The organism is Frankia sp. KB5 (assembly GCF_002099325.1).
GTDB lineage: Bacteria > Actinomycetota > Actinomycetes > Frankiales > Frankiaceae > Frankia > Frankia casuarinae.
This window is the reverse complement of the sequence record NZ_MRUJ01000021.1, coordinates 1-57,671: the sequence shown is the minus strand read 5'-3', so window position 1 is coordinate 57,671 and position 57,671 is coordinate 1. Positions and strand designations below refer to the sequence as shown.

General features: G+C 70.7%; 45 protein-coding genes and 3 pseudogenes (1 of these 48 running past the window's edge). 45 read left to right on the top strand and 3 right to left on the bottom strand.

Annotated elements, in window-relative coordinates:
• The 3 genes from KBI5_RS02410 to KBI5_RS02400 form a co-directional block, all read left to right on the top strand.
• On the top strand, positions 1-909 hold the 3' portion of the coding sequence (locus tag KBI5_RS02410) for a YifB family Mg chelatase-like AAA ATPase (RefSeq protein ID WP_011437961.1). The gene continues 627 nt to the left of window position 1, outside the view; the window shows 909 of its 1,536 coding nt (coding positions 628-1,536); the start codon falls outside the window, past its left edge; the stop codon is at positions 907-909.
• A 110-nt stretch (positions 910-1,019) separates the two neighbouring features.
• Positions 1,020-2,360, top strand: a complete 1,341-nt coding sequence (gene dprA / locus KBI5_RS02405) for a DNA-processing protein DprA (protein WP_011437960.1) — start codon at positions 1,020-1,022, stop codon at positions 2,358-2,360.
• Between the two features lie 87 nt (positions 2,361-2,447).
• Positions 2,448-3,533 (top strand): tyrosine-type recombinase/integrase, encoded by a 1,086-nt coding sequence (locus tag KBI5_RS02400; protein WP_347272462.1) that lies wholly within the window; start codon positions 2,448-2,450, stop codon positions 3,531-3,533.
• A 93-nt stretch (positions 3,534-3,626) separates the two neighbouring features.
• Here KBI5_RS02400 and KBI5_RS26810 read toward each other — a convergent pair.
• A pseudogene (locus tag KBI5_RS26810) lies at positions 3,627-4,565 on the bottom strand (peptidoglycan DD-metalloendopeptidase family protein); the annotation flags it as partial.
• Between the two features lie 553 nt (positions 4,566-5,118).
• On the opposite strand from KBI5_RS26810, the gene rpsB reads away from it, so the two are divergent.
• From rpsB to KBI5_RS02325, 14 genes and pseudogenes are all read left to right on the top strand, one after another.
• On the top strand, positions 5,119-5,988 hold the full coding sequence (gene rpsB / locus KBI5_RS02390; protein ID WP_011437957.1) for a 30S ribosomal protein S2: 870 nt from the start codon (positions 5,119-5,121) through the stop codon (positions 5,986-5,988).
• A gap of 265 nt (positions 5,989-6,253) precedes the next feature.
• Positions 6,254-6,868 carry a translation elongation factor Ts gene (gene tsf / locus KBI5_RS02385; protein ID WP_011437956.1) on the top strand — a complete coding sequence of 205 codons (615 nt, stop codon included), beginning with the start codon at positions 6,254-6,256 and terminating at the stop codon, positions 6,866-6,868.
• A gap of 276 nt (positions 6,869-7,144) precedes the next feature.
• Complete coding sequence (gene frr, locus KBI5_RS02380; RefSeq protein ID WP_011437955.1) at positions 7,145-7,702, top strand: ribosome recycling factor; 558 nt, start codon at positions 7,145-7,147, stop codon at positions 7,700-7,702.
• Between the two features lie 138 nt (positions 7,703-7,840).
• Positions 7,841-8,782 (top strand): phosphatidate cytidylyltransferase, encoded by a 942-nt coding sequence (locus KBI5_RS02375; RefSeq protein WP_085014194.1) that lies wholly within the window; start codon positions 7,841-7,843, stop codon positions 8,780-8,782.
• A gap of 101 nt (positions 8,783-8,883) precedes the next feature.
• Complete coding sequence (gene rlmN, locus KBI5_RS02370; RefSeq protein WP_085014193.1) at positions 8,884-10,149, top strand: 23S rRNA (adenine(2503)-C(2))-methyltransferase RlmN; 1,266 nt, start codon at positions 8,884-8,886, stop codon at positions 10,147-10,149.
• The gene (locus KBI5_RS02365; RefSeq protein WP_241882615.1) at positions 10,130-11,458 is read left to right on the top strand and encodes a PHB depolymerase family esterase; all 1,329 of its coding nucleotides are present in this window, start codon (positions 10,130-10,132) and stop codon (positions 11,456-11,458) included. The genes rlmN and KBI5_RS02365 overlap by 20 nt, the downstream gene beginning before the upstream one ends.
• Positions 11,459-11,619: 161 nt before the next feature.
• A complete protein-coding gene (gene dxr, locus KBI5_RS02360) occupies positions 11,620-12,900 on the top strand; it encodes a 1-deoxy-D-xylulose-5-phosphate reductoisomerase (RefSeq protein ID WP_198537461.1) in 1,281 nt (426 codons plus the stop codon).
• 31 nt (positions 12,901-12,931) lie between these two features.
• Positions 12,932-14,116, top strand: coding sequence for a site-2 protease family protein (locus KBI5_RS02355; protein ID WP_011437950.1), 1,185 nt, complete (start codon positions 12,932-12,934; stop codon positions 14,114-14,116).
• 109 nt (positions 14,117-14,225) lie between these two features.
• Positions 14,226-15,380, top strand: coding sequence for a flavodoxin-dependent (E)-4-hydroxy-3-methylbut-2-enyl-diphosphate synthase (gene ispG, locus KBI5_RS02350; protein ID WP_085014191.1), 1,155 nt, complete (start codon positions 14,226-14,228; stop codon positions 15,378-15,380).
• 13 nt (positions 15,381-15,393) lie between these two features.
• On the top strand, positions 15,394-16,245 hold the full coding sequence (locus KBI5_RS02345) for a GNAT family N-acetyltransferase (RefSeq protein WP_011437948.1): 852 nt from the start codon (positions 15,394-15,396) through the stop codon (positions 16,243-16,245).
• 258 nt (positions 16,246-16,503) lie between these two features.
• The gene (locus KBI5_RS02340) at positions 16,504-17,577 is read left to right on the top strand and encodes an ABC transporter substrate-binding protein (RefSeq protein WP_085014190.1); all 1,074 of its coding nucleotides are present in this window, start codon (positions 16,504-16,506) and stop codon (positions 17,575-17,577) included.
• Positions 17,578-17,734: 157 nt separating this feature from the next.
• Positions 17,735-18,532: an ABC transporter ATP-binding protein gene (locus KBI5_RS02335; RefSeq protein ID WP_011437946.1), complete on the top strand. Its 798-nt coding sequence runs from the start codon at positions 17,735-17,737 to the stop codon at positions 18,530-18,532.
• A pseudogene (locus tag KBI5_RS02330) lies at positions 18,522-19,454 on the top strand (ABC transporter permease); the annotation flags it as partial. The gene KBI5_RS02335 and the pseudogene KBI5_RS02330, both read left to right, overlap by 11 nt.
• A 258-nt stretch (positions 19,455-19,712) precedes the next feature.
• A complete protein-coding gene (locus tag KBI5_RS02325; protein WP_085014201.1) occupies positions 19,713-20,168 on the top strand; it encodes an Rrf2 family transcriptional regulator in 456 nt (151 codons plus the stop codon).
• Between the two features lie 31 nt (positions 20,169-20,199).
• On the opposite strand, the gene KBI5_RS02320 is transcribed toward KBI5_RS02325, so the two are convergent.
• Together KBI5_RS02320 and KBI5_RS26065 are read right to left on the bottom strand one after the other, a co-directional pair.
• The gene (locus KBI5_RS02320; RefSeq protein WP_011437943.1) at positions 20,200-20,724 is read right to left on the bottom strand and encodes a DUF4439 domain-containing protein; all 525 of its coding nucleotides are present in this window, start codon (positions 20,722-20,724) and stop codon (positions 20,200-20,202) included.
• Complete coding sequence (locus KBI5_RS26065; protein ID WP_157858541.1) at positions 20,721-21,398, bottom strand: hypothetical protein; 678 nt, start codon at positions 21,396-21,398, stop codon at positions 20,721-20,723. The genes KBI5_RS02320 and KBI5_RS26065 overlap by 4 nt, the downstream gene beginning before the upstream one ends.
• 289 nt (positions 21,399-21,687) lie before the next feature.
• On the opposite strand from KBI5_RS26065, the gene rimP reads away from it, so the two are divergent.
• From rimP to KBI5_RS02175, 28 genes and pseudogenes are all read left to right on the top strand, one after another.
• On the top strand, positions 21,688-22,494 hold the full coding sequence (rimP, locus tag KBI5_RS02310; RefSeq protein WP_085014200.1) for a ribosome maturation factor RimP: 807 nt from the start codon (positions 21,688-21,690) through the stop codon (positions 22,492-22,494).
• Positions 22,491-23,588: a transcription termination factor NusA gene (gene nusA, locus KBI5_RS02305; protein WP_085014188.1), complete on the top strand. Its 1,098-nt coding sequence runs from the start codon at positions 22,491-22,493 to the stop codon at positions 23,586-23,588. Before rimP ends, nusA begins: the two co-directional genes overlap by 4 nt.
• A 7-nt stretch (positions 23,589-23,595) precedes the next feature.
• Positions 23,596-23,865 (top strand): DUF448 domain-containing protein, encoded by a 270-nt coding sequence (locus KBI5_RS02300; RefSeq protein WP_011437939.1) that lies wholly within the window; start codon positions 23,596-23,598, stop codon positions 23,863-23,865.
• Between the two features lie 282 nt (positions 23,866-24,147).
• Positions 24,148-27,381, top strand: a complete 3,234-nt coding sequence (gene infB, locus KBI5_RS02295; RefSeq protein ID WP_085014187.1) for a translation initiation factor IF-2 — start codon at positions 24,148-24,150, stop codon at positions 27,379-27,381.
• A gap of 78 nt (positions 27,382-27,459) precedes the next feature.
• Positions 27,460-27,756 (top strand): annotated as a pseudogene (locus KBI5_RS02290) (DUF503 domain-containing protein); the annotation flags it as partial.
• Positions 27,757-27,850: 94 nt separating this feature from the next.
• On the top strand, positions 27,851-28,357 hold the full coding sequence (gene rbfA / locus KBI5_RS02285) for a 30S ribosome-binding factor RbfA (protein ID WP_011437936.1): 507 nt from the start codon (positions 27,851-27,853) through the stop codon (positions 28,355-28,357).
• A gap of 61 nt (positions 28,358-28,418) precedes the next feature.
• Positions 28,419-29,543, top strand: coding sequence for a bifunctional oligoribonuclease/PAP phosphatase NrnA (locus KBI5_RS02280; RefSeq protein ID WP_241882612.1), 1,125 nt, complete (start codon positions 28,419-28,421; stop codon positions 29,541-29,543).
• Positions 29,540-30,523, top strand: coding sequence for a tRNA pseudouridine(55) synthase TruB (gene truB / locus KBI5_RS02275; RefSeq protein WP_011437934.1), 984 nt, complete (start codon positions 29,540-29,542; stop codon positions 30,521-30,523). Before KBI5_RS02280 ends, truB begins: the two co-directional genes overlap by 4 nt.
• 66 nt (positions 30,524-30,589) lie before the next feature.
• Positions 30,590-31,519, top strand: coding sequence for a bifunctional riboflavin kinase/FAD synthetase (locus tag KBI5_RS02270; protein WP_011437933.1), 930 nt, complete (start codon positions 30,590-30,592; stop codon positions 31,517-31,519).
• Between the two features lie 184 nt (positions 31,520-31,703).
• Positions 31,704-31,973 carry a 30S ribosomal protein S15 gene (gene rpsO, locus KBI5_RS02265; RefSeq protein ID WP_011437932.1) on the top strand — a complete coding sequence of 90 codons (270 nt, stop codon included), beginning with the start codon at positions 31,704-31,706 and terminating at the stop codon, positions 31,971-31,973.
• 285 nt (positions 31,974-32,258) lie between these two features.
• On the top strand, positions 32,259-34,448 hold the full coding sequence (locus KBI5_RS02260; RefSeq protein WP_085014185.1) for a polyribonucleotide nucleotidyltransferase: 2,190 nt from the start codon (positions 32,259-32,261) through the stop codon (positions 34,446-34,448).
• Between the two features lie 33 nt (positions 34,449-34,481).
• Complete coding sequence (locus KBI5_RS02255; protein WP_049761120.1) at positions 34,482-35,861, top strand: pitrilysin family protein; 1,380 nt, start codon at positions 34,482-34,484, stop codon at positions 35,859-35,861.
• A 137-nt stretch (positions 35,862-35,998) separates the two neighbouring features.
• Positions 35,999-36,733, top strand: coding sequence for a 4-hydroxy-tetrahydrodipicolinate reductase (gene dapB / locus KBI5_RS02250; protein WP_011437929.1), 735 nt, complete (start codon positions 35,999-36,001; stop codon positions 36,731-36,733).
• A gap of 65 nt (positions 36,734-36,798) precedes the next feature.
• A complete protein-coding gene (locus KBI5_RS02245; protein WP_023840213.1) occupies positions 36,799-37,023 on the top strand; it encodes a hypothetical protein in 225 nt (74 codons plus the stop codon).
• Positions 37,020-37,520, top strand: a complete 501-nt coding sequence (locus KBI5_RS02240; protein ID WP_011437928.1) for a hypothetical protein — start codon at positions 37,020-37,022, stop codon at positions 37,518-37,520. The genes KBI5_RS02245 and KBI5_RS02240 overlap by 4 nt, the downstream gene beginning before the upstream one ends.
• 498 nt (positions 37,521-38,018) lie before the next feature.
• Positions 38,019-38,969 carry a UDP-glucuronic acid decarboxylase family protein gene (locus KBI5_RS02235; protein ID WP_023840212.1) on the top strand — a complete coding sequence of 317 codons (951 nt, stop codon included), beginning with the start codon at positions 38,019-38,021 and terminating at the stop codon, positions 38,967-38,969.
• A 409-nt stretch (positions 38,970-39,378) separates the two neighbouring features.
• Positions 39,379-39,711: a hypothetical protein gene (locus KBI5_RS02230; protein WP_085014183.1), complete on the top strand. Its 333-nt coding sequence runs from the start codon at positions 39,379-39,381 to the stop codon at positions 39,709-39,711.
• Between the two features lie 26 nt (positions 39,712-39,737).
• Positions 39,738-40,805 (top strand): UDP-glucose 4-epimerase GalE, encoded by a 1,068-nt coding sequence (gene galE / locus KBI5_RS02225; protein WP_085014182.1) that lies wholly within the window; start codon positions 39,738-39,740, stop codon positions 40,803-40,805.
• On the top strand, positions 40,783-42,411 hold the full coding sequence (locus KBI5_RS02220) for a UDP-glucose/GDP-mannose dehydrogenase family protein (RefSeq protein ID WP_085014181.1): 1,629 nt from the start codon (positions 40,783-40,785) through the stop codon (positions 42,409-42,411). Before galE ends, KBI5_RS02220 begins: the two co-directional genes overlap by 23 nt.
• A gap of 204 nt (positions 42,412-42,615) precedes the next feature.
• Positions 42,616-43,938, top strand: coding sequence for a histidine--tRNA ligase (hisS, locus tag KBI5_RS02215; RefSeq protein ID WP_085014180.1), 1,323 nt, complete (start codon positions 42,616-42,618; stop codon positions 43,936-43,938).
• 445 nt (positions 43,939-44,383) lie between these two features.
• Complete coding sequence (gene thyX, locus KBI5_RS02210) at positions 44,384-45,181, top strand: FAD-dependent thymidylate synthase (protein ID WP_241882611.1); 798 nt, start codon at positions 44,384-44,386, stop codon at positions 45,179-45,181.
• A 65-nt stretch (positions 45,182-45,246) separates the two neighbouring features.
• On the top strand, positions 45,247-47,655 hold the full coding sequence (locus tag KBI5_RS02205) for a phosphoketolase family protein (RefSeq protein ID WP_011437922.1): 2,409 nt from the start codon (positions 45,247-45,249) through the stop codon (positions 47,653-47,655).
• A gap of 32 nt (positions 47,656-47,687) precedes the next feature.
• Positions 47,688-48,890 carry an acetate/propionate family kinase gene (locus KBI5_RS02200; protein ID WP_085014198.1) on the top strand — a complete coding sequence of 401 codons (1,203 nt, stop codon included), beginning with the start codon at positions 47,688-47,690 and terminating at the stop codon, positions 48,888-48,890.
• Between the two features lie 522 nt (positions 48,891-49,412).
• Positions 49,413-50,471, top strand: a complete 1,059-nt coding sequence (gene dapA / locus KBI5_RS02195; protein ID WP_085014197.1) for a 4-hydroxy-tetrahydrodipicolinate synthase — start codon at positions 49,413-49,415, stop codon at positions 50,469-50,471.
• Entirely contained in the window at positions 50,468-52,153 is a 1,686-nt protein-coding gene (locus tag KBI5_RS02190; protein WP_085014179.1) for a ribonuclease J, read from the top strand. The genes dapA and KBI5_RS02190 overlap by 4 nt, the downstream gene beginning before the upstream one ends.
• 372 nt (positions 52,154-52,525) lie before the next feature.
• A complete protein-coding gene (locus KBI5_RS02185) occupies positions 52,526-55,060 on the top strand; it encodes a DNA translocase FtsK (protein WP_241882610.1) in 2,535 nt (844 codons plus the stop codon).
• A gap of 106 nt (positions 55,061-55,166) precedes the next feature.
• Entirely contained in the window at positions 55,167-56,036 is an 870-nt protein-coding gene (locus KBI5_RS02180; protein WP_085014178.1) for a helix-turn-helix domain-containing protein, read from the top strand.
• 4 nt (positions 56,037-56,040) lie between these two features.
• Positions 56,041-57,612, top strand: coding sequence for a MiaB/RimO family radical SAM methylthiotransferase (locus tag KBI5_RS02175; RefSeq protein WP_085014177.1), 1,572 nt, complete (start codon positions 56,041-56,043; stop codon positions 57,610-57,612).
• Positions 57,613-57,671: the final 59 nt, after the last annotated feature.

Below are 57,671 nucleotides of genomic sequence, written 5' to 3'. Positions count from 1 at the left end.
GCGGCGGCCGGTGGCCACCACCTGTTCATGCAGGGGCCGCCCGGCAGTGGCAAGACCATGCTGGCCGACAGACTGCCCGGGTTGCTGCCGAACCTCGGTACCGAGGCCGCTCTCGAGGTGACCGCGGTCCATTCGGTCGCCGGCCTGCTGCCCGCGGACTGCCCGCTCGTCACCCGACCGCCGTATCGCAGCCCGCACCACAGCGCGACCCCGGCGGCACTCGTCGGGGCAGGCTCGACGGTGATCCGGCCCGGGCTGGCCAGTCAGGCGCACCGGGGCATCCTATTTTTGGACGAGGCTCCGGAGTTTACCCGTCAAAGTCTCGATGCGCTACGTCAACCGTTGGAGAGCGGAGAGATCGAGATCGCCCGCGCTCGCGCGACGACCCGGTTTCCCGCCCGCTTTCAGCTGGTTCTGGCGGCGAATCCCTGCCCGTGTTCGAAGGCCCGTGGCCCGCGCGCGGTGGGCTGCGAATGTCCGAGCCTGGTCCGTCGGCGCTATCTGGCCCGTCTGTCCGGGCCGCTCCTGGATCGGATCGACATCCAGGTGGCGTTGAGCGCTCCCAGCCGGGCGGAGCTACGGGCGGACCGTGGCCAGGGTGATTCGTCCGCGGTTGTCGCGGCGCGGGTCGCCGCGGCCCAGGATGCGACCCGGGTCCGACTGGCCGGAACGCCGTGGCGGCTCAACGCGGAGGTGCCGGGGCCGGCGATGCGCCGCCTGTGGCCGCTGCCGGCGAGGGCGACGGCCGTGGCCGAGCGGGCATTCGAAAGAGGCCTGCTCACCGCGCGCGGTCTCGACCGTGTCCTGAGGTTGGCGTGGACCTTCGCCGATCTCGCCGGCCGGGGCACGCCCGGTCCCGAGCAGTTCGGTGCCGCGCTGGATCTGAGATTGCCCGGGTGGTCGGCATGAGCGTGGGAGACCCCCATGGGGACGCTCCTGACCGTGACGTGAACCGTGTCGCCCAGCAGGAAGAAGCCGCAGAAGAAGCCRCATCCGGTGCCGTCTTCAGGGAGTGGGACATGAGCTCGACGACTCCGCCGGATGCCCGGGGGGCGGATCCCGCTTCCGCGCCCGGGAGGGTGGCACCGGGTGACAGCGACTGGTCGGATCCCGAGCGGTTGGCCCGTGTCGCCCTGGCTCGCGTCTTCGGCCCGGAACATCGTCGCGTGGCCGTCGAGGTCAGGCGTCGGGGTGCGTTCGAGGTGTGGAATGCGCTCCGGGCGGCGCATCCGAGTGTCGATCCGGTTCGGGACCTGGACGCGGCATGGCGCGCCGGCGCCCGGCTGGTCTGTCCCCAGGACGCCGAGTGGCCCCTCGAACTGGATGCCCTGGACCGCCTTCGGGACGCGGGGGATGGTTCGATGATCGGCACTCCACTGGCTCTGTGGGTTCGCGGTCCGCTCAACCTGAGCGAGCTCCCACCCCGGGCGGTCACAGTCGTGGGCTGCCGGACCGCGACCAGCTACGGGCTGCATCTCGCCGGAGAGATCGCGTTTGCGATGGCGGAACAGGGATGGGCCGTGGTGTCGGGAGCCGCGTTCGGCATTGACGCAGCGGCACATCGGGGGGCGTTGGCCGCAGCCGGACCGACGGTGGCGGTGCTCGCCGGGGGTGTTGACGTTCCCTACCCGACCGCCCATGTGGAACTGCTGGAGGAGATCGCCCGTACCGGGGCGGTAGTCAGCGAGGTGTCGCCGGGCACGCCGCCGTACCGACGCCGATTCCTCACCCGTAATCGCATCATCGCGGCTCTGTCCCGGGGGACGGTCCTGGTCGAGGCGGGCCACCGTAGCGGCGCGCTGAACACGGTCGCCCACACCCGTCGGCTCGGTCGTCCCGTCATGGTCGTTCCGGGACCGGTGACCAGCGCCATGAGCGCAGGCTGTCACCGGCTGCTCCGGGACTTCCGTGAACAGACGGTTCTGGTCACCGGGGCCGAGGACATCAGGGAGGAAATCGCGAGTATCGGATCGCTCGTACAGCGGCCGGCGAGCGGGAATGGCCCGCGGGACGGATTGTCCGAGGCGGTGCGCGAGCTTCTCGACGCGATGCCGGCCCGCGCTGCCGTCGGGGTGTCCGTGCTGGCGCGCCGCACCGGCCTGCGCCCCGAGGCGGTGCTGGCGATGCTGGGCCCACTCGCGGTGGAGGGGCTGGTCGAGAACGTGGCGGGCGGTTACCGCCTCACGGATCTGGGCCGAGCGCCGTCGAACCCGTCCCATCCCGCAACGTCCGGCAGGAGGTCCGGTACCCAACCGGGTGCCGCCCACGGCGGGGCGGATCGTTCCCCGACGCGCAGTACCGCGGATCCGGGACTCGACGGGGAAAACCCCGACGGCGAAAACCCCGACGGGGAGACCTGAGTCAGCCCGGATGCAATGTCCCCGGGTGCAGTGTCACGGACGCCGCGGCGTCTTGACGAGAACCATCGATGTTGCCACGGTCGTCTCATGGTCCTGCGAGGCGAGAGCGCCGAGGAGCCCGCCGACGGTCGGYTTCTGCCGCGGCAGCGCTCCCGAGCGACGTGTGGATCAGACGCCCGGCCAGTCGAGATCGTCGAGACACCCGAGTCCGACTGGGACACGGCGGTCGCGGGTTTTCTCCGCCACCTCATCGCGGAGCTGGCCCGATCTCCTGAGACCGTGCGTGCCTACGCCGCCGACCTCGCTAACCTGCGCGCTCATGCGGAGCGGATGGGCTGTTCGGTCCTCGCCGACCTCGATCTGGCGCTTTTGCGGAGCTGGCTCGCTTCGATGCGCGCCGCCGGGGCGGCGCCGGCAAGCCTGGCCCGGCGCGCCTCGATGGCCCGGGTCTTCTCTTCCTATGCGGCGCGCCATGGCTTCCTCGACACCGACGTCGCCGCACGGCTCGTGGGTAACCGTACGGTCAGAAGGGTGCCTGAGGTGCTCACCGCCGCGGCCGCGCGTCAGCTCCTTGAGAACCCTTCGCCTGATGTGTCGCCCCCGGGCACGTCGCAGCCGTCCGGGCTGCCGGACTCGACGGCAGACTCCGAGCGGGTCGTACGGCGGGCGGTGGAGCTGCGGGACGCACTCGTTCTCGAGCTTCTGTATGGCAGCGGAATCCGGGTGTCCGAGCTGTGCGGTCTTGACCTGGGGCACATTGATGACGACCGAAGGTTGCTGCGGGTCCTCGGTAAGGGCGGCAAGGAACGCAGCGTGCCGTTCGGTGTGCCGGCGGTGGCCGCCCTACGGTCCTGGAGATCAACGGGACGGCCGCGGCTGATGACCGCTCGTAGCGGGCGTGCGCTGCTCCTCGGCCTGCGCGGAGGTCGCCTCGATCCGCGCACGGTACGGCGGATTCTGACGACGAGGGTGGCGGCCGGTGTCGCTCCGGCCGGCCTGACTCCGCATGGTCTGCGGCATTCGGCGGCGACGCACATGCTGGAAGGCGGGGCCGATCTGCGCTCCRTCCAGGAATTTCTCGGCCATGCGAGTCTCGCGACCACGCAGATCTACACCCATGTGACACCGGAACGGTTGCGCGCGGCCTTCGAGCAGGCTCACCCCCGAGCCTGAGACAAGGCCGGGGGACCCAGGGGAGCGATCTGCTGGGAGGAGGGGCAGGAGGCGGGGCGGAGTTCTGCGGAAGAACAGCAGGGGATCGAGGTAGTCTATCCCGCGCAGAAGCCCCCAGTGCAGGCATGCGGCCACCGGACAGCCTGGATGGCCATCGCTCATCCAGCCGAGCAGGTCTCCGGCTCGGACCGCGGTTCCGGGGCTGATCGCCGGCGTCAGTGGTTCGTAGGTCGTGCGGAGGTCGCCATGCGTGACGGTGACGATGCCGCGGTTCGCCACGGACCCGGCGAAACTCACCACCCCGTCGGCCGCGGCGAGAACCGGGGCGGCCGGAGAGGCCTTGAGGTCGACTCCGCGATGACCGGGTCCGTAGGGCGAAGGCGGGCGTTTGAAACCGCGGCTCACYGTGACGGCCCCCGACAACGGCCATCGCAGAGCCCGGACCCCGCCGCCGTGGGCCGGCGGTGCCGCGGAGTTCTCCGGTCCGACGTCGCCGGGTGGCGGGTCCGGGTGCTCGTCCCCTTCTCCGCCGCCCAGCGGGCCAGCGGCCGGCGGGGTCACGGCCGGCCGCGTTCGTTCCCCGGCCCGGCGGGCCGCCGGCCGGAGGGATCGTGGGGCGGAGGGAGGCCGGACGGCGGGAGTCGCCGGTCGTCGAGGTGACGAGGTCGCCTTCGGCGCGGGGGCCGGGGGCGAGGGGGCCGGATGTGCCGCCGGCGTTGACCGCGCCGTGGACGGAGCAGGTGTCGTCGAGGGTTCCGCCGACGTGCCGGGGGTGAGCCTGAGAGGAGGTGGGCCCGCGGTCCTCACCACAGCCCGAACCTGGCTGACCCCCAGAGCCTGCTCGATGACGTCGTGGCGGGGCTCGGTACGGAATCCGTCACCGGGGCCGAGCCCACCGGCGGAGTCGGTCGCACCGGACGGGGCAGACCGCCCAGGCTCGGACAAGGACTCGGGCAAGGCGGTGGTGCTCCGTTGCGGATCACGTGCCGCCAGGACGAGGCGTGGCCCGTCGGCGTGTGGCTTGATCGGCATCGTGACGGGCCGTCCCAGGGCGATCAGGATGGCGACCGCCGGGATGACGAGCCAGAGCGGGTCGAAGCGTGGCAAAGGGGGCATGACGGTGACACCTCCGGGTCCGGGGGAGGCGCGGCGGCCGGATCCGGTCCAGGTCCGCTCGTCCGGCCGCCGCTGTGCCGGTCCGAAGGGGGAGCGGACCGGCCTCGTCCACGGTGCGGCGTTTTGACGCCGTTGGGTAGACCGGCYGTGTGATCTGTGGATAACTCCCGCCGCGTGCTGTCGATGCCCGCGCTCTGTGGACATCGCCGGCCGGTCCGTTGATCCGATCCGATGTGGTAGTCCGATGGATCCTCGTGCCCGGCGGGTATCATCGATCGCAGGGCCCGTCCACCGGGCCCAGTTCGCACGCCCACTGTCGATGATCCGGATCTGATCATCGGAAGGGTCTCCTCGGTCCRCCGCACAGYGGCGGCCACGACCAATCGGGCGTCAGGGGCTGCCGTCGTCAGATGGCGCCGTCACAACCGAGGCGTCCCGGCCCAGGCCGGGCGGGAAGGAGCGACGTCCGATGGCCGTCGTCACCATGAAGCAGCTGCTGGAGAGCGGTGTGCACTTCGGGCACCAGACCAAGCGCTGGAATCCGAAGATGAAGCGGTACATCTTCACCGAACGTAACGGCATTTACATCATCGACCTGCAGCAGACACTGTCCTACATCGACCGCGCCTACGACTTCGTCAAGGAGACCGTGGCGCACGGTGGGACGGTCCTGTTCATCGGGACGAAGAAGCAGGCCCAGGAGGCAATCGAGGAACACGCGGCCCGGGTCGGAATGCCGTACGTCAAGGAGCGGTGGCTCGGTGGCATGTTGACCAACTTCTCCACGGTCTACAAGCGTCTTCAGCGGCTCAAGGAGCTCGAGGAGATCGAGGTGACCGGTGGTACCGAGGTGCGCACGAAGAAGGAGCAGCTCGTGCTGACCCGGGAGAAGGTCAAGCTGGAGCGCACCCTCGGCGGTATCCGCGACATGAGCCGGGTGCCGAGCGCGGTGTGGGTCGTCGACACCAAGAAGGAGCACATCGCCGTCGGTGAGGCCCGCAAGCTCGGCATTCCCGTCGTGGCGATTCTCGACACGAACTGCGACCCGGACGAGGTCGACTACCCGATCCCCGGCAACGACGACGCGATCCGCAGCGCTGCCCTGCTCACCCGGGTGGTCGCCGATGCGGTCGCGGACGGTCTGATGGCCCGTGCGGGCGCCTCGAGCTCTGCCGATGCCAAGCCCGAGCAGTCCGCGGGTGAGGAGCCGCTCGCCGAGTGGGAGCAGGCCCTGCTGCGTGGTGAGGCACCTGCCGAGGCCCCGGGTGCGGTGGAGCCGGCGACGGCGGAGCCCGCGGACGGGACACGGCCGGACGCCGCGGTCGGCACCGCGGTCTGACCCGCTACCGCGTCTCATTCGCCTGCGGTGGTGGCGATCGACCAACGGTGACATTGTGTGAGGATGACGGTGGTTCCCCGAGTCGGGTCGGGGACCACCGCTCCCGAATGTCAGGCCTGGTTCCGGTGGTCGGACCCGTGCACCGGATCGGGCGCGCAGCCAGGGCCGCTCGGGCGGGCGCTCCCGCGGCGCCCGGCGGGCACCGCGGGACCGGGGCCGATAGAACTACGACAGCATCCAGACCCACACCGACGAGAAGAGCACCATGGCAGAGATTTCAGTCGCTGACATCCGGAAGCTCCGGGAGCTCACCGGCGCTGGGATGAGCGACGTCAAGAAGGCGTTGGTCGACAACGCCGGGGACTTCGAGAAGGCGAAGTCCTGGCTGCGGGAGAAGGGCAAGGCGCAGGTCGCCAAGCGTGCGGCACGCAGCGCCGCCAACGGCCTGGTCGAGTCCTATCTGCATCGGACCGACCCGCAGCTCCCGCCCACCCTCGGCGTGCTCGTCGAGCTTCGCTGCGAGACGGACTTCGTGGCCAAGACCGAGGACTTCAAGCAACTCGCCCGCGATCTCGCGCAGCACATCGCCGCGGCGGACCCGCTGTACGTCACCGCCGAGCAGATCCCGAACGAGGTCCTCGAGGCGGAGCGAAAGATCTACGAGGCCGCGGCCCGCGAGGAGGGCAAGCCCGAGCAGGCGATCGCGAAGATCGTTGAAGGGCGCGTCAACGGGTATGTGAAGAGCAGCGTGCTGCTTGACCAGCCATGGGTGAAGGACGGCAAGGTGACCATCCGAGCTCTGCTCGACCAGGCCGGCGCGTCGCTGGGTGAGAAGATCGAGGTCGGTCGGTTCTCCCGGTTCAACATCCGCCAGGCCTGAGCGTCGTCGGACCGCCGGCTCCCTGTCGGGTGGCCGGCGGCCGTCGGCTCCGAGGCTTCTCGGTGGGTGCGGTGTCGGCCCAGGTCGGCGGGGACGTCGTGGTAGGGCACACTGCAGGCGGCGGCTGTGCGATCATCGGTCAGGCGAATCCGGGACCGGGCGGGACGGCTTCGCCCCTGGGACGACGAACTCGGCTGCGCTCGGCCGAACCGCGGWGATGACAGGACCGGCGCCCGGTGGACGCCGGCGGACCAGGAACAGACGGAAGGAAATGCGGTGATCGACGACACGCTTCTCGAGGCCGAGGAGAAGATGGAGAAGGCGGTCTCGGTCGCCAGGGAGGACTTCGCGAACATCCGCACGGGGCGTATCACTCCCGCGGTCTTCTCCAAGATCCTGGTGGACTACTACGGCGCTCCGACACCGGTGCAGCAGCTCGCGTCGTTCCACATCCCGGAGCCACGTATGGTGATCATCACGCCTTACGACAAGTCGTCCCTGGGGGCGATCGAGAAGGCCGTGCGTGATTCCGATCTCGGGGTCAACCCGAGCAATGACGGCACCATCATCCGGTGTGTTTTTCCGGAGCTGTCCGAGCAACGGCGTCGCGATCTTGTCAAGGTGGCTCGGACCAAGGCCGAGGAAGCCCGGGTGAGTATCCGCAACGTCCGACGTCACGCCAAGGACACGATCGATCGGATCGTGCGGGACGGCGATGCCGGCGAGGACGAGGGCCGGCGGGGTGAGAAGGATCTCGACGAGGCAACCCACCGATACGTCGGACAGGTGGATGAACTTCTTCGGCTCAAGGAATCGGATCTTCTCTCGGTTTGATCACTCCCGCGTCCGTTCTCGATACCGGCCGCTCGCTCCGATGTTCGGTTCCCATGGTCTCGGAATCGCCTGGACGGTCCCCGGATCCGCGCATGACGCATACGCGATGYGGCGGTCGCTGCCCACGGCCGGGCAGCCATGACGACTGTCGACGGCCGCGCGGTGGCTGAGTCCGGGCCGTCCGGGTCATCCGCGCCGCCGGGATCCTCGCCGCCGGGATCCTCGCCTGGGTCCGGTAATCACGGCCGGCCCGCCGGGACGGCGTCCCGGCCCTCACGTGCCGGCCGCAATCTGCCGGCCGCCATCGGTGTCGGCATCCTTCTCGGTGCCGTCATCCTCGTTCCGCTGTTCACCCTGCGGGTGATCTTTGTCGGGGTGATCAGTGCCGCGATGGCCCTGGGCACCCACGAGGTGGTCYGCGCGATCCGACTGACGCAGGTACGGGTTCCCCTRCTTCCCCTGGTTGCCGGGGCGGCGGCCATGCCGGTCGTCGCGTACGCCGACGGGACCACCGGCCTGCTGCTGACTCTCGCCGGCACCATCGGCGTGGCGGCGCTGGTCCGTGCTTTCGGGCCGTCCACGGGTCTGCTCCGCGACGTCGCCGGCGCCGCGTTCGTGGCCGGCTACATCGGCTTTCCGGCAGGCTTCGCCGCGCTGCTCACCGAACCCTCCGATGGTCGCTGGCGAGTCGTCGCCTTTCTGGGAACGGTGGTGGCCAGCGACGTCGGTGGTTACACGGCCGGTGTCCTCTCCGGCGGTCGGCACAAGATGGCCCCCACCGTCTCCCCGGGGAAGTCGTGGGAGGGATTCGCCGGTTCGGCGGTGACCTGTGTGATCGTCGCCGGGATCGTGCTGGCCTGGCCGCTGGAGGCCGAGGCCTGGCAGGGCGTTCTGCTCGGGCTGGCGGTCGCGTGTACCGCGACGATCGGCGACCTGGGTGAGTCTCTGCTCAAGCGCGACATCGGCATCAAGGACATGAGCAGCCTGCTGCCCGGCCATGGTGGCCTGATGGACCGTCTGGACTCGTTGTTGTGCACCGCCCCGGTCGCCTGGCTTCTGATCACTTCCTTCCTGAACTGATCGAAACCGGGTCCAGTCGACCGGTCTCGCCTCTCGTAGGCCCCTTCGGACAGATCAGTGCATTCGTCTCGGTCGCGGTCACCTGGCAGACTGGATCCGCGATGACTGCCACGACCGCCGAATCCGGACGTCCGGACCAGCCCCCGACCGCCGAGGCGGGCCGGCCCGTGCGGCTGACACTCACCCGGCGAGCGGGCCGAGCGCCGCGTCACCTCGCCGACCTGACCCGGCAGGAACGGCGTGACGTCGCGGTGTCGCTGGGGCAGCCGGCCTTCCGCGCCGATCAGGTGGCCCGGCACTACTATGCGCGGTTGATCGCCGCCGATGAGCCCGAGGCGATGACCGACCTGCCGGAGCGGGACCGCCAGCCGCTCCTCGACGCCCTGCTGCCGAGGCTGCTCGTCCCGGTGCGGACGCTGAGCTGCGACGACGGTCTGACCCGCAAGACGGCATGGCGGACCGTGGACGGCGCTTCTCTCGAGTCTGTGATCATGAGATATCCGGATCGCGCGACGGTCTGTGTGTCGAGCCAGGCGGGCTGCGGCATGGGCTGCCCGTTCTGTGCCACCGGTCAGGGGGGGCTGACCCGCAACCTGTCGACCGCGGAGATCGTCGAACAGGTCGTGCACGCCGCCCRGGTTCTCCGGCGCCGTGAGCTCRCGGGCGGCGAGACCAGGTTGTCGAACGTGGTCTTCATGGGGATGGGCGAGCCGCTGGCGAACTATGCCGCGGTGATCGCCGCGCTACGCCGCCTCACCGCTCACCCCCCCGACGGCCTGGGCCTGTCGGCTCGCGGCCTGACGGTCAGCACCGTCGGCCTCGTTCCGGCGATTCGTCGTCTGGCCGGAGAGGGCCTGCCGGTGACTCTGGCGGTGTCCCTGCACGCCCCGGACGACGTTCTACGGAACGAACTCGTCCCCATCAACACCCGTTGGCCGGTGGTCGAGGTGCTCGCGGCCGCCTGGGAGTACGCCGAGATGACCGGCAGACGGGTAAGCGTCGAGTACGCGCTGATCGACGGGGTCAACGATGACGTGGGACGCGCCGACGCCCTCGCGGACCTGCTCGTCGGCCGGCTCGCGCATGTGAACCTCATTCCGTTGAATCCGACCGGTGGATCCTCGTGGCGCGCCAGCGCCCCGGCCGGCCAGCGCGCGTTCGTCCGCCGGCTCCGTGACCGCGGCATCGTGACGACGGTGCGCGACACCCGGGGCCGGGAGATCGCGGCAGCCTGCGGACAGCTCGCGGCCGAGCCGGCCGGGAAGCCGGAGCGGAGGGACCGGCCGGAGCAGGTCGGATCCGACCGTCTCGTCGAGTTCGGTGCCGTGGGGAGCACGACGCCTGACGGTGACCGTGTCCTTCGGTAGTCCGACGAGTCGACGCCGGGGGGCCTCCCGGCCGGGTATCCGGGCGACGAACACCGTATGGCTGCCGATCACGGCCGCCGCCGGAGTGTTGCTGCTGCTCCTGTGGTACGCGATGTCCCAGGAGCCGGGGCCGGCGAAGACCTCGGCGACCCAGGCCGCTCTCGGAGCATCCGGCGGTCGTGCCGCCGGTGCCGCCGTGGCGTCGGCCATACCGTTGCCCACGGTCCCACCACCCCCCGAGAGCGGCTGCGTCACCGGGAAGACCCTGCCGTCCGGGATCGGTACCCGCACGCTGCGGGTGGGAGGAAYCGAGCGCGGCTACGTCCTCGCCGTACCGACCGCGGGTCCACGGGCCAGGCCACTACCACTGATCTTAAATTTCCATGATCTGAATCAGACGCCGGAAGATCTGGAAGCRTACACGCGGCTCGCCGATCAGGGGACGAAGGCGGGCTTCGTGGTCGCCGCCCCGATCGGGACGCAGATGCGGTGGAACTTCACCAGATCGAAGGCGGTGGGACCCGACGACGTACTCTTCGTCGGCGCGCTGCTCAACGACCTTGTCGGTCAGATGTGCCTGGACGCGGGACGCGTCTTCGCCGTGGGCTACGGTGACGGCGCGAACATGGTGCTCACGCTGGCCTGCGCGCTGCCGGGCCGTCTTGCGGCGGCGGTGACCGTCGGGTCGAGCGTGCTGCCCGGCTCCTGCGCCAAGCCCGCCACCAACGTCCTGGAGATCCATGGGACCTCGGACCAGATCGCACCGTATGCCGGCGGAGGTGCTCCGCGACCGGCCCCCTTCACCGGGGTCGTCGCGCAGCCCGTGGAAGACCGGCTCGCCCGGTACGCCTCCGCTCTGGGCTGCGGCGGAGCCCGCCAGACCTCCCGGGACACGGCCGCCTGGCAGCGCACCGTGTGGAGCGGCTGCCCAGCCGGCCACGATGTCGGACTGTTAGCCATGCAGGGCGCGGGGCACACCTGGCCGGGGGCGCAGGCACGCCCGGCGCTGGGTCCGACCTCCGTCAGCCTGAGTGCCACCATTGTGGCGTTGACCTATTTCGGTTACACGCCTACGCCCGCGACAAGTGGCCTGCCCGCTCCCGCCGTCTCCGCCGGTCCCGCCGGCCCGGGCGTCGCCACCAGTCCGACTCCCGCGGCACCGTCGGCTGAATCCTCCGGACCCGCCGCATCCTCCGGACCTGCCACCACGCCCGCGTCGCCCGCCGCCCCGGATGCCGCCCCCCGTGCCGAACCGTCCGGGCAGCCGGCAGCCGGCGCCACACCTTCTTCCTCACCCGGCCGGGGATGAGTAGACGTCGGAGCCGTCGTCGACGTGACCGACCGGGCCGACGTGCCACCCCGATCGGGGTGGCCGATCGGGGTGGGCGGCGACCGCAAAGTCCTGCCCACCAGACCTGACGAAACGTAGTTGTCACTGGACCCATTGCGCATCTTCGGGTGGCACCTGTCATGAACCGAACAGGGCGGCGTCGAGCGGTCGGTGGGCCTGAGAGAATAGGTGACGTGGTGGAGGCTTCGATCCTGCGTGAGGTTGTCCTGCTCGGGTCCACCGGTTCGATCGGAACCCAGGCAATAGATGTCGTACGCCGCAACCCGCAGCGGTTCCGGGTGGTGGCGTTGATGGGCGGCGGGTCCCGGGTGGACCTGCTCGCCGCTCAGGCACTGGACCTCGGCGTCCAGGCCGTGGGAGTGGCGGCGGCCTCGGCCGCTCAGGACCTCCAGCTGGYCTTCTTCGCCGAGGCGTCGCGGCGTGGCTACCGTCGGGGTGAGTTCCCCGTGCCAAAGATTCTCGCCGGTCCCGACGCCGCGAGCGAGATCGCGGCGTGGCCATGCGACATCGTCCTCAACGGCATCACCGGCTCGGTCGGGTTGGCCCCGACGCTCGCGGCGCTGGCCGCCGGCCGGACTGTGGCGTTGGCGAACAAGGAATCGTTGGTCGCCGGGGGGCCGTTGGTGCTCGACGCGCTCGGTGGCGACCCCGACCGCCTGGTGCCGGTGGATTCCGAGCACTCCGCACTGGCGCAGTGCCTGCGTGGCGGGCGGCGGGACGAGGTACGCAAACTGGTGTTGACCGCCAGCGGAGGTCCCTTCCGCGGGCGCCGCCGCGACGAGCTTGCCGCCGTTACCCCGGAGCAGGCGTTGGCCCATCCCACCTGGGACATGGGACCCCTGGTGACGATCAACTCGGCGACCCTGATGAACAAGGGGCTTGAGCTGATCGAGGCGCACCTGTTCTTCGGGGTTCCCTACGACGACATCGAGGTCGTCGTGCACCCCCAGTCGTTGGTGCACTCGATGGTCGAGTTCACCGACGGCTCGACGATCGCTCAGGTCTCCCCACCGGACATGCGACTGCCCATCGCGCTGGCGCTCGGCTGGCCGGACCGGGTGGCGCAGGCACAGCCGCCGATGGACTGGTCGCGGGCGCAGGCGCTTACCTTCGAACCGCTGGACGAGGTGGCGTTCCCGGCGGTGGAGCTCGCGCGCACAGCCGGGCGGCGCGGCGGCACCGCCCCCGCGGTCTTCAACGCCGCGAACGAGGAGGCGGTGGCGGCCTTCCTCGCCGGGCGGCTGCCCTTCATCCGTATCGTCGACCTGGTGGCCGAGGTCATCGCCGAGCACGAAGTGATCGATCATCCCACGGTGGAGGAGGTGTTCGCCACCGAACGAGCCGCGCGGGCGGCGGCAGGGCGGCTGATCCGGCGCGAGACCGAACGGGACACGGTATGAGCCGCCCCCCCGGCGCCGAGGGGGCGGTCTGATGGAGCTTCTCGGCATTGCGGCGTTCGCACTGGCCCTGCTGGTGTCGGTCGTCGCGCACGAGGCCGGGCATTTCGTGACGGCCCGGCACTACGGCATGAAGGCCTCCAAGTTCTTCGTCGGTTTCGGGCCGACCATCTGGTCCCGGCGGCGGGGGGAGACCGAGTACGGTGTCAAGGCCATTCCGGCCGGCGGTTTCGTCAAGATCGAGGGGATGACTCCGCTCGAGGAGATCGATCCGGCCGATGAACCCCGCGCCTTCCACAATGCGCGGGCGCGGGCCCGGCTCGTGGTCATGTCGGCCGGTTCCTTCGTGCATTTCGTCATCGCCATCGTGCTGGTCTACGGAGTGCTCGTTGTCCTGGGCACGACCACGATCAGCGAGTCGAGGGTCGGCGCGACGAGTTGCATCGCCACGACCGCGACTTGTTCCGGACCGGGGCCGGCCGCGGCGGCCGGTCTGCGGCCGGGTGACCGGATCGTCAGCTTCGGCGGAGTTCCGGTCACGACCTGGACGCAGTTCACCCGGCAGGTGCGTGCGCACGGAGCGGGGCCTGCGGTGATGGTCGTCGAACGGGACGGCCGCACCCTCACTCTCACGCCGAACCTGGTGGAGGTCCGGCGCGATCGGGAGACCGGGCAGGCGGGCGACGACCGGGTCGGCGCCTTGGGCGTCAAACCGGGAACCGAGACAGTGCACTACAACCCGATCGAAGCGGTGCCCCGCACCTTCGATGTCATCGGGTCCGGGTTCACCGGCATGTACGAAACGCTGACCCGCCGGATCGGTGATATCGGTAATATCTTCAGCGACAACCGCGACCCCCAGGGTTTCATCAGCGTGGTGGGAGCGGCGCGTATCGGCGGTGACGTGGTCTCGGCCGAGGGCAGTTCGGCCGTGGACCGGGTGCGGAACCTTCTCATTCTRGTCGCCGCGATCAATCTCGCGGTCGGAATTTTTAACCTGTTGCCCCTACTCCCGTTGGACGGCGGTCATATTGCCGTGCTGGGCTTCGAGCAGGCCCGGCACGGTCTACGCAGGCTCCGGGGTTATCGCGGTCCGGTGCAGAAGGTGGATTTCGCCAAACTGTTACCAGCCACGTACGCCACGGTCGTCGTATTGCTCGGGTTCAGTCTGCTTGTCCTGTCCGCCGACATCGTCAATCCCATTCGCCTGAATCAGTAATTTCGTATGAACATGCGCGACGGTGTGCCATTCTGCCCTGCCTCCTGCAGCCGACAGGCCGAGTCAGTCGCACGTCGATCTTCGTCTCCGATTCGCCAGTGAGGACAACGTGACCGTAACTCTGGGCATGCCAACCGCTCCGGCCCGTCCGCTCGGCACGCGGCGGCACAGCCGGCAGATMCACGTGGGCAACGTCCTGGTCGGGGGTGACGCTCCGGTCTCCGTTCAGTCGATGTGCACCACGTTGACGTCGGACGTCAACGCCACGCTGCAGYAGATCGCACAGCTGACAGCGTCGGGATGCCAGATCGTCCGGGTCGCGGTGCCAAGCCAGGACGACGCCGACGCCCTCGCCGCGATCGCCCGCAAGTCCCCGATCCCGGTGATTGCCGATATCCACTTCCAGCCCAAGTACGTCTTCGCCGCGATCGACGCGGGCTGCGCCGCGGTCCGGGTCAACCCCGGCAACATCAAGGCTTTTGACGACAAGGTCGGGGAGATTGCTCGCGCGGCGAAGGCCGCCGGCGTTCCGATCCGGATCGGGGTCAACGCGGGTTCACTCGACAAGCGGCTGTTGGCGAAGTACGGCAAGGCCACGCCGGAGGCGCTGACGGAGTCGGCCTTGTGGGAATGCTCGCTGTTCGAGGAGCACGACTTCCGTGACATCAAGATCTCGGTGAAGCACCACGACCCGGTCGTCATGATCCAGGCGTACCGGCTGCTCGCCCAGGCCTGCGACTACCCGCTGCACCTCGGTGTCACCGAGGCCGGACCGTCCTTCCAGGGCACGGTCAAGTCCGCGGTCGCCTTCGGGGCCCTGCTCGCCGAGGGAATCGGTGACACGATCAGGGTGTCGCTGTCGGCACCGCCGGTCGAGGAGGTGAAGGTCGGCACCGCGATCCTGGAGTCCCTGGGACTTCGGCAGCGTAAGCTCGAAATCGTATCCTGCCCTTCCTGCGGTCGGGCTCAGGTCRATGTCTACACCCTTGCCAATCAGGTCAGCGCCGGTCTCGAGGGCATGGAGGTCCCGTTGCGCGTCGCCGTCATGGGCTGCGTCGTGAACGGGCCGGGCGAGGCCAGGGAGGCCGATCTCGGCGTCGCATCCGGGAACGGCAAGGGTCAGATCTTCGTCCGAGGTGAGGTCGTGAAGACCGTTCCGGAGGCGCAGATCGTGGAAACCCTCATTGAGGAAGCCATGCGGCTGGCCGAGGAGATGGCGGCGGACGGCACCCCGTCCGGCGAACCCTCGGTTTCCGTGGGTTAACCGGTTCGACCGGATGGGCCTACCTCTGCGGTCCGCGCCGACCCGTCTGCTTGACGACAGGGATCTTCCGGCCGTCCGCGAGCTCTTGGCCCGCAACCCGGTCGCCGATGTGTTCGTCGCATCTCGGGTCGAGGCGGCGGGGCTCGACCCGTGGCGTCTCGGCGCCGAGATGTGGGGGCACACCGTGGACGGCCGCCTGGTCGCCCTGTGTTATTCCGGCGCCAACCTCTGGCCCGTGGCGGCGGGCCCCACCTCGGCGAGACTGTTCGCCGAGCGGGCCCGCCGGCAGGGACGGCGCTGCTCGTCCATCGTCGGCGTCTCCTCCTCGGTGACGGCGATGTGGAAGCATCTGGAGCCGACCTGGGGGCGGGCCCGAGAGGTACGGGCCGACCAGCCCCTGCTGGTGATCGACCGCCCGCCGCGGGTCGCCCCCGATCCGGCGGTGCGTCCGGTGCGCCCGGACGAGCTGGACGTCATCCTGCCGGCCTGCATCGCCATGTTTACCGAGGAGATCGGGGTGTCCCCGGTGCTCGCCGACGGCGGCGCCCTTTACCGCGCCCGCGTCGCCGAGTTTGTCGGTCAGCGGCGTTCCTTCGCCCACATCGCCGACGGCCGGGTGCTGTTCAAGGCCGAGATCGGCGCCGTCGCGGGCGACGTCTGCCAGATCCAGGGCGTCTGGGTCGACCCGGCGCTGCGTGGGCGCGGCCTCGGCGCCGCGGGAACCGCGAGCGTGGTCGCGCTGGCGCGGGCCGCCTTCGCCCCGCGGGTCAGCCTGTACGTCAACGACTTCAACCATGCCGCCCGCCGAGTCTACGACCGGGTGGGCTTTCAGCGGGTCGGGACCTTCGCGTCGATCCTGTTCTGAGGTCGATCCTGTTCTGAGGTCGATCCCGGTCTGAGAGCGTCCCGGACCCGCTCCTATGGTGTCCGGGGCCTCTGCGCTCCAGCGAAAAAAATGTCTGTTTTGTCGGATATRTGCTCCTGTCTGGTCAAAGATATTGCAGATCGATGTCATCGTGATGAAGCCACCTGGCCAGGATGGGCACCATCTGGCATGCTTACCATCCCGATGACTTCGATCGACTTGCATGGCGCGGGTGTCAGCCCGCGTGAGGGGGTATCTATGAGGCCGAGCAGACTGTGGCGTGCAGCGACGCCACTCATCGCCGCGGGGGCGCTTGTACTGGMGGTGGTGGGCTGCTCGAGTGACGACGGGGACTCCCAGACGGTCGCCTCGAACGRCCAGATCACCGGCACCCTACGGCTCGGGTACTTCCCGAACCTCACCCACGCGCCAGCTCTCTACGGCGCCGAGAAGGGGATCTTCGCCAAGGACCTCGGCTCTGGAGTCACGCTCAAGACATCGACCTTCAACTCCGGCGTGCAGGAGGYGGAGGCGATTCTGTCCGGCGCCATCGATGCCGGTTATATCGGTCCCAACCCGGCGGTCAACAGCTTCATCAAGTCGCACGGGGAGGCGGTGCGGATCGTCTCCGGCGCTACCTCGGGTGGTGCGTCGCTGGTGGTCAAGCCTGAGATCRCCTCCGTCGCGCAGCTCAAGGGCACCACGCTCGCCACCCCGAGCCTGGGCAACACCCAGGACGTGGCGCTGCGGTACTTCCTCAAGAAGAACGGGCTGAAGACCGACACCCAGGGTGGGGGTGATGTCTCCATCAAGCCCCAGGACAACACCGTGACGGTGGACGCCTTCGCCAACAGGGCCATCGACGGGGCCTGGGTGCCCGAGCCGACGGCCTCCCGGCTCGTCGCAGCGGGGGGCAAGGTGCTCGTCGACGAGGCCGACGAGTGGCCGGAGACCAAGGGCCAGTTCGTCACGACGGTGCTTCTGGTGAGCACGGACTATCTGAAGAAGAACCCGGAGATCGTCCGCCGGCTCATCACGGCGAATGTGGAATCGATCAACGCGCTCAACGCCGACCGTGACGCCGGCGCGAAGGTCACCAACACGGCGCTGGGCAAGCTGAGCGGCAAGCCGCTGTCCGACAAGATCCTCACCTTGGCCTGGAAGGGGCTGACCTTCACTCCGGACCCGATCGCGGCGTCCCTGTTCACCTCGGCAAAGCACCAGGAGGAGCTCGGCCTCATCAAGAACCCGAAGCTCGACGGTCTGTTCGATCTGACGGTCCTCAACGAGATCCTCGCCAAGCAGGGCAAACCGACGGTCGCCGACTCCTGACCCGCGGCACCCGGCGGTAGCCGGGCCGGCTGAACCTCGGTCCGAGACCACAGGGCGACGACCAGGCCGGGGTGTCGATCATCGATGCCCCGGCCTGGTCCGTCCGTCCATCCGTCCATGCACACCGGCCGCATACACCGCGACGGGGGAATGAACCATGACCGCTGTACTCGCCGACACCGCTGTACTCGCCGACACCGCTGTACCCGCCGACACCGCGCTGCGCATCCACCGCGTCAGTCGGGTCTTCGGATCCGGGCCCGCCAGCGTCAAGGCGCTCGACGACGTCTCCCTGGACGTCCGGGCGGGCGAGTTCGTCTGTCTCCTCGGCGCGTCCGGCTGTGGGAAATCGACCCTGCTCGGCTTGGTCGCCGGTCTCGACCAGCCGTCTGTGGGCGTCGTCGACACCACCGGCCGGCGGGTTGGGATGATGTTCCAGGACTCGGCGTTGCTGCCCTGGCTGACCGCGGGCGGCAACGTCGAGGTGCCGCTGCGGCTGCGGGGGATCGGCAAGGCCGAGCGGCGGGACCGGGTCGAGAGTCTGCTCGCGATGGTCCGGCTCGCCGGTATGTCCGCGAAGCGCCCCCATGAGCTGTCCGGCGGCATGCGCCAGCGGGTGAGCCTGGCCCGGGCCTTCGCGCAGGAGGCCGACATCCTGTGCATGGATGAGCCGTTCGGTGCGCTCGACGCGATGACCCGCGATCTGCTCCACGACGAACTTGAACGGATCTGGCGGGAGACGGGGGTCACCGTCATCTTCGTCACCCACGATGTGCGTGAGGCGGTCCGGCTCGGTGACCGCATCGTGCTGCTGTCCTCCCGGCCTGGCCGGGTCGCGGAGATCTTCGACGTCGACCTCGACCGCCCCCGCCGGATCGACTCCACCCACGTCTCGGAGCTCGCCACCAAGGTGACCGCGCGGCTACGCGAGGAGGTCGGCCGCCATGGCCACTGACGTCAGCGTCTCCAGCGATAAGAGTGTCCTGCTCGGCGAGGCGGGTAAGTCCTTCGACGTCGACACGGCCCTCGCCGGCCTCGACGCGCTGGACATCCCGACCGCGCAACGGCGGCCGTTCGCGGTCCGCGTCTGGGCGGCCAGCTGGCCGAAGCTCGGCGCTCTGCTCCTGTTCCTGCTGCTCTGGCAGATCGTCGTCTGGAGTGGCTGGAAGCCCAGCTATGTGTTGCCCGGCCCGGGCGAGGCACTGGGCGAGTTCGTCGACCAGCTGGGCAGCGGACACTTCTGGGACGCCCTCGCCCGCACCCTGGTCCGGGCCCTGGAGGGATACGCTCTCGCCGTGCTCATCGGCACCGTGGTCGGGATCGCGGTGTCCCGCTTCGGAGTCCTGCGTACCGCGGTGGGATCGTTCATCACCGCGGTGCAGACGATGCCCTCGATCGTCTGGTTCCCGCTCGCCGTCCTGCTGTTCAAGCTCAGCGAGTCCGCAATCATGTTCGTGGTGGTGCTCGGGGCGGCGCCCTCGGTGGCCAACGGCGTCATCTACGGCGTGGACTACGTGCCGCCTCTGCTGGTCCAGGTCGGCCGCAGCATGGGCGCGCGTAGCCTGTCCCTCTACCGGTACGTCGTGGTACCGGCGGCCCTGCCCTCGGTGCTCGCGGGCCTGAAGCAGGGCTGGGCGTTCGCTTGGCGCAGCCTGATGGCCGGCGAATTGCTGGTCATCGTTCCGGGGCATCCGTCCGTCGGAGCTGACCTGCAGAATGCCCGCGAACTACTCGACACGGTCGGGGTACTGGCCTCGATGATCACGATTTTCGTGATCGGGGTGCTCATCGACGCCGGGTTCAACGCGGCGGACCAGCGGATGCGGCAGCGCCGTGGGCTGGTTGCGGAGGGTACGACGGCGGTCCGGGCAGCTCGGCGTCGCCGGAGCGGCAGCGCCGACGGGTCCGCCGCGGCCGCCACCACGGCCACCTCCTCCGCCGGAGGCGGCACGGACGCCCCCCGTCCCGAGAGGGCTGGCTGRGGAAGTCCCGATTCCCCGGCCGGCAGGTTCGTTGGCCGGCAGGTTCGTTGGCCGAGCCGGCGGCGGGAACAGCGCCCGTCGGCGCGGGGCCGTGCCTCGCCCGGTGCCGACCCGGCCCACCCATTCGGCGAGGACCGGCGGCAAAATGGATGCATGCAGATCTCCGCTCGCGCCGACTACGCATTGCGCGCACTCCTGACGTTGGCCGCGAGCAACGGTCGGCTCGTCAAGGGCGAGGCGCTTGCCGCGGCGCAGGATCTGCCGCTGCGCTTCCTCGAGAACATCCTCACCGATCTACGCCGGGCGGGGCTGGTCCAGAGCCGCCGGGGCGCGGACGGGGGATACCAGCTGAGCCTTCCCCCCGAGCGGATCACCATCGCCACGGTGATCCGGGCGACCGACGGTCCGCTCGCCAGCGTGCGGGGCCGGCGTCCTGAGGACACGAATTACGACGGCGCGGCCAAGCACCTGCAGGATGTGTGGATCGCGGTTCGAGTGAACCTGCGGCGGGTGCTGGAGGCCGYGACCCTCGCCGACGTGGCGAGTGGTCAGCTTCCGGACATCGTGACCACCCTCGGCTGCGATCCCGACGCGTGGGTCACCCGCTGACGGGAGCGGCCCGGCCTCCCTGGACGCCAGGTCATGTCCCCGGTAGCGCGCGGCTCGCGGCTGCCAGCGGCATGCCGGCCGCGATGCGGGCCCGCTGCGCGCGTACGGCGGTGCCGGTCAGCGCGTCCAGAGCCAGCGCACGGACGTCCCCGACGAGCACAGCGACAGCGTCGTGGGCCGCCATGGCGCAGGCGTCCTCGATCCTGGCCAGGAGGGCCAGTGCCGCCCCGATGCCCTCCGGCGCGACGGGGAGCCGATAGGCGGGCAGTGCCGGTGGCGCATCCCCGCCGCGGGCCCGGATCGCGGTGATGAGGTCGTCGCGCAGCGCCTGGTGCGCCAGACAGCTCAGTCGCGCGAGCTCGCGCGCCTGAGCCGCGGCCGGGCCGAGCGGCGCGACGGCACCTCCCGCCGCCGCGGTGGCGTAGACCGCGGCATGCGTGGCCGTGAGCATCGTGACCAGTGCCGCGACGCCCGCGGGATCCGGGTGCTCGGTTGCGGCGGTCGATTCCGTGGGGGTCGCCGACGCCGGATCGCCCGATGGTGTGTCGGCGGTCATCCGGACACCCGGCTCGCAGCGAGGGCCAGCAGCTCCGCATGCGCGGTCCCGGCGGCGCACATGCTCGCCAGCAGGGACGCGAGCGGACCGCCCGCGCGCAGGCAGTCGGTGCGGGCGGCGTTCGTCGCCGCACCCTCCATCCCGGTCAGGGAGGCGAGGGTGGCGGCGCGGGCCGTGGGTGACTCGTTGACGAGCTGCGCCGTTCCCGCCGTCCCGGCGCCGTCACGCCCGATCGCCTGGGTCGGGGTGGCTGCCTGGGTCGGGGTGGCTGCCTGGGTCGGGGTGGCTGCCTGGGTCGGGGTGGTCGCCTGGGTCGGGGTGGCCGGTGCGGAGCCCGGGAACTGTTCGGCCAAGGTCCGGAGCTGGACCTCGTGATGGGCCCGCAGCGTGTCGAACAGGGGACGCAGGGACGGGTGGCGCTCGGCCGCCGTCCGGTACGCCGCGGCCAGCGCGGCCGCCCGGACGGCGGCGGCCCTCGCCGCCCGGCGGTCGTCGCCGTCCGGACCCACCGCGGGACCGGTCCGATTCGTCGTGACCGTGGTGCTGCAGCCGGCGGCCTCGAATCCGGCAAATCCGGCGAATCCGGTAAGGGCAAGGCTGGTCAGCCCGGTGAGGAGCCGTCGTCGGGAGGCGTGGGTGAGGTTCGCCGGATCCACCGTCGCAGCTTTGCACATCCCCTGCTGTCGTCCGGAGCGCCGTGTGGTCCGCGCGGCCTGATCCGGTTACCCCCGGGTCGCGACGGACCCCGGTCGGGGCGGACGTAGGCTATGGATCTCACCCGGGATGCCGTCGCCCCGGGGCGGCCCAGCCCGGCGGGACCGTCGGCGGTCGGTCCTCGCTGTTCGACGGTGCCGCGGGTCGGGTCGACGAGGGTCGCACGGCTTGATGGCGCCGGCCGAACCTGGGTATCGCCCCCGGGGGATGACAACGTAGCGGCCGGCCTACGGCGTGGGGAGCGACGTCGTGGGTTCGGCGGATGATCAGGCATCGCGGATGCGGGAAGGGACGGTCGAAGTGGTAGGGGCGGGGGAGGCCGGCCGCGCGCGTGACCGGAGCCCATCCGGATCGGCCCGCGGGCGCGGCRGCGTTCGGACGGCGCTGCGGGCTCGGCTGGCGGCTGGCCTCGCCGACGCGGGCTTCGATCTCGAGGATGTGACGGTCACACGGGCCGGATCGCGCAGCGTGGTGCGGGTGGTGGTGGACCGCGACGGAGGAGTCGACCTGGACGCGGTCGCGGACGCCAGCCGGCTCGCCTCCGAGCTGCTTGACGCCGCCGAGACCGACGGCCAGGGCCTGGTCGCCGGGCCTTATGTTCTCGAGGTCACCTCACCGGGCGTCGAACGGCCGCTGACCGAGCCTCGGCACTGGCGCCGCGCGATCGGCAGGCTTGTCACGGTACGTGATCGAGACGGCATCGTCCTCGCCGGGCGTGTCCTGTCCGCCGACGAATCGGGGGCGGATCTGGCGGTGGCGACGGATCCCGCGCGGCCCGGACGCCCCCCGCGTCGGCGGCTCGCGCGGGTGACCTTCGCACAGGTGGCCCGGGCTACCGTCGAGGTCGAGTTCTCGGCCGAGGCGTATGATGATCTTTCTATCGAGTCGGTGGAGACGCCGTCTTTGTCCGCCGTGTTGGTGGAACCCGGCGAGACAGCCGATCTCGGGTACGGAGAGCCGGACGACGATCTTCCGGCGGCGCCGGGGAGGGAATCCAATGACGACGGCCGGGAGGCCGGCCCCCGGGGCGCGGCCGGTAAGGAGATGACCCGGTGAAGCTCGACGTGGCCGCGCTGCGCGGAATCGAGCGGGAGAAGGACATTGCCTTTGACACCTTGGTGCAGGCGATGGAGAYGGCCCTGCTGACGGCTTATCACCACACGGCCGGGTCCGCRCAGGACGCCCGGGTGGTGATCGACCGGACGACCGGAGATGTCTCCGTCCTTGCCCGGGAACAGGGCCCGGACGGCACCAGCCGGGAGTACGACGACACCCCGGCGGACTTCGGGCGGATCGCGACCATGACCGCCAAACAGGTGATCATGCAGCGGCTGCGCGAGGCCCAGCAGGAGGTCACCTACGGCCAGTACGCCGACCGGGAGCACGAGATCGTTTCCGGTGTGGTGCAACATCACGAACAGCGGGCCGGCTCCAGGGTCGTGCTCGTCAATCTCGGCACCGTCGAGGGTGTCCTGCCGCCGGCCGAGYAGGTCCCCGGCGAGCGGCTTGAGCACGGCGACCGAATCAAGTGTTATGTGGTGCACGTCGCGCGGGGGCCGCACGGACCCACGGTGACGTTGTCCCGCACCCATCCCGAGCTGGTGAAGGGGCTGTTCCGGCTGGAGGTGCCCGAGGTCGCCGACGGCACCGTGGAACTCGCCGCGATCGCCCGCGAGGCCGGGCATCGCAGCAAGATAGCGGTGCGGTCCCGGGTGGCCGGGGTCAACCCCAAGGGCGCGTGCATCGGGCCGATGGGCAGCCGGGTGCGTGCCGTCATGGCCGAACTGCGGGGCGAGAAGATCGATATCGTTGACTGGTCGGCCGACCCGGCAACCTTCGTCGGGAGCGCGCTGTCTCCGGCCCGGGTGGCCCGGGTCGAGGTGACGGATCCGGCGAGCCGCTCGGCGCGGGTGGTGGTGCCCGATTACCAGCTGTCGTTGGCCATCGGGCGTGAGGGGCAGAACGCCCGCCTCGCCGCCCGGCTGACGGGGTGGCGCATCGACATCCACTCTGACACCGAGGACTCCGGCGAGGGCGGTGGGAGCGGATCCGAACGGGACTCCGCTGGAGCGCCCCGACGATCGGGACCAGCTACGGTGCCGCGGCGATCACCTGCCGCGGGTGGCCATTCTCGGGGCCAGGCGGGATAGACTTACGATGGCGCGTCGTGCGGAGCCCGTCCGTACCTGTGTCGGATGCCGAAGCCGTGCGTCGAGTTCTGACCTACTGCGTATCGTCGTAGAAGGCGGCGAGCTTCTGCCGGATGCTCGTCGTCGGATGCGTGGTCGGGGTGCGCACGTGCATCCTGATCTTGCGTGCCTCGATCTCGCGGAGCGTCGCAAGGCGTTCTCACGAGCACTGCGGGTGTCAGGCCCGCTCGGGTCGAAGCAGGTCAGGCTGTATCTGGAGCGGTTTCGCCCGCGGTAGCCGGTCCCTCCGGGAGCGGTCCGCCGTAGTCGTGCCAGGCACAGGGAGATACCAGGTAAAGATGGATGGRTGGAACGGGCGGACCGCGGCAGCGGGCCGGCCGGGTCAGACGGAGTGGGTACCCGCGCCAGCGGCATCCGCTCCCACAGGCGGCGCCAACAGACGTCGACAGGGAAGCAGGTCGAGACAGCGATGACCGCTCAATGAGCACCCAGCCATGATCACGACCGGCAGGTAACGAGGTCACGCGGGCACGGACCGCGGGCCGAACGAAGGAKCACCGTGGCAGGAAAGGCCCGCGTACACGAGCTCGCCAAGGAGCTTGGTGTCGACAGTAAGACCGTGYTCGCCAAGCTCAAGGATCTCGGCGAGTTCGTGAAGTCCGCTTCGTCCACTGTCGAGGCACCCGTCGTCCGCAAATTGAAGGAAGCGTTCCCCGCCGACGGCGCACCCACTTCCCCGGGCCGGGCCACCAGCCGTCCGGGACCGCCGGGTGGCGGCGCTCGTCCGACCCCGCCGTCCCGTCCTGGTCTGGCGCCTCGGCCCGGTCCGCGCCCGGTTCCCGGGCGGCCTGGTCCCCTCGGCCGGCCCGGTCCGGCGACCCCGGCGCCGTCCCCCTCGCCCGCGTCCCCGCCGCTACCGGCCTCCCCGGTGCAGGCTTCGCCGGTGCAGGCCTCCCCGGTGCAGGCTTCGCCGACGTCTGCACCCGCCGCTCCCCGTCCGGCCGCGGCCTCCGCCGTGCCCGCGCCGCCGATGCCGTCCGTGCCGTCCGCTCCCTCCGGGCCGCGACCCGGGCCGAACGCTCCGCGTCCCGGTGCCCCGCAGGGCGGCGGCCGTCCGCGTCCCGGCACCCCGGTTCCTCCCTCGGGTCCCACCGCTGGCGGTCCGACCGCTGGCGGTCCGACCGCTGGCGGTCCGACCGCTGGCGGTCCGACCGCTGGCGGTCCCACCGCTGGCGGTCCCACCGCAGGCGGCCCCCGGCCCGGGCCGCGTCCCGGACCCCGGTCGGCTGCGCCCGGTAACAACCCCTACACGACGCCGTCCGCTGGGCCGCGTCCGTCCGCTGGGCCGCGTCCGTCGGCCGGGCAGTCGGGTCCGCCATCGACGCCCACTCCCCGGCCCAGCGCCCCGCGGTCGGGTACCCCCCGGCCAGGTACCCCCCGGCCGGGTGGACCGCGCCCCGGTGGCACCGGTGCCGGTGGTCCACGGCCCACTCCCGGCGGGATGCCACCACGTCCCGGCGGTCCACGGTCAGGAGCGGGGGGCGGCATGCCGCCCCGCCCAGGTGGCACCGGGGGGCCGCGCCCCAACGCGAACATGTTCCAGCCTCGRCCCGCCGGTGGCCCTCCCGGACGCCCGGGCGGTGGTGGCGCGCCCGGTCGTCCCGGCGGTGGTGGCGCGCCCGGTCGTCCCGGCGGTGGCGGCGGTCCGCGTCCCGGCGGATTCGCCGGGCGGGGTGGTGCGCCCGGTCGTCCCGGTGGTGGTGGMGGCGGTGGTGGTGCGCCCGGTCGTCCCGGTGGTGGTGGCGGCGGTGGCGGTGCGCCCGGTCGTCCCGCGGCCGGCGGCCGTGGCCGCGGTGGGACCACGGCGGGCGCCTTCGGCCCCGGTGGCCGTGGTCGCCCCGGTCGCCAGCGCAAGTCCAAGCGCGCGAAGCGGCAGGAATGGGAGAGCGGRCTCGAAGCGCCGCGCATGGGCGCGATGGTGCCCCGCGGCAACGGGCAGGCCATCCGGCTTCCCCGTGGCGCCTCGCTGGCCGATTTCGCCGACAAGATCGACGCGAACCCGGGCGCTCTGGTCCAGGTCGTGTTCACCCAGCTCGGCGAGATKGTGACCGCGACCCAGTCCTGCACCGACGAGACGCTGCAGCTGTTGGGTGTCACGCTCGGCTACGAGGTCCAGATCGTCAGCCCGGAGGACGAGGACAAGGAGCTTCTCGAGAGCTTCGACCTCTCCTTCGGCGGGGAGTACGGCGACGACGTCGAGCTCAGCTCCCGGCCGCCGRTCGTGACCGTCATGGGTCACGTCGATCATGGTAAGACGAAACTGCTGGACGCCATCCGCTCCACCGACGTGGTCGGGGGCGAGGCCGGTGGTATCACCCAGCACATCGGTGCCTACCAGGTGCGGGCCAAGGTCGACGGCGACGAGCGTCCGATCACCTTCATCGACACTCCGGGCCACGAGACCTTCACGGCCATGCGGGCCCGCGGTGCGCAGGTGACGGACATCGTGGTCCTGGTCGTGGCCGCCGACGACGGGGTGAAGCCGCAGACCATCGAGGCGCTGAACCACGCCCAGGCGGCCGGCGTCCCGGTCGTGGTGGCGGTCAACAAGGTCGACAAGGAGGGCGCCGACCCGGCCAAGGTGCGGGGTCAGCTCACCGAGTACGGCCTGGTGGCGGAGGAGTACGGCGGCGACACGATGTTCGTTGACGTCTCCGCCCGCAACCGGACGAACATCGACGGCCTGCTCGAGGCGATCGTCCTGACCGCCGACGCATCCCTGGACCTGCGGGCTCCGACCGAGGTCGAGGCGCAGGGTGTCGCCATCGAAGGTCGGCTCGACCGGGGCCGGGGTCCGGTGGCGACCGTGCTGGTCCAGCGCGGCACGCTGAGGGTCGGTGACTCGGTCGTCGCCGGCGAGGCGTTCGGTCGGGTTCGGGCGATGCTCGACGAACACGGTGGTCAGGTGGTCGAGGCGGGCCCGGCCCGACCCGTCCAGGTCCTGGGGTTCACCAGCGTTCCCGACGCGGGTGACAACTTCCTGGTGGTGCCCGAGGACCGGGTGGCCCGTCAGATCGCCGAACGGCGTCAGRCCCGCGAGCGTAACGCGGAGCTGGCGCTGAGCCGGGGCCGTCCGACGCTGGAGACGATCCTCGAGCGGATGAAGGAGGGCGAGAAGACCCAGCTCAACCTCATCCTCAAGGGCGATGTGTCCGGTTCGGTCGAGGCGCTCGAGGACGCCTTGCTCAAGATCGATGTCGGTGACGAGGTCGGTCTGCGGATCATCGACCGTGGGGTCGGCGCGATCACTGAGACCAACGTGATGCTGGYGTCGGCGTCCGACGCGATCATCATCGGCTTCAACGTCCGGCCGCRGGGCAAGGCGACGGAGCTGGCCGACCGTGAGGGCGTCGAGGTCCGGTACTACTCGGTGATCTACCAGGCTATCGAGGACATCGAGAACGCCCTGAAGGGCATGCTCAAGCCCGTCTACGAGGAAGCGCAGCTCGGTACCGCCGAGGTCCGCGAGGTCTTCCGCGTGCCGCGGATCGGCAACGTGGCCGGCTCTCTGGTCCGTTCCGGCGTCATCCGGCGGAACACCAAGGCCAGGCTCATCCGCGACGGCGTCGTCGTGGYCGACAACCTCACGGTCGAGTCGCTCAAGCGTTTCAAGGACGACGCGACGGAGGTCCGCGAGGGCTACGAGTGCGGTATCGGTCTCGGGTCGTTCAACGACATCAAGATCGATKACGTGATCGAGACGTTCGAGCAACGGGAGGTTCCCCGCGCCTGAGCACGTCCGCGGCCGGTGACGATCGAGCTGTCTGCCCGATCGTCACCGGCGGTGTGTGCCCGGCGGCGGGAGACGACCATGTGGATCGGAACCCTCAGCCTTGATCTGCTGCTCGGTGACGTGCACTCGTTGAAGGAGAAACGGTCGGTGGTGCGGCCGATCGTGGCGGAGCTGCGTCGCCGTTTCGCCCTCAGCGTGGCCGAGACCGGCCATCATGATCTGCACCGGCGAGCCGAGATCGGGATGGCGGTCGTCGCCGCGGACCGGGCGCACTGCGTCGAGGTCCTCTGTTCCTGCGAGCATCTGGTGGCCCAGCGACCGGACGTCGAGGTCCTCGCCGCGCGGGCGCGCTACTTTTCGGCGGACGACGCGGACGACGAACCGCATGCACCCGGTGAACCGCACGCACCCGGTGCATCTGCCGCGGTGAGCGTGCCGCCGGCGGGACCGGCGAACGAGGAGGTGGACGGTGGCTGATCCGGCCCGGGCACGGCGGCTGGCCGTGCGTATCCGCGAGGTTGTGGCGTCCACGCTGGAGCGTGGCGTCAAGGATCCTCGACTCGGCATGGTGACCGTCACGGATGTGCGRCTGACGCCGGATCTGGTCGACGCGACGGTCTTCTACACCGTCTACGGCGATGAGACGGCGCGGCAGGCGTCGGCCCAGGCGCTCGAATCCGCCCGGGGGCTGCTGCGCAGCCAGGTCGGCCGGGCCACGGGGGTGAAGGTGACCCCGACGCTCACCTTCGTTCATGACCGACTTCCCGACGACGCCCAGCATCTGGAGAAGTTGATCAGCGTTGCCCGGGAACGCGACGCGTATCTGGCCGAGGTCCGTCGGGATGCTCGCCCGGCGGGCGACGACGATCCCTACCGCCGGCCGCGCCCCGCCGCCGGCGAGGTGGATGAGCTGAGCGAGGTGGATGAGCTGAGCGAGGTGGACGAGTACGGCGGGACGGCCCGGCAGGAGGGATGACGGGGTACGGGCCCGGGACACCGCGGTGACAGGCACGAGACAGCTGCGATGGGAACTGACGATGAGCGATGCGACCGATCTCGCGGGCCCGCCGGCGGCGTCGGTCAACCGCTCCCGCCCGGACGGTGCCGGTCCGACCGGTGATTTCCAGGCCGCGGTGACCGCACTGACCGGCGCGATCGACGCCGGTGACGACATCCTGCTGATCGCCCACGTGAACCCCGACGGGGACAGTCTCGGATCGGCGTTGGCGCTGGGGCTCGCGCTGCGGTCGCTGGGCGGAAGGCCGCGGGTGTCCTTCGACGCGGATCCCTTCGTCGTTCCCCGGGTGCTTCGTTTCCTCGCCGGTCAGGATCTGTTGGTGGCCCCCGAGGCCGTCACCGGCCGGCCGGGTCTCGTGGTGACCCTGGACGCCGGCAGCCGGTCCCGGCTGGGCAGGCTCGCCAGCACCACGGCCGGTTGCCGGGTCCTGGTCGTCGACCACCATGCCTCCAACACCCGGTTCGGCGATCTCAATCTGGTCGACCCCGAGGCGGCCTCGACCAGCGCCATGGTCATCGACCTCGTCGATGCCCTGGGCGTGCGGCTCGACCGGGACATYGCGACAGCGATCTACACCGGTCTGGTAACCGACACGGGATCGTTCCGTTTCGCCGCGACGACACCGGCGGTGCACCAGCTGGCCGCCCGGCTGGTGGCCACGGGCATCCGTCCCGACCTGATCAGCCGTGCCCTGTGGGRCACCCACCGCTTCGGCTATCTCAAGCTACTCGGGGAGGTTCTCGGCCGCGTCCGGCTGGAGCCCGAGTACGACCTCGTCTGGTCCTGGTGCGGCCAGGCCGATCTGCGCGCCGCGGGACTGGAGTACGACGAGATCGAGGGGCTCATCGACACGGTGCGCACCGTGTCGGAGGCAGAGGTCGCCCTTGTCTGCAAGCAGGATGGTGACGTCTGGAAGGTCTCGGTCCGTTCCAAGGGGGACGTTGACGTCGGCGCGGTCTGTACGGCTCTCGGTGGTGGCGGCCATCGCTTCGCCGCCGGATTCTCCTGCGGGACGACGCTCGACGAGTTGATGGACGTGCTTCGGGACGCGCTGGCGCGGGCTCCGCGCCTGGGGGGCCCGGGGACTCCGGAGAATCCGCGCGGCCCGGGTGGCCCGAGGAACGCGGTCCGGAGCCCGCGGTGAGCACCCGGGGGGGATCCACCCGGGGATCCGCGCGGCCGGGGGGAGCCGCATCCCGCCGGGGATCCGGTCCCGGTCCCAGTCCCGGGCCACAGGTCGACGGGCTCGTCGTCGTGGACAAGCCGGCCGGCTGGACGTCGCACGATGTCGTCGCCAGGGCGCGGCGCATTCTCGGGCAGCGTCGGATCGGCCACGCGGGCACCCTCGATCCGATGGCGACGGGCGTGCTGGTGCTGGGAGCCGGCCGGGGAACCCGCCTGCTCGGACATCTCGCCCTCACCGACAAGGTGTACGACGCCACGATCCGGCTCGGCCGGACTACCACGACCGACGACGCCGAGGGCGCGCCGGTCGAGGACCGTCCGGTGGACGTCGACGCCGACCGGCTCACGCGGGCCATGGCCGCCCTTACCGGGGTGCTCGACCAGGTTCCTGCCAGCGTGAGCGCGGTCAAGGTGGGCGGGGTACGCGCGTACGCCAGGGTCCGGGCCGGCGAGGTGGTCGATCTCGCCCCACGCCGGGTGACGGTCCACCGCTTCGACCTGCTGGCGCGGCGGGCCGCGGGCGACGGGGCGGTGGACCCGGCCGGAACCGATTTGGAGGTCACGGTCGGTTGCTCCAGTGGAACATACGTGCGGGCGCTCGCCCGTGATCTCGGGGCGGCGTTGGACTGCGGGGCGCATCTGACCGCCCTGCGGCGCACCGCCGTTGGTCCCTTCGACCTGGCGGGCGCAGTGACTCTCGACACGTTCGCCGAGCTGGGGCCGCGGGCGGTCACATCGCTGACCGACGCGGTCGCGGCCGGCTTCCTGCGCCGCGACGTGACGGCGGAGGCGGCAGCGGACGTGTCCCATGGCCGACGGTTGCCCCCGGTGGGACGGCCGGGTACGTACGGCGTCTTCGGTCCCGACGGGACCGTGCTGGCCCTGGTCGAGGAGACCGAGCATGCGGTCCGGTCGCTCGTCGTCTTCGCCCCGGTCTAGTCCGGCGGCCCCGGCCGGGGTTCGGTGGCCCGACAGCGCCCCACGAGAATGTCCTAGGCTTCGCACGTGCAAACGTGGCGAGGGGCGGAGAACACGCCTGTCCAGTGGCGGGGCGGGGTCGTCACGATTGGCTTCTTCGACGGGGTGCACCTCGGGCACCGGCAGATCATCGGCCGGGCGGTCCGGCTGGCGCGGGAACGCGGTGAGCGTTCGCTGGTGTTGACCTTCGACCCGCATCCCGGTGAGGTGCTGCGACCCGGCAGCCATCCCGCCCTGCTCACGACGCTGCGTTTCAAGGCCGAGCTGTTGGCCGGGACCGGGGTGGACGCGCTCTGCGTCGAGCCGTTCACGCTGGAGTTCAGTCGGGTCTCCCCGGCTGACTTCGTGCACGGGATACTGGTCGAGCGGCTGCGGGCGAGCGTGGTCGTGGTGGGGGAGAACTTCACCTACGGTCACCGGGCCGCCGGGACGCTCGCGACGCTGTCGGAGGCGGGCGCCCGGGAGGGATTCGAGGTTGACGGGGTCCGTCTCGTCCGCTCCGGCGAGCAGGTGCTCTCCTCGACGGCGATCCGTGCCCGGGTGGCCGAGGGCGACGTGGCGGCTGCGGCGGCCGCGCTGGACCGGCCGCATCGGGTCGAGGGTGTCGTCGTGCACGGCGACGCGCGTGGCCGCACCATCGGCTATCCTACGGCGAACATCCAGGTGACGCCGTGGGCCGCCGTTCCGGCGGACGGCGTGTACGCGGGCTTCGCCTGCTGGTCCGGCCGCCGCCAGCCCGCCGCCATCTCGATCGGTACGAATCCGACGTTCGAGGGACGCGACCGGCGCGTCGAAGCGTTTCTCCTGGACTTCGACGAGGATCTCTACGGCGAGTACATGGCCTACGAGTTCACCCATCGGCTGCGTCCGACCCTGCGCTTCGACTCGGTGGCCGAGCTCGTCACCCAGATGGCCGCGGATGTGGAGGCCACCCGCGCGGCAACCCTGCTCGTCTGAACTCGGCTGAACTCGGCTGAACTCCGCCGGTGGCCGAGCGGCTCTCCTCGGGTTGATAGGCTTCCCGGTCAGGCGGGTGCGGTGTGTCCGGACCGGACGGCGATGATGCCGAGGTCCGGTGATCGATCCGGGTGGGGAAGACCCCGGACGCGCGCCGTCCCGAAACAGAAGGAGAAGGTGGAGCGTGCCGCTCGCGAGYGACGTCAAGCAGAAGATCATGTCCGATTACGCCACCGTCGAGCGGGACACGGGCTCGCCCGAGGTGCAGGTCGCGATGCTGACCCGTCGGATCAGTGACCTGACCGAGCATCTCAAGGTGCATAAGCACGATCACCACAGCCGCCGCGGTCTGCTGCTGCTCGTCGGCCGTCGCCGACGGCTGCTGAACTACCTGGCGAAGACGGATATCAACCGATACCGCGCTCTGATCGAGCGACTCGGGCTACGGCGGTAGCGCGAAGAGGGGGAGCGGCCCGGGTGGGACGCTCCCTCTGACGCATCGGGGGTAGGTACCGAATGCGTCGAGCCGTCGGCGGAGTCGTCCGCTCGGCGGTGTGGAGGACCTGGCCGGGTCCGTGGTGGTGCGAGCCGCCGGTCCTCGGTCGTGGTCGCCGGGATGGGTACGGGCACCGGACCCGGGGACTTCGACTGAGCACCGGCATCCTCGTTGGCGTGGACCCGGCCGTAGAAGAGGCTCGGCCGCGTGGATCCGGCCGAGGAAGAGGATGGAGTGGTTCGAGTGGACGACTCGACACATGCGGCCGAAGCGGTCATCGCGACCCCGGCCGGAGACCGGACGGTTCGGTTCGAGACCGGACGTCTCGCCAAGCAGGCCGCCGGCTCCGCCGTCGCCTACCTGGGCGACACGATGGTGCTCTCGGCGACGACGGTCAGCAAGCAGCCCAAGGAACAGCTCGACTTCTTCCCGCTGACGGTGGATGTCGAGGAGCGGATGTACGCGGCCGGGCGCATCCCCGGTTCGTTCTTCCGGCGGGAGGGCCGCCCCAGCGAGGACGCGATCCTCACCTGCCGGCTCATCGACCGGCCGCTGCGGCCGTCGTTCGCCAAGGGGCTGCGCAACGAGATCCAGGTCGTGGCCACCGTGCTCGCCCTGGATCCCGACACCCTTTACGACGTGGTCGCCATCAACGCGGCCAGCGCGTCGACGACGCTGTCCGGCCTGCCCTTCACCGGGCCGATCGGTGCGACCCGGGTCGGGTTCGTCGACGGCGAGTGGATCGCCTTCCCGACCCATGCGGAGCTCGCTCGGGCGACCTTCGACATGGTCGTGGCCGGTCGGGTGATCGAGGACGGCTCGGACGTCGCGATCATGATGGTGGAGGCCGAGGCGACCCCGGGCACGGTCGAGCTGCTCGCGCACGGCGCGCCGGMTCCCACCGAGGAGGTCGTGGCCGCGGGCCTCGAGGCGGCGAAGCCCGCCATCCGTGAGCTCTGCCGGGCCCAGAGCGAGCTGGCCGCGCTCGCCGCGAAGCCTGCCCGGGAGTTCCCCGTCTTCATCGACTATCACGACGACGTGCTGGACGCGCTGTCCGCGGCAATCGGCGACGAGCTGTCCGCCGCGCTGCGCATCCCCGGCAAGGCTGAGCGCGAGAACGAGCTCGACCGGGTCCGCCAGCTCGCGGCCGAGAAGGTGGCCTCCCAGTTCGAGGGGCGAGAGAAAGAGATCGGCGCCGCCTACCGGGCGCTGACCAAGAAGCTCGTCCGCTCCCGCATCGTGACCGAGAGCGTGCGCATCGACGGTCGCTCGACAACCGAGATCCGCGCGCTGTCGGCCGAGGTCGACTACATCCCGCGGGTACACGGCTCGGCGCTGTTCGAGCGGGGCGAGACGCAGATCCTCGGCGTCACGACCTTGGCCATGCTGCGCATGGAGCAGACGGTCGACACGCTCAACCCCGACCGCACCAAGCGGTACATGCACAACTACAACTTCCCGCCGTACTCCACCGGCGAGACCGGCCGCGTCGGTTCGCCGAAGCGCCGAGAGATCGGCCACGGGGCACTCGCCGAGCGGGCCCTGCTCCCGGTGCTGCCCAGCCGCGAGGAGTTCCCCTACGCGATCCGGCAGGTATCCGAGGCGCTGGGTTCGAACGGGTCAACGAGCATGGGCTCGGTGTGCGCGAGCACCCTGTCGCTGCTCAACGCCGGGGTACCGCTCAAGGCGCCGGTCGCCGGGATCGCGATGGGCCTCATCCACRCCGACGACTCCTACGTCACCCTGACCGACATCCTCGGGGCCGAGGACGCCTACGGGGACATGGACTTCAAGGTCGCCGGCACCCGGGACTTCGTCACCGCGCTCCAGCTCGACACCAAGCTCGACGGCATCCCGGCCTCGGTCCTCGCCGCGGCGCTCCAGCAGGCGCGCGGGGCGCGGCTCGCGATCCTCGACGTGATGGCCGAGGCCATCGGCAGCCCGGACGAGATGTCCGCTCACGCCCCGCGGGTCATCTCCGTCAAGATCCCGGTGGACAAGATCGGGGAGGTCATCGGACCCAAGGGTAAGATGATCAACCAGATCCAGGCGGACAGCGGTGCCGAGATCACCGTCGAGGACGACGGGACGATCTACATCGGCGCGGTGGACGGTCCGTCGGCGGAGTCCGCCCGGTCGGCGATCAACGCGATCGCCAACCCGCAGATGCCCGAGGTCGGCGAGCGTTATCTGGGGACGATTGTGAAGATCACCAATTTTGGGGCCTTCGTCTCRCTCACCCCGGGCCGGGACGGCCTGCTCCACGTCAGCAAGCTCAAGACACTCTCCGGCGGTAAGCGGGTAGAGAAGGTGGAGGACGTCCTGACGGTGGGCCAGAAGCTCCAGGTCGAGATCACCGAGATCGACAGCCGCGGGAAGATCAGCCTGTCCCCGAGCGCCGAAGCCGCCGACGCGGCGGCCGCCGCCTCCTGACGGCCCGTCGTGTCCGACACTCCCACGCCCGACCTGACCTGCTCAGCGGGGACCGCCGGCGCGCCGCGGAACAAGCCGGTTCCCGGCGCCCGGGCCGCGCACCTGCTCGCTGCTGGCGGAGTCAGTGGCGAATCGTTGCTGGACGGCACGGCGCGCCGCACCGTGCTCCCCGGCGGTCTGCGGGTCATCACCGAGCGGGTCCCCGGGGTGCGCTCGGTCGCGATCGGCGTCTGGGTCGCGGTGGGCTCGCGCGACGAGACGCCGGTGACCGCCGGATGCTCCCACTACCTGGAGCACCTGCTGTTCAAGGGCACGCCCAGCCGGGACGCGTTGACTATCAGCGCGTCGGTCGAGGCGGTCGGCGGGGACATCAACGCCTTCACCGGCAAGGAGTACACCTGCTACTACGTGCGGGTGCTCGACTCCGATCTCGCGATGGCCGTCAACGTCATCGCCGACATGGTCACCAACTCGCTGGTGACAGCCGACGACGTCGAGGCCGAGCGTGGCGTGATCCTGGAGGAGATCGCCATGTACGAGGACGACCCGGGTGACCTCGTCCATGACGTATTCGCGGCGGCGATGCTCGGGTCGTCGGTACTCGGCCGCCCGGTGCTCGGGACGACCGAGTCGATCGAGGGGCTGGGCCGGGAGACCATCGCGGACTACTACCGCTCCCGGTACGTCCCGCCGGCGATGGTGGTCTCCATCGCCGGCAACCTGGCGCACGACCGGGCGCTGGCGCTGGTCGCCGAGGCGTTCGCCGACCGTCTGACGGTGAGCGCCGAGCCGTTCGAGGTGCGTGGCGGATCGTACGACTACCCGCCGCCGCCCGGCATCGTCGTGACCGACCGGCCGACCGAGCAGGCGCATCTCGTGCTCGGCACCAGGGGACTGTCCCGGCACGATCCGCGCCGTTACACGCTCGGCGTGCTGTCGACGGCGCTGGGCGGTGGGATGAGCTCGCGGCTGTTCCAGGAGATCCGGGAGAAGCGGGGGCTGGCGTACTCGGTGGGCTCGTTCGCCTCCCACTTCGCCGACGCGGGCCTGTTCGGCGTCTATGCCGGATGCGCCCCCAAGCGTGCCGACGTGGTCCTCGAGCTCGCCCGTGAGCAGGTACGCCAGATCGCCGAGCACGGGATCAGTGCCGAGGAACTCGACCGGGCCCGTGGGCAGAACCGCGGCTCGATGATCCTCGGCTTGGAGGACACCGGATCCCGGATGAGCCGCCTCGGCAAGAGCGAGCTCGTCCACGGTGAGGTCCTGTCGGTCGACGAGATCATCGCCCGGGTGGACGCGGTCACCCTCGACGATGTCACCGCGATCGCGCGGGAGCTGCTGGACCAGTCCTGGGCCCTGGGCGTCATCGGACCCTTCGACGACCACGACTTCAGCGCCGCCGTCGCCCGTTAGCGACTCTCGTCCCGAGAGGTTCACCGATGTCCGACTCCGAGTCCCGCCCGGTAACCGGCGCTGTCCCGGTAACCGGCGCTGTCCCGGTAACCGGCGCTGTCCCGGTAACCGGCGCTGTCCCGGTAACCGGGACAGCGGTGGGGGTGCTCGGTGCACGGGGACGGATGGGGTCGACGGTGTGTGCCGCCGTCGAGGCCGCCGCCGACCTGGCGCTGGTCGCGGCCCTCGGCACCGGCGATGACCGTGGTGCGCTCGCCGCGGCCGACGTCGTCGTCGACTTCACCACCCCCGACGCGGTGATGGACAACCTCCGCTGGTGCGTCCAGGCCGGCAAGCACGTCGTCGTCGGCACCACCGGCTTCGACGAGCCGCGGCTCGCGACCCTGCGTGGCTGGCTGGCCGCGGCACCGGGGGTCGGGGTGCTCGTCGCGCCGAACTTCGGGGTAGCCGCCGTGCTGATGATGACGTTCGCCGCCCGGGCCGCCCGGTTCTTCGACTCGGTGGAGATCATCGAGTTGCACCATCCCGGCAAGGCCGACGCGCCGAGCGGCACCGCCCGGCGTACCGCGCAGCTGGTCGCCGCGGCGCGTACCACCGCCGGGTTGCCGGTGGCCGGYCCGGACGCGACAACCGCCGCCCTCGACGGTGCCCGCGGCGCCCGGGTCGATGGCGTGCCGGTGCATGCCGTCCGCCTCGCCGGGCTCGTCGCGCATCAGGAGGTCCTGCTCGGGGGCGCCGGGGAGACCCTCACCCTGCGACACGATTCCTACGACCGCACCTCGTTCATGCCGGGGGTGCTGCTAAGCGTGCGGAAGGTCGGCGAGCGACCGGGACTCACGGTCGGTCTGGAGTCGCTGCTCGACCTGGACTAGCGCCGCGGGCATCTTGGGGCAGGTGTCTGCTGCCACCACGGGCCGCGAAAGATAGGTTTCCGGATGTGGTCGGACACGTTGACCGTCGTTTCCCGGCGGGTACCCGTAGCGTCTTTGGTATCGATCTTGGTACGACGTTCAGCTGCCTGGCCCGGGCGCGCCCCGACGACGTGTGCTCCCTGGTCAAGCGGCGGATGCCGGTCGTGGCGACCTTGGCGGCACCCGGGGCGCGGATCCGGCTGGATCCGGACGGCCCGGTGGCGTCGGCATCCGGTGGGGCGTCCAGGTGAGGGCCCGGTGGCTGGTGGCCGTGCTCGTCGCGGCGTGTGGCTTCTACCTCGGGCTGATCGGGTGGCGGGGAATCCAGTTGCTCGGCGACGATCGCTGGGCGGCCCGTGGACTCGGTCTCGGTGTCGTGCTGCTTCCGATGATCGGCGCCGTCGTCATCCTGCGTGAGCTGCGTTTCGGCCGCGACACCGAGCGGCTTGCCCGGATGTTCGACGTAGCCGCGGATGCGACGGCTGACGTCGAGTCCGGCACCGCCCGCGGCTTCGACCCCGGCGCCCGTGCCGACGAGCCGGTTCTCGTGCGCCGGCCGTCGGGCCGGATCGACCGCGCCTCGGCCGACGCCGCGTTCGCCCAGCGTCGGGCGGAGGTCGAGGCGGCGCCGGGTGAATGGCGTCGCTGGTACCGGCTCGCGGTCTCCTATGGAGATGCCGGGGACACCCGCCGGGGACGCGCCGCGATGCGTCACGCGATCGTCCTTGAGCGGCACTCCCGCGGGTGACCGTGCTCCGTCCCCTGGCGGTGAATTGCTCATCCAATGCAGGCGGCTCCGGGACGGCCATTGACATCTCCCGTAGGGAGTCGGGCGCCATCGGTGACGGGTGGTTATATCGTATCGACGTGGCTAGGAGGGAGACTGGGCCGGGCCGCGTACTTAACGCGTCGATGACCTGTGTACGATGCCGCAGAGGGTCGGCGTTGTCGGCCATCAGACTACTGGGGGGTAGTGCGGTGTTCGTGTCCTGCGGCCATTCGAGATCGGTCCGGCAGTGTCCATGCTGAGTGCTCCGGCGGGTGAGCAGCTACTGATCCTCTGATCTCCGATCATTTGATGTCCGTTTCCCCCGATCCTCCAACCTGGCCTCGCGGCGCGATCTGATCGGATGCRCCGCCTCCTTCGCATGGCTCAAGGGAGGACGCCCGTCGTCGCCGGACTCCGGACAGYGATCGACGGGCACTCTCCGGGGTCCTCTGTATTCCAGATCCGGGAGCACACGACGTGCGTGCGATAGTGACCGGCGGCGCCGGTTTTCTGGGCAGTCATCTCTGTGAACGCCTACTGGGCGGCGGCTACGAGGTCATCTGTTTCGACAACTTCATCACCGGCCGGCCGGAGAATGTGGAGCATCTGCTCGCCGACCCACGTTTCCGCCTGGTCAACCGGGATGTGAATGATTTCATTTATGTTTCTGGTCCGGTCGACGCCGTGTTGCACTTTGCGTCCCCGGCATCTCCGGTGGATTACTACGAGCTGCCGATCGAAACGCTCAAGGTCGGCTCGCTCGGTACCTTCCACGCCCTTGGCCTGGCGCGGCAGAAGAATGCTCGGTTCCTGCTCGCCTCGACCTCGGAGTCCTACGGCGATCCACAGGTCAATCCCCAGCCGGAAGGCTACTGGGGCAACGTGAACCCGGTCGGCCCGCGCAGTGTGTACGACGAGGCCAAGCGCTTCTCCGAGGCGGTGACCATGGCCTATCGGCGCAAGCACGGTGTCGACACCGGTATTGTCCGCATCTTCAACACCTACGGCCCGCGGATGCGGGTCGATGACGGTCGCGCCATTCCCGCCTTCATCTCCCAGGCGCTGCGGGGCGAGCCCATCACGGTCGCCGGTGACGGAACCCAGACCCGGTCCATCTGTTACGTCGACGACCTGATCGACGGCATCGTCCGACTTCTGCACTCGGACCTGCCCGGGCCCGTGAACATTGGGAACCCGCACGAGATGTCGATCCTCGACACCGCGGTGCTCGTCCGTGACCTGTGCGGATCGACGGCGCCGATCACCTTCGTCCCGCGGCCCCAGGACGACCCCTCGGTGCGTCAACCCGACATCACCCTCGCCCGGACCCTCCTGGGCTGGGAACCGAAGACGAGCCTGCACGACGGGCTCACCCGGACGATCTCCTGGTTCGCCGGCCAGCTCGCGGAGAGCCGTCAGGTCGCTTGACCGGCGTCACAGGTGTCCCGCCCCGCCACCGAGCTTTCCGGGGACGTGGCTTTCCAGGAACGTGGCCGCGCGGGGAACGTGACTTTCTGTTTGCGGGGGGAGGGTTCGTGATGGCCGGCGCCACGCCGTGTGCACCGCCGCGTTACGTGAGATCGGTGGCATTGGTCCGCAACCCGCCGAGGATGTCAGCGCCACCTACCTGCCGTGCGCGCTCAGGCCGAGGCGGGGCCCTCGCCGCCGATGCGTGGGCGAACGGCGACGGGCCCGGGACGTCCGCGGCAATGGTGACCCGAGAGTTCCCGTGGCCACGCCACCTCCCGGACATCTTCTTCCGGGACGTGGGCCGCCGGTCCCGGGTGCCGTGCGCGCGGTTCTTGCCACCGGCCGTGCACTACCCGACGCTGGCGCTGTGACCGGACCGGGGCTCCTGCTCGCGCCGATCGTCTGGTTCACCGGGATCGCCGCGGCCGCTACCAGGTCGGCGATGCACCGACCTGGGGGTTATGTTCTGCTGTGCCCGATGTCCGTCGCCCCGGGTGTGCCCGTGCCCATCGCGGTGTTCGCTGCCCGAACGGTCGGGACCGCGCGGTCCAGCCGAAGGGCGGTGGCGGTGGCCGTGGCCGTGGCCGTGGCCGTGGCCGTGGCCGTGGTACGGATCCTAGCCGCCGTCGGGTTGATCCTGCTGCCGGGATCGGTTGTTCCGGGCCGGTGTGGAGCACCGGTGACGAGTTGTTTCAGTTGATCACCGAAGAAGTGGATAACCGAGCTATGACGTCGACGAGTCGAGCCGAGACGGTCCTGGTGACCGGGGCGACGGGGTTCATCGGCTCTCATACCTGGGTGGACCTGCTCGCCGCGGGTCATCGGGTAGTGGGAGTGGACAACTTCGTCAACAGCTCACCGCGGGTGCTGGACAGGCTGCGTAAGGTGGTGGACGGCGACATCGACTTCGTGCGGCTCGATGTCCGTGACCGGGCGGCGCTCGGTGACGTGTTCCGCCGATGGAAGATCGATTCCGTTATTCACTTCGCCGCTCTCAAAGCCGTCGGCGAGTCGGTCGACATCCCGCTGGAGTACTACGACACGAACGTCAACGCGACGTTGGGTCTGGTCCGCGTGATGGCGGAGCACGGCGTGCGCCGGCTGGTCTTCTCGTCCTCGTGCGCAATCTACGGAGCGGYGGACAAGGTACCGATCGCCGAGGACACGCCGGCCCGCCCGACCAATCCCTACGCGCGCACCAAATGGATGTGCGAGCAGATCCTCGCCGACCTCTGCGCCCGGGATCCGTCCTGGCACGTGACGTCCCTGCGATACTTCAACCCCGCCGGGGCGCACGAGTCGGRCCTGCTCGGCGAGGATCCCCGTGGGGTGYCGAACAACGTCATGCCCTACCTGGCCCAGGTGGCGGTCGCCCGGCGCCCGGAGCTGTCCATCTTCGGCGACGACTACCCCACGCCCGACGGCACGGGCGTACGCGACTACATCCACGTGGTCGACCTGGCGGAGGGCCATCGACTCGCTCTCGATCATCTCGATGACCAGGCGGGACATCGGGTCATCAACCTCGGGACCGGCGCTGGCACCTCCGTGCGGGAACTRCTCGCGGCCTTCTCCGCGGCCTGCGCTCGTGATCTCCCCAGTCGCGTCGTGGCGAGGCGGCCGGGGGACGTCGCCGCCCTGGTCGCCGACGCGGCGCTCGCCCGTACGGCACTCGGCTGGTCAGCCCGCCGGGATGTCGCGGACATGTGCCGGGACGCCTGGGAGTTTCAGCGTCTCAATCCAGGGGGGTACGACGATGAGGAGGAGCCTGATGAGCTCGTCGGACAGCCTTGATGATGCGGCGGCGCCCGGAACCGGGCCTCGTCCACGCCTGACCGTCATCGGCACCGGGTACCTGGGGGCCACCCACGCGGTGTGCATGGCGGAGCTTGGCTTCGAGGTGCTCGCCGTGGACGTCGACCATTCGAAGATCGAGCGGTTGTCCGCGGGGGAGATCCCGTTCTTCGAGCCCGACCTCGCCGACCTCCTGCGCGCGAACCTCCGGACCGGACGGCTGCGTTTCACCACCTCCTTCGAGGAGATTGCCGAGTTCGGCGACGTGCACTTCGTCTGTGTGGGCACCCCCCAGCGTGCCGACGGTTACGGGGCGGACCTGAGCCACCTGCACGCCGCCATCGAGCGCCTCGCGCCGCTGCTGACCCGGCCGTGCCTCGTGGTCGGCAAGTCGACGGTGCCGGCCGGCACGGCTGCGGGGCTCGCCCGGACGATCGCGCAGCTCGCCCCGGCGAACCGCCCGGTCGCGGGCGAGACGGCGCCCGGCGCGGCGGGGGCCGACGGGTTGGGCCGCGTCGAGGTGGGTCATGACGGGTTGGGCCATGACGAGGTGGACGAGCCCGCCGCCGACATCTCCAGCGATCTCGCCGGCGTCCAGCTGGCCTGGAACCCGGAGTTCCTCCGGGAGGGCTTCGCGGTGGCCGACACCCTGCGACCGGACCGGCTCGTCTTCGGTGTCGCCTCCCCGGCTGCGGAGGGAGCGCTGCGGGCCGCTTTCGCGCCGGTGATCGCCCAGGGGGTGCCGGTCATCGTGACCGACTACGCGACGGCCGAGCTGGTGAAGACGGCGGCCAACTCCTTTCTCGCGACGAAGATCTCCTTCATCAACGCGATGGCGGAGGTGTGCGAGGCGGTCGATGCCGATGTCCTGACGCTGGCCGAGGCGCTGTCCCACGACGTGCGCATCGGCGGGAACTTCCTGCGTCCGGGGGTGGGGTTCGGGGGCGGCTGCCTACCCAAGGACATCCGGGCCTTCCAGGCCCGCGCAGACGAGCTCGGGGTCGGTGCGGCGCTGCGTTTCCTGCGTGAGATCGACGAGATCAACAATCGTCGCCGGGACCGTGTGGTGGACCTGGTCACCGCGGCCCTCGACGGCACGCTGGTCGGCCGGCGCCTCGTCGTGCTGGGCGCCGCGTTCAAGCCCAACTCCGACGACGTGCGGGACTCCCCGGCGCTCGCGGTCGCGGGGCTACTGGCCGAGACCGGCGCCGGGGTGACGGTCGTGGATCCGGTCGCGACGCACAACGCCCGGCAGGCCCTGCCCGGCCTCGCCTACAGCGACTCCGTCGAGGCCGTGGTCGAGGGGGCCGACGCGCTGGTCCTGCTCACCGAGTGGCGCCAGTTCGCCGACCTGGACCCGGCCCGGCTCGGGGCCGTGGTCCGGCGCAAGGTCGTGGTGGACGCCCGGCACGCGCTCGACGCCGACCAGTGGCGCCAGGCCGGATGGGTCTACCTGGCCCCCGRCCGGCCGACCGGCGTCATCCCGAGCTCGTTGCCGGAGCAGCGGCACCGGGGGGACGGAGCGCCGCCGGCGCCGGTCGAGCAGTGCGGCGAGACGGGTGCGCGGCTCGCGGAGGTCGAGGCGCGCGCGGGGCACCCGGTGTGATCGACGGGATGGGGCCCGGTGGAACGGGCCCCATCCCCGCCGTGGAATCGCTCTCCGGCTGTGAGGTCAACGAGCCCCACGCGATAGGCTGCTGCTTATGCGTCTCCTCGCTCGACATCGGTGACTGCCACCCGGCTTCGCGGTTGACCGTGCCCGGGGCGGCAGGTGCCCGTCCGTTCGAGATGATGAGGAGATTCCGCGGCGATGAGTGACGCGCCGATCGTCCGTCCCCTGCCCGTGAGCGGATTTCCCGAGTGGCTGCCCGAGGTCCGTCTCGTCGAGCAGCGCTGGCTCGACACCATCCGAGCGACGTTCGAGCGGTACGGCTTCTGCTCGGTGGAGACCCCCTCGGTCGAGGCGCTCGAGGTGCTGACCGCGAAGGGGGRGACCTCCCAGGAGGTCTACATGCTACGCCGCCTGCAGGCCGACGCCGACGACGACAGCGCCCGCCTCGGCCTGCACTTCGACCTCACAGTGCCTTTCGCGCGGTACGTGGCCGCCCACTTCAACGACCTCGTGTTCCCGTTCAAGCGCTACCAGATCCAGCGGGTGTGGCGGGGGGAGCGTCCTCAGGAGGGCCGCTTCCGCGAGTTCACCCAGTGCGACATCGACGTGATCAACGTTGATCAGGTGCCCCTGCACTTCGACGCGGAACTTCCCCGCATCGTGCACGAGGTCCTGGGCACCCTCGGCGTTCCGCCCTGGACCCTCAACATCAACAATCGCAAGGTGCTCCAGGGCTTCTACGAGGGTCTGGGCATCGGCGATCCGCTGGCCGTCATCCGGGTCGCCGACAAGCTCGACAAGATCGGCCTCGCGGGGGTGGAGGGGCTGCTGACCACCGCGGTCGGGCTCGACCCGGACCAGGTGCGCGCCTGCCTGGAGCTCACGGGCATTCGGGGCTGCGATCCCGGCGTCGTCGAGGAGGTACGCCGGCTCGGGGTGAAATCGGACCTGCTCTCCGAGGGGCTCGACGAGCTCGCCGCGGTTCTCGGCGATCTCGCCGACCTGCCCGCCGGCGACGTGGTCGCGGACCTCTCGATCGCCCGCGGTCTCGACTACTACACCGGGACCGTCTACGAGGCGAAGTTCGTCGACTGGCCGGACTTCGGCAGCATCTGCTCGGGGGGGCGGTACGACAACCTTGCCGGCTCCTTCATCCGCCGCAACCTCCCCGGCGTCGGGATCTCGATCGGCCTCACCCGCATCTTCGCCAAGCTCCTGGCCGAGGGCCTGCTCACCACCGGGCCGTCCAGCCCCGCCGACGTGCTGGTCGTGATCCCCGCCGCGCCGCGCCGCGCCGCCGCCCTCGCGACGGCCGCCGAGCTGCGCACCCGGGGGCTGCGGGTGGAGACCTACCACCAGCCGGACAAGGTGGCCAGGCAGGTCCGCTACGCCTCCCGCAAGGGCATCGGATTCGTCTGGTTCCCGCCCTTCGACGATGGCCGGGCGCACGAGGTGAAGAACATGGCCACCGGGGACCAGTCCGCGGCGGACCCGGCGACCTGGACCCCGTCCGCGGGCTGACCGGCGGGCCCGGGGGTCGTGCGCAGCCCGCGGTCCGATGCGCGCGGCGGGCGTGCCGCCGCGCCATCGCCGGGAGGCTGTCCGTCGTGACGTGGCCGGGCGGCCGGGGATTGACGGGGGCGGAGATCCCCGGCCGCGCCATGCCACGCCGTGAGGGCGGGCACTGCGACTCCTCGTCGCTGGGGACTGACGAGGCGTCCACCTCCGGTGTACCACGCGGGTCGTGACTGCCAATCCCCGCGCGTCGATCGGGTGACCGGACGGGTAAGTGGATGCCGACACGATCCCGGTTGGGCGATTGCTGGCCCGGTCGGGTGATTGCAGGCCTGGCGTCCGGGTGCATGCCGCCGCCGGGTGAGGTCCCCGCGCCCCGGCGGATGGGCGCCGTCTATCGTGGGCGGAGTCCGCCAGCGACCGGGCAACGGGTCCCGCGTCCAGATGATGGATGATGGAGGTGGCAGTGTCGCAGCCGACGTCCGAACCGACGTCCGAACCGACGTCCGTGCGGCTTCGGGTCCAGGTGATCGCCAAGACCGAGTTCATCCCCCCGGACGACGTGGTCTGGAGCACCGACGCCGACGGCGGTCAGGCCCTCGCCGAGTTCGCCGGGCGGGCCTGCTACCAGAGCTGGAACAAGCCGAATCCGGCGACCGCGACCAACGCCGGCTACCTACGGCACATTCTCGACGTCGGGCATCTGTCCGTGCTCGAGCACGGGACCGTATCGCTCTATCTCACCGGGGTGTCGCGCAGCCTCACCCATGAGCTGGTCCGGCACCGGCACTTCTCCTACAGCCAGCTCTCCCAGCGCTACGTCCCCGAGCGGGACGCCGCCGTGGTGGAACCGGAGGTCATCGCGGCCGATCCGGAGCTGCACGCCCTGTTCCAACAGGCCGCGGCGGCCTCGCTGGAGGCCTACGGGCGCCTGTTGGAAGGTCTGGAGAAGCGGWTCGCCGACGTTTCCGCGCCCATCTCACGGCGCAAGCAGGCGCGCCAGGCGGCCCGGTCGGTGCTGATGAACGCGACCGAGACCCGGATCGTGGTCACCGGGAACTACCGGGCGTGGCGGCACTTCATCGGGATGCGGGCGAGTGAGCATGCCGACGTGGAGATCCGCGGGCTTGCCGTCGCCGTCCTGCGGGAACTGCTCCGGGTGGCGCCCAACGTGTTCGCCGACTTCCGGATCTCGACGCTGGATGACGGCACCGAGGTCGCCTCCAGCCCGCTGGTGGGGGAGGGCTGAGCGCCGGACCTTCCCGCCGCCGGCCGTCTATTGATTTACTGGGAGAAAGAGAAAGAGTACAGCCGATGACGAGCGTCGTCGACGCCGAGCGGAGCGGGGCGGATCCGGCCGCGGGGCCGTTGTCCCCGGCGGAGCTTGACCTCATCCACGCCTACTGGCGAGCGGCGAACTATCTGTCCGTCGGACAGATCTACCTGCTCGACAATCCCCTGCTCACCGAGCCGCTGCGTCCGGAGCACGTCAAACCGCGCCTGCTCGGGCACTGGGGCACGACTCCCGGCCTGAACCTCATCTACGCCCATCTGAACCGCGTGATCCGGGCAAAGGACCTGAACGCCATCTACATCATCGGTCCGGGTCACGGCGGTCCCGGCATCGTGGCGAACGCCTACCTGGAAGGCACCTACAGCGAGGTCTACCCCTCGATCGGCCGGGATGTGGCGGGGATGCGGCGGCTGTTCCGGCAGTTTTCCTTCCCCGGCGGAATTCCCAGCCACGTCGCGCCGGAGACTCCCGGGTCCATTCATGAGGGCGGCGAGCTCGGTTACGCGCTGACCCACGCCTACGGCGCGGCCTTCGACAATCCCGACCTGGTGGTCTGCGCCGTCGTGGGGGACGGGGAGGCCGAGACGGGCCCGCTCGCGGCGAGCTGGCACTCCAACAAGTTCCTCGACCCGGGTCGCGACGGCGCGGTGCTGCCGGTCCTGCACCTCAACGGCTACAAGATCGCCAATCCGACGATCCTGGCCCGCATCCCCGAGCAGGAGCTGACCGCGCTCCTGCGTGGCTACGGGTACCATCCGTACTTCGTGGTCGGGGACGACCCGGCCGCGGTGCACCAGCGGATGGCGGGCGTCCTGGACGCCGCCGTCGGCGAGATCCACGAGATCCAGGACCGGGCCCGCCGCCACGGCCGCACCGAGCGCCCCACCTGGCCGATGATCGTGCTGCGGACCCCCAAGGGGTGGACCGGGCCGGCCACTGTTGACGGCCTGCCGGTCGAGGGCACGTGGCGGTCCCACCAGGTGCCCGTCGCGCAGTTGCACGACAACCCCGGGCACTTGGCCCAGCTGGAGGCGTGGCTGCGCTCCTACCGGCCGGAGGAGCTCTTCGATGCCGGCGGCGCCCCGCGGGCCGAACTCGCCGCGCTCGCCCCCCGCGGTCCCCGGCGGATGAGTGCGAACCCRCATGCCAACGGGGGCGAGCTGCTGCGTGATCTGACTCTTCCCGACTTCCGTGACTACGCGGTCGACGTCACCGCCCCCGGGACCACCCTCGCCGAGCCGACCCGGATCCTGGGCGCGTTCCTACGGGACGTGGTGGCCGCCAATCCGAGCACCTTCCGGGTGATGGGCCCGGATGAGACCGCCTCCAATCGGCTGGGTGCGCTCTTCGAGGTGACCGACCGCGTCTGGAACGCCGGGACGGAACCGACGGACGAGCACCTGGCCGTGGACGGTCGGGTCATGGAGGTGCTTTCCGAGCATCTGTGCCAGGGCTGGCTGGAGGGCTATCTGCTCACCGGCCGGCACGGGTTCTTCTCCTGCTACGAGGCGTTCATCCACATCGTCGACTCGATGGTCAATCAGCACGCGAAATGGCTGAAGACCACCCGGCACATCCCGTGGCGGCGCCCGATCGCATCGTTGAACTACCTGTTGACCAGCCACGTGTGGCGGCAGGACCACAACGGCTTCTCCCATCAGGACCCCGGATTCATCGACCACGTCGTGAACAAGAAGGCCGAGGTCGTCCGGGTGTACCTGCCCCCGGACGCGAACACCCTGCTCTCCGTCGGCAACCACTGCCTGCGCAGCCGGCACTACATCAACGTGATCGTGGCCGGCAAGCAGCCGGCGTTGAACTACCTGTCGATGCCGGCGGCGATCGCCCACTGCACCCGTGGCCTGGGCATCTGGGACTGGGCCAGCAACGACCACGACGCGCCCGGCGACGGGCTGCCGGATGTGGTGATGGCCTGTGCCGGGGACATCCCGACCCTGGAGACCCTCGCCGCGGTGGACCTCCTGCGCCAGCACTTCCCCGATCTGAAGGTGCGCGTCGTCAACGTCGTCGACCTGATGTCCCTGCAGGACGAGGCGGAACATCCGCACGGCATCTCGCACGCCCGCTTCGACGCRCTGTTCACCACCGACCGGCCGATCATCTTCGCCTACCACGGCTATCCCTGGCTGATCCACCGGCTGACCTACCGGCGGCACAACCATCACAACCTGCATGTCCGTGGCTACATCGAGGAGGGGACGACCACCACCCCGTTCGACATGGTCATGCTGAACAACCTCGACCGGTTCCACCTGGTGGCGGACGTCATCGACCGGGTACCGAGCCTGGGCGCCCGCGCCGCGCACGTCCGGCAGCAGATGATCGACGCGCGGCTCGCGGCCCGGACCTACACCCGGGACCACGGCGAGGACGCCCCGGAGATCCGGAACTGGACTTGGCCCTACTGAGCCTCGCCCCTACCGAGCCCCGCCCCGTCGCGATGAACGTCCTGGTGGTCAACGCCGGATCGGCCAGCCTCAAGCTGCGGCTGATCGGCCCGGACGACGTCCTGCTCGCCGCGCGCGATCTCACCGCGCCAGCCGGTCGGGTGGACCCGGCCGGGGTCATCGCCGCGTTGCGCGAGCTCACCCACGAGGGTGGCCAGCCGGGCGCGGTCGGGCACCGCATCGTGCACGGCGGGACGGATTTCACCGCACCCGTGGTCGTCGACCGGGCCGTGGCCGAGCGGCTGCGGAGGCTGACCGCCCTCGCCCCCCTGCACCAGCCTGCGGCACTTGCCGCCCTCGACGAGGTCGGGGCGGCCGTGCCCGAGGTGGCGCAGGTCGCTTGCTTCGACACGGCGTTCCACAGCCGGATGCCGGCGGAGGCCATCACCTACGCCATCCCGGCCGAGTGGCGGGAGCGGTATGGCATCCGCCGGTACGGCTTCCACGGCCTGTCCCACGCCCACGTCTCCCGGCGGGCGGCCGCGCTCACCGGGGCGCGGCGCATCGTGACCTGTCATCTCGGCTCGGGCGCGTCGCTCGCCGCCGTTCTCGACGGGGTGGGGGTGGACACCACGATGGGCTTCACCCCGCTGGAGGGCCTGGTGATGGCCACCCGGTCCGGCACCGTGGATCCCGGCGCGCTGCTGTGGCTGCAGACGGAGGCGGGACTGAGCGCGCACGAGCTCACCGATCGCCTGTTCACCTCGGCGGGGCTGCGCGCGCTCGCGGGGACGGCGGACATGCGGGATGTCGAGTCCGGCGTCGCCGCGGGTGAGCCTGCCGCCGCGCTGGCGCTGGCGGTCTACCTGCACCGGCTGCGCGCCGGGATCGCCGCGATGACCGCCGCGCTGGGCGGGCTGGACGCCCTGGTGTTCACCGGCGGCGTCGGGGAGAACTCCGCCTCCGTGCGGGCCGGGGCCGCGGCCGGACTCGGCTACCTGGGCGTGGCGGTGGATCCCGAGCGTAACGATCCGGCCCGGGCCGGTGGTACGGGTCTGCCGGGCGGCACGGGCCCATCTGGTGGTACGGGCCCATCTGGTGGTACGGGCCCATCTGGTGGTACGGGCCCATCTGGTGGCACGGAGCGCGAGATCGGCGTGCCGGGGGCCGCCGTGCGCACGCTCGTGATCGAGGCACGCGAGGACCTGGAGATCGCCCGCGGGACCCGGGCGGYCCTCGCTGGTGGCAATGGGTGATGGTAGTCCGGCATTACGGTAATGTCCCGGGTGGCGGGTGCGATCCTGGCGGACCCGCGCGCCGCCGGATGGCACCGCCCGGACGATCCGGTGGCGGTACTCTGGAGGCTCTGTCGCGGCGAGTGGGACGGTGCTGCGCGGTCCGGTCCGGTGCGGTGCGGTGTTGTCTTCGCCGGTCGTCCCGTCGTCCCCGAGCGGGGCCCGGCCGGTCGCGATCCGTCTCCATCCGGTGACGGCAGGGTCCGATCGGCGTCCGACCCGGTCGCGGTGCCCGACACCGCGCGGTGCGCCGTCCCCGGGCTGGGCCGGATGGTATCCGCGTGTGGTGGCCCGGCGRCCCCCGCGGGTCTCGCGCCGGTCGCCGGTGGTGCTTGTGGGCGGGTCCGGGGAGCAGACCCGGCTCGGGCCGKCGGAGCGGGAAAGGCGGCGTGGGCGGAGGATGGACCGGTGCCGGCCCGGCGGTGTCGGAGGAGTGAACGTGGAGGTTCGGCGGTCCGGCGGGTGACGTCGGTCGCCGAGGTGATGTCGGAGGTGCCGTCTAGCGTGACCGGTATGTCAATGTTGCCGCCGGCGCCGTTCGGGCGCGTGATCACAGCGATGGTCACGCCGTTCCGGGCGGACGGCGGTCTCGATGAGGCGGGTGCCGCGCAGCTCGCGAGCCGTCTGGTGGACGCCGGCAACGACGGGCTCGTGGTCAACGGCACCACCGGGGAGTCTCYGACGACCACCGACGAGGAGAAGGACCGCCTGGTGCGGGTCGTCGTCGAGGCCGTGGGAAGCCGTGCCCGCGTGATCTCCGGTGTCGGGACGAGTGACACCGCGCACAGCGTGGAACTGGCGCGGGCCGCCGAAGCCGCGGGCGCGCACGGCCTGCTCGTCGTGACGCCCTACTACAACAAGCCACCGCAGGCCGGGTTGCTGCGGCATTTCGTCACCGTCGCCGAGGCGACCGGGCTACCGGTCGTCGTCTACGACATCCCCGGCCGGACCGGGGTTCCGGTGGCGTCGGAGACTTTGGTGCGGTTGGCCGAACACCCGCGTATCGTCGCGGTCAAGGACGCTAAGGACGATCTGCCCGCATCCTCCTGGGTGCTGGCGCGGACCGGTCTGGCGTATTACTCCGGCACCGACGCGCTCAATCTGCCGTTGCTGTCCATCGGGGCATGCGGAGTCATCAGTGTTGTCGGGCACGTGGCCGCACCCGCGATCCGTGCCATGATCGAGGCCTTCGGGGCCGGTGAGGTGGGTCGGGCGATCGCGCTGCATCAGGGCTTGCTGCCCGCGTACGAAGGAATGTTCCGCACCCAGGGCGTGATCCTGGCCAAGGCCGCGCTGCGGCTGGCCGGGCTGCCCGCGGGGCCGGTCCGGCCACCGTTGGTGGACGCCACTCCCGCCGAGGTCGCGCGGCTGCGGGCGGACCTCGCCGAGGCGCTCCTCGACGCCGCCGGGCCGCCGGGCGCGCCTGGCGGCGTCGAGGCCGGGGGGCGGGGCGCGCCGGCCGGCGCCTCGTCCGGGTCCGGGTCGTCCGGGTCCGGGTCGTCCGTCGGGCTGGCCGTCGCCGCGGCGGGTGAGGTCTCATGAGCCATCCGCATCCCGACCTCGGCCCGCCGCCGCCGCTGCGCGCGGACGGCCTTCGGATCATCCCGCTCGGTGGGGTTGGGGAGATCGGTCGCAACATGACCGTCTTCGAACACGCCGGCCGGCTGCTGATCGTGGACTGCGGGGTGTTGTTCCCGGAGGACGTCCAGCCGGGGATCGACCTGATCCTGCCCGACTTCACCGCCATCCGGGATCGCCTCGACGACATCGAGGCGGTGATCCTCACCCACGCACACGAGGATCACATCGGGGCGGTGCCCTACCTGCTGCGGGAACGGCGTGACATCCCGCTGATCGGCACCCGGCTCACCCTGGCGCTGATGAACGCGAAGCTCGCCGAGCACCGCGTCAAGGCGGTCACTCAGGAGATCCGGGAGGAGGAGCGGCACGCCTTCGGGCCGTTCGAGTGCGAGTTCTTCGCGGTCAACCACTCCATCCCGGACGCCGTGGCCGTGGCCATCCGCACCGAGGCCGGGCTCGTCCTGCACACCGGCGACTTCAAGATGGACCAGCTGCCGCTCGACGGCCGGCTGACCGACCTGGGGGGCTTCGCGCGGCTCGGCCGCGAGGGTGTGGACCTGCTGCTGTCCGACTCGACCAACGCCGAGGTGCCCGGGTTCGTCACCTCCGAGCGGGAGATCRCCCCGGTGCTCGACGGAGTCTTCCGCGAGGCGACCCGCCGGATCATCATCGCCTGCTTCGCCAGCCATGTGCACCGGGTGCAGCAGGTGCTCGACGCGGCCGAGGAGCACGGCCGGTCGGTCTGCTTCGTGGGCAGGTCGATGGTCCGCAACATGGGAGTGGCCCGCGACCTCGGGTTGCTGCGGGTGCCACCGGGTCTGATCGTCGACGCCCGGGACGTGGACGCGCTGCCGGACCGCAACATCTGCCTGATCTCCACGGGCTCCCAGGGGGAGCCGCTCTCGGCCCTGTCCCGGATGGCCAACCGGGATCACCAGATCCGCATCCAGGCCGGCRACACGGTCGTGCTCGCTTCCAGCCTCATCCCCGGCAACGAGAACGCGGTGTTCCGGGTGATCAACGGGCTGACCCGCTACGGCGCCAAGGTCGTTCACAAGGGCGTGGCGAAGGTGCACACCTCGGGTCACGCCCCGGCGGGCGAGTTGCTCTACGTTCTGAACGCCACCAGGCCGTCCAACGTCATGCCGGTCCACGGCGAATGGCGGCACCTGCGGGCCCATGCCAAGCTCGCCGAGGCGACCGGGGTGCCCCCGGACCACGTAGTGCTCGCCGAGGACGGCATGGTCATCGACCTGCTTGACGGCCGGGCGCGGATCACCGGCGTTGTTCCCTGCGGCTATGTCTACGTTGACGGCGCCGCGGTCGGGGACGTCGGTGAGCCGAGCCTGAAGGACCGCCGGATCCTCGGCGAGGAGGGTTTCATCACGATCACCGTCGTGGTGGACGCCGCGGCGGGYAAGGTCGTCGTCGGCCCGGATCTCTCCGCCCGCGGCTTCTCCGATGCGCCGGGCGCCTTCGACTCCGTCTCCAAACTGGTCAGCGACGGGCTGGTGGACGCGATGCGCACCGGGATGAACGATCTGACGGCCCTGCAGCAGCTCGTGCGGCGTACGGTCGGTCGCTGGGTCAACGAGAACTACCGGCGCCGTCCGATGATCGTTCCGGTGGTTCTCGAGGTCTGAGGCGTTGCGGCGCGCCCGGTTCGTCGGGGTTGCCAGTACTCGGGCACGCTCGTGTGTACCGTTTCGACGGTGGCCACACGGACCAGTGGCGCGCGGACGCGTGCGCAGACGGAGACGGCCACGTCCCGGCCGAGGGGCGGTGGTGGGCGTCAAGGCACCTCGCGGGGTGAAGGTACCTCGCGAGGCGGCGGTCAGGGCGGCAAGGCACGCGCATCGACGGCGGCTGGCCGGTCGGGCGGCTCTGGCCGGTCGGGCAGCTCCCGCGCGRCCGGCCGCGGTAGGACACCGGCCCGTCCACCGGCGCGGGCGAGTCGCCCCCCGCTGTCGCTGCTGATCGGCCAGACAGTCGTCAAGAGCGTCTACCGGCTGTGGATGGGCGCGGCGACGGCGCTGGGCACCGTGCTGCGCCGGGCCGGTCGGGGCGCCCGTGAGCTGCACATCGATCCAGGGCACCGGCGTGACGGGCTCGGCCTGACCGCGTTCGGCGGGGCGATCCTGGCCGGCGCCTCGGTGTGGTTCTCCGCCGCCGGGCCGCTGGGGAGGTATGTGGCCGCGATCCTGGAGCTGCTGGTCGGCGCCGGCGCCTGGGTACTGCCGCTGTTCGGCCTGGGCGCCGCGTGGCGGCTGGTCCGGTCCCCGACCGATCCGGATAGCCGGGGCCGGGTGGTGATCGGGTGGACGGCGGTCGCCGTCGGTCTGCTCGGCATGGTGCACATCGCCCGTGGCCTGCCCGACTTCTCGGACGGCGTCGCCCGGATGCGGGCGGCCGGTGGCGTCGTCGGGCTRCTCGGTGGCCTCCCGCTGGCGAGCGCGGTGACGCCGTACGTCGCCGTTCCGCTGTTGCTGCTGCTGACGTTCTTCGGCGTTCTCGTCATCACGGCGACCCCTGTCCGCCAGGTGCCCGAGCGGCTCGGTGAACTCGTTGATCGGCTCACCATCGGGGTGCGCGGTCCCGCCCGGGATGCCGGCGAGTACGACGCGGACGCGGACTTCCGCGACGACCCCGAGGACGATTCGGAGCTGTCCGACGGCCTGCTCGCAGCCGGGGCGGCCGGGGCGGGTAGGGGTCGGCGTCGGCGTGGTGGTCGGGCGACCCCGCCTGGGGGAACGTCCCCGGGTGATGGCGATGCCGCCGATGCCGCCGATGCCGCCGGGCCGCCCGCCGGGCCGCCCGCCGGGGATCTCGCCCTCGACCTGTTCGGCGAGCTCGCCGGCCCGGAGGCGGACACCGGCTACGTGACCACGGCCCCCGACCCGGGCGGTGCGGCCGCCGGTGGCGGGGAACCGGTAGCGGGGGCCGCACCGCCCGGGTCGCAGCGCAGGGCCCGGGCCCGGACAGCCCGGGTGACCGCGGGTGCGGCGGACACCGCGACCGGCGTCCCCGGTCCGGGTTCCGCGGACTTCGGCGGCGAGATCGAGCATCTGGTCCCCCCGACCGACGGTGACTACCGGCTGCCGTCGCCGACCCTGCTGCGTTCCGGTACGCCGCCCAAGGTCCGCTCGGCCGCGACCGACGGGGTGATTGCCTCGCTGACCGACGTGTTCGCCCAGTTCAAAGTGGACGCCCAGGTCACCGGCTTCACCCGGGGACCGACGGTGACCCGCTACGAGGTCGAGCTCGGTGCCGCGGTCAAGGTCGAGCGGATCATCCAGCTCACGAAGAACATCGCGTACGCGGTGAAGAGCCCGGACGTGCGGATCATCAGTCCGATCCCGGGCAAGAGCGCGGTCGGTATCGAGATTCCCAACACCGACCGGGAGTTGGTGTCGCTCGGCGACGTCCTGCGCAGCGGGGAGGCGATCGGTAACCCGCATCCGCTGGTTGTCGGTCTCGGCAAGGACATCGAGGGCGGCTACGTGCTCGCCAACCTGGCCAAGATGCCGCACATCCTCATCGCCGGGGCGACCGGAGCCGGCAAGTCGACGTGTATCAACACCCTCATCACCTCGGTGCTGGCCCGGGCCACCCCTGACCAGGTGCGCATGGTGCTGGTGGACCCCAAGCGGGTCGAGCTGACGAACTATCAGGGTATTCCCCATCTGATCACGCCGATCATCACGAATCCCAAAAAGGCGGCCGATGCGCTGCAATGGGTCGTGAAGGAGATGGAGAACCGGTACGAGGACCTGGCCGCGTGCGGGGTGCGTCACGTCGACGACTTCAACCGCAAAGTGCGCAACGGCGAGATCGCCGCCCCGCCGGGATCCGAACGTGTCTACGTGCCCTACCCCTACATCCTGGCCATCGTCGACGAGCTCGCCGACCTGATGATGGTGGCGCCGCGCGACGTCGAGGACGCCATCTGCCGGATCACCGCCATGGCCCGGGCGGTGGGCATCCACCTGGTRCTCGCCACCCAGCGGCCCTCCGTCGACGTGGTGACCGGTCTGATCAAGGCGAACGTGCCGTCCCGRCTCGCCTTCGCGACGGCGTCGTTGGCGGACAGCCGGACGATCCTCGACCAGGCCGGCGCGGAGAAGCTCGTCGGCCTGGGGGACGCGCTCTTCCTGCCGATGGGAGCRGGTAAACCCGCCCGTATCCAGGGTGCCTTCGTTTCCGAGGACGAGATCGCGGCCATCGTCGACCACACGAAGGAACAGGCGCCGGCGGCGTTCCGGGAGGACGTGTTCGACGCCGGCGGCGAGGCCAGGAAGGAGATCGACGAGGAGATCGGAGACGATCTGCAGCTCTTCCTGCAGGCCGTCGAGCTCGTGGTGAGCACGCAGTTCGGCTCCACCTCGATGTTGCAGCGCAAGCTGCGGGTCGGGTTCGCGAAGGCCGGGCGGCTGATGGACCTGATGGAGAGCCGGGGCATCGTCGGCGCAAGTGAGGGATCGAAGGCGCGTGACGTGCTGGTCATGCCGGACGAGTTGGAGGGTTTGCTCACAACCCTGCGTAACGGATGAGGAAGCCTCCGGTGGAATGTCCCCGCTTTCAGCGCCGGGGGACGCACCGTAAACTGAAGGCCTCGCGCCCACGGTAGGCGGAAAAGACGGTTGCGGAGGTTCGCTCATGCAGTCCGCGGACGATCCGCAGCCGCGGGACAGCGTCGGGTCCATCCTGGCCGCGGCGCGGYGTGACCGCGGTCTCACGGTCTCCCAGGTCAGCGAGCGCACCCGGGTCAGGGCGGGTCTGATCGATCAGATCGAGCGGGACGACTTCTCGCAGTGCGGCGGCACGGTGTATGCCCGCGGRCATCTGCGCAGCATCGCCACCACCCTCGGGCTCGATCCCGGGCGGGTGCTGGCGGCTTACGACGCCTCGCACGAGCACCACACCGGCCCATTGATGATTATCCCCTCGGCCGAGTTCGATCCGCTGCGCGGGGGGTCCCGCCGGCGGCGCGGCGGGTTCCGGTGGGGTCCGGCAATGATCGTTTCGCTGGTCGTGGTGTGCGTCATCGCGGCTCTCGCGTTGCTGCTGCCAGGTTCCTCCGGTTCCTCGGACGACAGGGCCGCGCCGGGGCCGGGCGGGGCCGTGGGGCTCACTCCGACCGTGAGCGTCCCGCCGGTCTCGACGAGCCCGGCCGCTCCCAGCGTGACCACGCCCGCGCCGACAGGGGTGAACGTCGTCCTGACGGTACGCGACGCGCAGAGCTGGCTGGAGGTGCGCGACGACGCCGAGCATGTCCTGCTCTCCCAGCTCCTGCAGTCCGGCGACAGCCGGACGGTGACGGCGTCGGGGGCCCTGCACATCAGGGTGGGCAATGCCGGTGCGGTCGATGTGTCGTGCAACGGCAGGAGCCTCGGGGCGCCGGGCGGGCTCGGRCAGGTCGTGACGATCCGGGTGAGCGCCGCAGCCTCCGGCGCCTGCGAGGTCGGCGACGAACAGCGTAGCGGTCTCGTGGCCGCGCCACCGCCCGCGCCGGTCCCGGTAGCCTGACCTGGTGTCCACACGCCTCCATCGCCGGGTAGCTCTGATCACGCTCGGTTGTTCCCGGAACGAGGTGGATTCGGAGGAGCTGGCCGCCCGGCTCGGCGCGGACGGGTGGGAGCTCGTCTCCGACGCCGCCGACGCCGACGCCGTGCTCGTCAACACCTGCGGATTCGTCGACGCGGCGAAGAAGGACTCCATCGACGCTCTGCTTGCGGCGGACGGCCTGCGGGCCGGTGGCGGTCCGTCCGGTCCCGCGGACGGCGCCGGCCCGGGTCCGCGCGCGGTGGTGGCCGTGGGCTGCCTGGCCGAGCGTTACGGAACCGAGCTCGCCGAGAGCCTGCCCGAGGCGGACGCGGTCCTCGGATTCGATGCCTATCCGAACATCGCCACGCACCTCGCGGCCGTGCTGGCCGGTACCCCGGTGCCCGCGCACTCCCCGCGTGACCGGCGGACGATGCTGCCGATCACCCCGGTGGACCGGGCCGCCCCCGCTCTCCCGCCGGCCGCGGTGTCCACCGGAGCCGTTCCGCTGCGCCGGCGGTTGACGGCCGGGCCGGTCGCCGTCCTGAAGATCTCCAGCGGGTGTGACCGGCGCTGCGCCTTCTGCGCGATCCCGTCGTTCCGCGGCTCCCACGTCTCGCGGTCACCCGACGACGTGCTCGCCGAGGCCGAATGGCTGGCCGGTCAGGGTGCCCGCGAGCTGGTCCTGGTCAGCGAGAACTCCACCTCCTACGGCAAGGACCTCGGGGATCTGCGCGCGCTGGAGAAGCTGCTGCCGCAACTCGCGGCGGTGTCGGGCATCGTCCGGGTGCGCACGGTCTACCTGCAGCCCGCCGAGATGCGTCCGTCGCTGCTCGAGGTGCTGCTGACCACTCCGGGCCTCGCGCCCTATCTCGATCTGTCCTTCCAGCACGCGAGCCCGCCGGTGCTGCGCCGGATGCGCCGCTTCGGTGGCAGTGGGCACTTCCTCGACCTGCTCGCCCGCGCCCGCGCGCTGGCGCCCGAGCTGGGGGCGCGATCCAACGTCATCGTCGGGTTCCCGGGGGAGACCCCCGAGGATGTCGACATCCTCGCGGAGTTCCTCGAGGCCGCCGAGCTCGACGCCGTCGGCGTGTTCGGCTACTCCGACGAGGAGGGTACCGAGGCCGCCGGGCTGACAGACAAGATCCCCGATGAGCTGATCGAGCGCCRCCGGGTACGCGTCACCGACCTCGTCGAGCAGCTGACCGCCGCCCGGGCGGACGCGCGGATCGGCTCCCGGGTACAGGTCCTGGTGGAGGAGGTCGCCGGTGGTCTGGCCACCGGCTGCGCCGCCCACCAGCAGGCGGAGGTCGACGGCGGGTGCGTCGTGCGACTGTCCCCGGGCGGCGCGGCGGATGACGGGCCGGAGCGCCTCGGGGTGGGGGATCTCGTCGGGGTGGGGGATCTCGTCGAGGCCCGGGTGGTCGCCACCGAGGGTGTCGATCTGATCGCGGAGTTCATCGCGGTGCTCGATCGGGCCCGTCCCACGGCTGCGGTCGCGCGGCCGACGCCGGACCGGGCGGCGGCCCTCGTGGGCCGGGGCGTCGCGGATGGGACGTGACGGCGTCGGGCGCCGACGCCAGGGGGAGCGCGGCGAAGGGCCGTCGCCGCTCCCCGCGG

Coding starts and splice junctions, on each gene's coding strand:
- rpsB (WP_011437957.1), top strand. CDS start 5,119: ATGGCCGTCGTCACCATGAAGCAGCTGCTGGAGAGCGGTGTGCACTTC.
- dprA (WP_011437960.1), top strand. CDS start 1,020: ATGAGCTCGACGACTCCGCCGGATGCCCGGGGGGCGGATCCCGCTTCC.
- KBI5_RS02320 (WP_011437943.1), bottom strand. CDS start 20,724: ATGACCGCCGACACACCATCGGGCGATCCGGCGTCGGCGACCCCCACG.
- KBI5_RS26065 (WP_157858541.1), bottom strand. CDS start 21,398: ATGTGCAAAGCTGCGACGGTGGATCCGGCGAACCTCACCCACGCCTCC.
- KBI5_RS02335 (WP_011437946.1), top strand. CDS start 17,735: ATGACCGCTGTACTCGCCGACACCGCTGTACTCGCCGACACCGCTGTA.
- tsf (WP_011437956.1), top strand. CDS start 6,254: ATGGCAGAGATTTCAGTCGCTGACATCCGGAAGCTCCGGGAGCTCACC.
- KBI5_RS02345 (WP_011437948.1), top strand. CDS start 15,394: ATGGGCCTACCTCTGCGGTCCGCGCCGACCCGTCTGCTTGACGACAGG.
- KBI5_RS02300 (WP_011437939.1), top strand. CDS start 23,596: ATGGCGCGTCGTGCGGAGCCCGTCCGTACCTGTGTCGGATGCCGAAGC.